The sequence below is a fragment of the Streptomyces sp. NPDC058464 genome (genome assembly GCF_042721035.1).
Classification (GTDB): Bacteria; Actinomycetota; Actinomycetes; order Streptomycetales; family Streptomycetaceae; genus Streptomyces.
In genome coordinates, this window is the sequence record NZ_JBHXMA010000001.1 from 321501 (window position 1) to 370823 (window position 49323).

Here is a 49323-nt window from a genome sequence, read left to right on the forward strand (position 1 = left end):
TTGGTGAGGCTGCTGAAGCCCGTCACTGCACTGCCCTCCCGGGCTGCCCTGTTCGCGCCTCGGGTGCCGTACATGGCTGCCAGCCCGGCCACGGGAGCGCCGACGAGTGCGGCTATCGCCGTGACCATGGCCGCGTCCATGCAGGCTCCAGGTCGCGCGAGGTGGGCAGGATCAGACGCCCGAGGCGTGGGTTCCGGACCGCACCAGCGTGTCCTGGGCCTTCCCGGACACTCCGGTCGGCTTCCACAGTCCGAAGTGTGCGAGGACGCCGGTCCCGAAGCTGACGAGCGCGAGGATCGCGGCGGTGCCGACGCTGTAGCCGGCGTCGTGCGGGCCGGCGTACTCGGTGACGAAGCCGGTCGCGGTGCTGAGCGCGAGGAGCAGTACCGCCTTGAGTCCGGCGTTGGTGACTCTGGTGGTGACCAGGCCGACGAGCACGGGCAGCACGACGGAGGTGAGCAGCCCGAGCCAGTAGGCGGCGGGGAGATTGACGTTCATCGGAGTCTCGTTTCTCGGGGATGGGTCAGACGTTGGGGACGTGGAGCTTGTCCCAGGAGGCCTTGCCGGGGATGCCGTCGGCACCGCTGCCCGCGTAGCCGAGGTGGCGCTGCCATGCGGCGTAGGAGCGGACATCGCCCGGCCCCCACACGTCGGCGTTGCTGCTGGACGCGTACTTGTTGCAGCCCTCAGCGACGAGCCGCTTGTGCATCGCCGCGATGATCGGCGAGCGGCGGCCAGTGGTGAAGAAGCTGCTGCCAGGGAACAGCTCGTAAGACGGCTTGGGCTTGGTCGGCTGCGTGGCGCCGACGAGCGCGATGAGCCGAGCGAACGGCAGGCTGCCCGGGTCGCCGTGGTCGTTTTCCGGCACGTGCTGGTGCCCGCAGATCCCCTTGAACTCGTTCCACTGGGCGAAGCTCATGCGGGCCGGGCTGGCTCCGTAGGAGGCCGGGGTGATGCCGGGGCGACGGGTGTCCGGGCCGTAGGTGAGCCACATCGACGGGCCGGTCAGCGGGACGTTGTGGTTCTTGTGGAGCCAGGCCAGGAAGTCTGCGAGCTGCTGGAGTGCCCAGTCGGGTGGGTTGCCCCAGTAGATGTAGTCCTTGCCAGCGATGCGGCTGCCCCAGTTGGTGCGCTTGGTGTAGTCGCAGGTGCCGTCGAGTTCGACCTGGGTGACGTTCAGGGTGTTGGTCTGGACGCCACCTGCGAGGTTGCGGAGGGCGCGGCTGGAGCGGTCGATGTCGAAGTGCTGGTACCACTTCAGCTTCTTCGCTGCCATGTTGGCGACGGCCGTCAGGTTGGGGGCCATCGAGCCGTTGTCGTAGTTGGGGAGGCCGATGCCTTCGGTGGTGTGGAGGACGAGAACGTTGACCTCCATGAGGTCGCCACCCCACTCCGCCTGCCACCAGTGAGTGGTGTCGGCGCCGGGGTAGAGCTGCGGGCCGCTGCCGGTCATGGTCAGGCTCCCGTCACGTTGTTGTCGTGCGCCCACTCGCTCATCAGCTGCGCGACCTGAACCAGTCGAGGATCGAGGTCAGGAGCCGGAGAAGGAGCGGGCGGCGAAGGAGGGGAAGGCACCGGGGTCGGCGTCGGCTGTGGGGCGGGGACCGGGTTGGTTTCGCCCGTCAGTGCGGCGAACTGGCCGCCGAGCGCGTAGAACGTGGCGACGCCGGTGAAGTACTGGCCTGCCTTGTTGAGTCCGTCCTCGTCGAGCGGCACCCAGACCTCGTCGGCGTACTTCGTGAAGAACCGCCAGGTCATCTTCGTTTCGGCGCCCCAGGTGACGAGGCCGATGCCTTCCTTGTCGTAGGCGCCGCCGAGGATGCAGTGACCGCCCTCGTTCTTCGCGCCGCGGACGACGTCCCAGATCTGGCCCGCGTTGAACTGGCGCATCGCGGAGTCGGGGAACTGGATGCCGATGGAGACGGATCCGAACAGGCTGATGGCGAGTCGGACGTGGTCGAGGTTGCTGGGGTCGATCGATGCATAGGCGATGATCTTGTGGCCGCCGACGCCGGTCTTCCGCCAGTACTTCATGGCGTCCTGGACGTAGGTGCCGTTGTCGGTCGAGTTCTCCCCGGGCGTGCCCGCGTTGGGATCGAAGCCGGTGACGTCGCTGTAGCCCTTGAGGATGTCGGCGTCGGTCGGCTGGGCTTCGTCGCCGGTGGCGTAGTAGGTGAGCTGGTTGATCTCGTGGCCGATCTCGGCCCAGACGCAGTCGCCCCAGTCGGCGTTGCCGTACATGGGCCAGACGATCCGGTCGTCCTGCCAGTCGCATGTCTCGGGCGGGGCGGGGAGGTTGGCGTCGTCGAGGACGGGTGAGAGCCGCAGCTGTGGGCGTGCGGGTTGGGCCGGGGCTTTGCCGAGCGGCCACGCGGGTTGGTTGGGCATGCGGGTCCTCCCACAAGCTAGGTTCCTTCAGATCGTAGCTTGGGATACCAGTTGAACCTATGAATCGAAGGCTATAGTTCACTTTGACTCTTCGCTCAGAGGGGTCAGCGGCGGGAGCGTGCACCGTGCGGGTCGCGCTCCCGCCCGCACCAGGACCCGCACCCACCCGCACGAACCCGCACAGGAGTCGCAGCTATGCACCGTTTCTCGGTCAACTACCGCGAACGCGACGGCGAACGTCCCGGCACCCTCCTGAATCGCGGCTACTTCATCTCTGGCTTGCCGCGCCTCATCCCCCTGTGCCGCCTGTTCGGGCATCGAGCCGTCGTCGACGGCTACAACTCCAGGCACAGCAGCGACCGCGCCCGCTGGGTGTGCTGCGACCGGTGCGGCGTCCGCCCTGATCCGCAAGGCCAACTCGACCCGGACTGCTGGGACCTCGGCGACCGGTACGACGGTCCCCTCGACGGAGTCCGCCCCCCGTACCCGTCGAAGGACGAGATCGAGCAGCGCGCCGAACAGGGCCTACCGCTCTACGACCGCGAACCGGTTCCTGGCCCGTGGCCCGCCAAGTCGACCGGCGAAGTTGGCTGGCAGCTCATCATCGGGAAGTCGTTCCCCGGCTGGGACGCCGAACTGAAGATCGGTAACGCGGGCAGTGAGCACACCCTCGCCGCGCACCTCCGCCTCTACCCCTTCGGCGCGATCTACCTGCACACCGAACGGTTCGGTACCTGGCTACAGCGGCGCTTCAACCCGACCGGCTACCAGTCACGCGTCATCTCGCTGGGCATCCAGCACGGCGGCATCGACTGGAAGTTGTGGGCCAAGCGCGACGAGTGGTCGAAGGCCGACCCGTGGTGGATGCGGGGCACGATCAAACTCGACCCGCGCGACCGCCTCTTCGGCCGCTCCCGGTACGAGTACGAGGACGTCGGCAACCCGGTCACGGTGACGGTCCGGATGCCGCACGGCGACGACCACGAAGTCCGGTTGAAGTTGCAGCGACGCACTGACGGACGGAACCGGCGGCGGTTCGATGCGTGGACGGTCGACTGGTCAACCCGGCCCGGCATCCCGACGAAGCTGCACGGCGGCGAGGTGTTGGGGTCGGGGGTCGACGTGAGCGCCCGATCCGTGGAAGGGCGCACGTGGCCCGCTGAGGCGGCTGCGGCGATCGCGTCCCAGATGACCGCCGACCGGACCAAGTACGGGTACGGCCTGCCTGCGGTCGATGACGACGAACTCGACGTGGAGGTGGACTGACGTGGCCCGTTTGCAGATCCTCGAACTCCCCAGCGGCATCAACGACGAACGCCCACCGTTCCTCCTCGTCATCGACGAATACGAGCCCATGCGCTACGTCCAAGGCTTCGGCGAGGAAACACGGATCGTGGACGAGTTCGAGAAGACCGCCGAACTCACCGGCGCCCGCGCGGTCCTCTCGTTCCGGGAGACCGTCACCATCCCCGCGAACGAGCCGCCGCCCATGACCGTCCTCTCGACCGAGGGCGACGAGCCGGAGCTGGCGGGGGCCGCCGAGATCGTGTACGCGCACGAACGGACCCGCCTCGACCTGTGCAGCGCGCTGCTCGTGTCCGGGGACACAACGTGGCGCAGGCTCATCGAGATAGTCGGCGAACGACAGCGGGAACTCGCGGGCCTCTACCGGAAGCTCGACACAGCGATCACCGTTAATGGGTCGCTCACCAAGCAGGACGTCGCGGACGTCATCCGGCATGAACTCGACCGCGCCGCGCGCATGGGGCAGCGAGGCATGCGATGACCGACCTGCACGGCTGGATCACCCAGCAGGTCGACACGGCTGAGCAGCGAGCCGACCGGTGGCACGACATCGAGTGCAAGATCCGCGCCACCACCCGGGATACCGACGACGCGGCCGTCATGTTCGTCGTCGCGTGCGGATGCAACGGCCCAGCCACCACGCGCAGGCGCTACGCAGGCGACCGGAAGATCCTCGCCGAACATAGCACCATCGGCGACGGCAGCATCTACTGCGTCGGCTGCAACGTCGACTACGAAGAAGGCGCGTTCACCCCCAACATCAACGACTGCCCCACCCTCCACGCACTCGCCGAGGGCTATGGGCTGACGGCGGAAATCCTCGCCGGACTCGACCGGCCACAACCACCGACGGTGAAGCGGCGCGGCCCCATGCCGGACACCAGCCGCGTCCCCGCCGCGCTCCGAGGACCGAACTGGGGAGGACGACCGTGACCGAGCCCACCCCGCTCGACCGCGAGCAACTCCAACCCATCGCCGTCAGCCTCGGCCAGCGCGCGACAGCAGGCAACCAGAGCTCGCCGCCGTCATTCACCGACTGTCCTACCTGCGGCGCGCGCCCAGCAGCACTCGACATCAGCATCAGCGACGACACCATCGTCATCAGATTCCTCCGCTGCGGCCACGTCGTCACCGCCGACCGCGCCGAGTTCTACGAGCTGTGTCGCGCCGCCTTCCAGCCGCCCGACAAGGAGGGGCCGTGACCCAGCAGAGCATCGCCCCACTCCACCCCGCGTACACCATCCCCCCAGCCCTACGCGGCCCCGACTGGCAGGACCCATTCGCCGGGCTCCCCGTCCTCGATGTGTTTTCGTGGGCCGCTGACGACGCAGGGTGCGGCTACTACCGGGCTCGGCTCCCCATGCAAGGCATTGCCGCACTCGGACACGCCACCCGCGCAGGCACCCGCCTACCCCAGCCCGTCCGCCACAACCGAGGCACGGTCGTCGTCGGACAACGGGTCTGCGACCCGAACCCCAGCATGATGTGGCAACTCCTCGCCTCCGAAGGCCGGAAGCTGATCTACGAGATCGATGACGACCTGTTCAACATCGACCACCGCAGCCCGGCCGCCCACCAGTACTACGCGCGCCCCGACGTCCGCGACAACATCATCCGCAACATCCAGGTCGCAGCAGCCGTCACCGTCACCACCGAGCCGCTCGCCGACCTCGTCCGCCAGTACAACCCGAACGTCCACGTCATCCCCAACGCCGTCCCCGACTGGCTCCTCGACCACCAGCCCCCACAGCTGGCTGACGGCACCATCACCATCGGATGGGGCGGCAGCGCCACCCACCACATGGACTGGGACCACACCGGGCAGCACATCCGCCGGTTCCTCCAACGGAACCCGCAGACGGAGTTGCACTGCATCGGCAACGACTACGGCGCCCTCCTGCGCGCGCCGCGGCGCCGGTTCACGCCGTGGCAGCAGAGCGTCGAGGACTACTACCGCGTCGTCGACTACACGATCGGCGTGGCACCGCTCCTACCGCACGTCTTCAACCTCGCGAAGAGCCCGGTGAAGGCCACCGAATGCGCGGCCCTCGGCATACCCGTCGTCGCCTCCGCCGTCCGGCCCTACGAGGACTTCGTGCAGCACGGCGTCACCGGCTACCTCGTCCACCGCGACCACGAGTGGGCCCAGCATCTCCGCGCCCTCACCAACGAGCCGGCCATGCGCGCAGAGATGGGCGCGGCCGCCCGCGAGCACGCCCGCCAGTACACGATCAGCCGGCTCGCCCCGGCCTGGGAGAAAGCGATCCTCGGATGATCTGCCGCCAGTGCGCCGACGCCGCCGACCAGGGCCTCCCGCCCGAAGCCCACTGCTCGAACCCCGGCTGCTCCTGCGGACACCGCGCCCCCACCCGCACGACGGAGGAGGAGGCGTGCTGACTGACCTGATCAGCCTCGACGCCGCCAAGTTCAACGCGGCCAGCCCGTTCCCGCACGCCGTCATCGACAACGCGTGGAACTCGGACATCCTTCGCGCCTGCGCCGCCGAGTTCCCGCCCGGCCACGACCCCCGCTGGATCAGCTACCCCGACCCCAAGGAACGCGGCAAGCGGGCCGGCGCCTCCAACATGTGGGGCCCAGCGACCCGTGCCTTCTTCGACACCGCCCGCTCGGAGAAGGTATGCCGTGCGCTGGAAGAGGCGACCGGGATCGGGCCGCTCACCGCGGACGACCTTGGTGGCGGAATGCACATGACCGGCGAAGGCGGCCGGCTCGCCATGCACCGGGACTTCAACCGTCACCCCGCCCTGCCGCTGGAGCGCAGGCTGAACCTGCTGGTGTTCCTGAACGAGGAGTGGGAGCGGGAGTGGGGCGGTGTCCTGTACCTCGGGCAGGGCCAGGAGGTTGAGGTGCTGCCGCGGTTCAATCGGACGGTGTTGTTCGCGTGTGGCGCGGAGTCGTGGCATGGGCATCCGGACCCGATCGTCGGCGACCACTGGCGGCGGAGTCTCGCGGTGTACTACTACGCGCCGCTACGTGAGGAGACCGCGCCGTCGCACACCACCATCTGGGGCGGACAGTGACAGCCGCCTACGCGGTGATCCCGACCCGCAACCGGCCCGGCATGCTCGCCGACTGCATCGACAGCCTCCTGGCCAGCCCGCAGGTCTGCGGCGTCGTGGTCATCGACAACGGCAGCACACCCCCCGTGGACACCTGCCGGTGGGAAAAGTGGGTGACGGTCCTGCGGTGGCCCCAGGATCCGCCGAACATCAGCAAGCTGTGGAACCTCGGTCTCGACTGGGTCGCTGCCGACATTCAGCGACTTCAGGACCGTGGCGGTTCCGGGTGGGAGACGTGGGATGTCCTCGTCGTCAACGATGACGTCGTCTGTCCGCCAGACTTCGTGCATACGTTGGGCAAGCGGATGCGGGCGACGGGCGCGGCCATGGCATACCCGGACCAGGCGGGCGGCAGCGAGGAGATCCTGCACACCGAGCCGGGTCCGGTGCCGCTGGGGCAGCGGATCACCGGGTACGCGTTCATGCTGCGCGGTGAGACCGGGCTCCGGGCGGACGAGTCCCTAGCCTGGTGGTTCGGCGATGATGACCTGGACTGGCGGGCCCGGCAGCAGAGTGGCGCGCTCCTCGTCCCCGGCATCCCTGTCGAGCACCGAGCCCCCGACGTACAGACCAACGCCCGGCCGGAACTGGTGGAGCAGACCCGCCGGGATCGGGAGACGTTCATCAACCGTTGGGGAAAGGCGCCCTGGTAATGCACCCTGAAGCACGCGACGGGCTCACCCGCCAACTGGCGGCGTCCGGCTTGGATCTGTCGGCGCGGTGGCGGGTCCTGGATCTCGGCGGCCGGGACATCAACGGCGGCATCCGCGACCTCCTGCCGAACGCCCGCTGGTCCGGTATCGACATCGCACCGGGCCCGGGAGTGGACTTGGTGTTCGACTGCACCCGCCCGTGGCCGGAGACCATGACGACCTTCGACTTGGTGGTGTGCACCGAGGTTCTGGAGCACGTCGAGAAGTGGGCGTTGATCCTTCGGACGGCATCGCAGGCGTTGGAGCCTGGTGGCCCGGAGCTGCTGTTCGTGACGTGCGCATCAACGGGGCGGCCTCAGCACGGCGCTTCCGGGGCTCCGCTTCCGGCGCCGGGCGAGTGGTACGGGAACGTGGCGCCGGCTGCGCTCGCGGACGTGCTGGAGGGCCTGTTCCGTGAGGCGGTTGTGGAGTTTCGGCCGTCGCCTGGGGATGCGTATGCGCGGGCTCAGGGGGTGGCAGCACGACTTCGCACGACCGGGGCGGTGGCGGCTGTGAGCGCCGCCCGCAACAGGAAGGTATGACCATGGGAATGGACACCGATCAGCCGATGCCGCGTCACAACAACGAGCCGTTCGTGAAGGACGCTCTGATCGCGGACATCGAGGAACTCTGCGAGCGGCGCCGGGTCAAGTACGGCACGCATCTCCAGCCGGACAACGGCAGGGACGCGCTCCAGGACGCCTACGAGGAGCTGGTGGACGGGGCACTGTACCTGAAGCAGCTGTTGATGGAGCGGGATGCCGGGGGCGGCCGTGCAGGTTCCTGAGATCACCGTGGTCATCCCCGCGCACCGGGCGCGGGTGGAGAACGGCATGCTCGACCGGGCGGTGGCCAGCGTGAAGGCGCAGCTACTCCCGGCCGCTGACATCAGCATCGCGATCGATGAGGACGGCGACGGGGCGGCAGTCACCCGGCAGCGGGCGCTGGACGCGGTGACCACCGAGTGGGTCAGCTTCCTGGACTCGGACGATTTTTTCTACCCGGAGCACCTGCGGGTCCTCGCCCTGGGCGCGAAGATCTTCAAGGCGGATTACACCTACAGCTACTACTGCGTGCACTTCCCCGACGGGAAGCCATGGCCGCAGAACGATCCGCTCGGGCACTTCGGGAAGTCCTTCAATCCGGCGAAGCCGCACCAGACGACGATCACCACTCTCGTGCGGACAGAGCTTGCGAAGGCGATCGGCTTCCGCGACGTCCCCGAGGGCCAGCTCATCGACGGGCAGCACTACGGCGAAGACTTCCAGTTCACCGTGGAGTGCGCGGCGGCCGGGGCGAAGTTCTACCACGCGCCGAGGAGAAGCTGGGCATGGACGCATCATCGGGGTAACAGCTCTGGGCAGCCGGGGCGCGGCGACGCAGCAGCGAGGCGGACATGACTCCGGCCGAGGAGCTCTCCGCTGCGATCACCGTGCTTCGTGGCGCCGTCCACGACGCGTCCGACGGCCCGTGGGCTGCGGACGACCCCAACAGGCGGTGGGGCGACGACTGCGACCACCGCCTCGTCGGCGGCGGGAAGATCCTTGCCACGTTCAGCAACGACCACAACGGGCCGCTCAACGCCATGTTCGCGGCGCTCATGCACCCCGGCGTCGGCGAGGCCATCGCCAAGTGGCTGGGCACGTGGGTCGGCATCGACCTTCGTGAGGACGCAGCGCTGCCTGAGGACGCGCAGCACGCCCTCGCGATCGCGCGGCTGATCAACAAGGCGGCAACGTGACAGGCCCGGAGCAGTACTCCGAGGCTGAACAACTCCTCGCGTCCGCCGACAGGTACGACGCCGAAGGCGACCCGCAGACCGCCAACGCGCGCCGTCTCGAAGCCCTCACGCGCGCTGTACTCGCGCTCACCGCCAGCCACGCCACCAGCGCCCACCCCGACAGCACCAGTTGGGACCAAGCTATCCACCCCAAGGAGCAGCGATGAACAAGCAGATCAGCATCGAGGACGCCCTCGACGCCTTCCGTAAGAGGCACGGCGAGATCGCCGACGAGAACGTCCTCCTCCGCGCCCAAGTCGCCGGACTCGAACGCGACCTCGCCGCCGCCCGCGCCGAGAACGAACAGCTCATGACCGCCGCCACCGACCCCACCCCCGCAGGCCCCGACCTCGCTACCGTCCCCGCCTACCCCAACCAGGAACGCGCCTAAGCCACCCGCTCGAAGTCGACAGCGGTGCACGTCGCCGTGTTCGACGAGGACGCCGTACCCCACGTCCAGGTGAGCACGAGCGCCTGCGACACCGTCGAGTCCACGGTGACGTTCGCCGCGCTGTTGGGGATCTGGATGTTGTTGCCGGTCTGCGCCGCCGTCGTCAGGTTGTGGTAGACGGTCAGCATCGGCGACCACGACGCCGACGCACCCGTGCTGACACAGCGGAGGTAGATGTCGGCGCGCCATGGCCGGCCGGAGATGGCGGTGCCGGTGGCGGAAGGCCCGATGACGCAGAGGCTGGTGCCAGCCACGCCTCCGAGACGCGCGGTCATGGTGAAGTTCGGGGTGCCGGTGCTGCTGGCGACTCCGTAGGCGGTGAGTTTGTACAGGGCGCCGGCCACTGCGTCGCCCGCGGGGATGGTGCCGGTGGCGATGACCGTCTCGGTTGTCGTGTTGGCGACCGTCGTGGGCCCACTGGAGAGGCTGGGGCGGAAGGTGGCGGTGCCGATGGTCAGGGCGGCGTTCGTGCCGGCGAGGGTGAGCCGGCCGGTGGCGGTGCGGGTGAAGGTCGTATCGGGGGCGGTGGATCCGCCGGGTCCCCAGCTGAGGCCGCCGTCGGCTTCGAGGAGGAACCTGCTGGCGGTGTCGCCGGTGATGCGGGCGGTGAGGACGTCGTCGCCGGTGGCGGTGGTGAGGACGGCGAAGTAGGCCGTGGATCCAGACGCGCCGAAGTTGATCTGTTTGCCCTGGCTCATCTTCAGGCTGTTGCTGAAGGTGGCCGAGCTGTTGGGGATCTCCACCCAGGATGCGGATGCGGGTGCCGTGCCGTTGGAGAAGTAGGTGCGGTAGCTGGTGTCGGTCTCCATGATCGCCTTGCCGGAGTACGGCGAAGACGGCCGCGTAGACGAAGTGGCGGCCTGGAAGCCCACGGCCGCGTCGACCTTCGTCCAGTTCTGGCCCAGGTCCTGGCTGTAGTTGACCAGTTCAGACCCGTCGCTCTTCGACATGTAGAGCGCGAGCCGAGTGGTAGACGGGTCAGGCACGGGGAACCTCCAACGTCGACGAAGCAGGGATCAAAGGCGGCGGCGCCACAGGCAGGGCCCCGTAGATGAGCTGCCAGCGGTGCGTGTCCACCAGCTCCCGCTTGGCCCGCACGCTGGCCTTGTCGACACCGCGACGGCGGATCACGTCCAGCTGATTCCGGCCCCTGCCGGGTGCGGCCACCAGGACCCGGGTCTCCTTGGTGTCGTCGATCCGGATCCGGTGCGCGGCATACGCGTCACTGGTGGAGCTGGCGGTGAACAGGGTGATCGGCTCGGCACCTGCGGTGTAGCTGGTGACCCATCCGGCACGAAGTGCGGCATCGTCCCGGTCCACGATGTCCGGGAGGTGGGGTTCATGGAGGATGACGTCGAGGATCTCGTCGATGTCGGTGAGCCCGTACTCGGCGGCCCGCCAGTCCACGGTCTCCGCGGGGAAGATGTGGCCGCCGCCGCTGCCGTCCTGGTCGACGTGGTGGACAGCCCAGAGCGCCCCGCCGCTGCTGGCTCGTTGGGTCACGAAGTCGATGCTGAGGATGCGTTCAGGCAAAGCGGATACTCCAGACGCCGATCGAAGGGGTACCGGACGACGTGCCGCACGAGACCGTGAATGCCGTCACGGAGGACGCGGTGACTTGCCAGGTGCGCAGTGACGGGTGTCGGAACGTCACTATGGGCGCCATCACGTTGGTCATGCTCGCCCCGTAGGACAGGGTGAGGCTGGTATCGCCTGCGGTGACGAACGCCTGGTTGGCGGTGAAGATCCCATCCGTGCTGCTTGCGGAGATGTAGTCGGCCCAGGCGCCGACGTGCCGGGTGCGGTTGCTGACGAAGTCCAGGTAGTTACCGGTGGCGTCGCTGGGGTTCCAGCCGACACGTCCCTTCGATGCGTCGGCGTAGATCTGGCCTTGCTGGACGCCTCCGCTCATGAAGGCCAGTGACGTCTGTGAGATGTCGGCGTACAGCAGACCGCCGTCGACGTTCGCCCGGTTGAAGCCTGCATACAGGGCGCCCACGCCTGCCCAGACGAATCCGCCGTAGCGGTTCTGGTTGTCGGCGCGGATGACTGCGAGTTCCGCATTGGACGTGTTGAGGTAGGCGCGGGAGATGACCTGCGTGCCGCCGCCGTCGTCGAACTGGCTTGAGTTCAGGCCGAGGTTGACGTCGGAGCCGGAGGAGACGGCGTTGATGTAGCCGTAGTCGGTGCCGTTGTTTGCGTAAAAGCGCACCTCAGGGAGGAAGGTACTGGTCGGGTTGATCACCAGGCGTTTACCGGAGGTGCCGCTCTGCAGGGTGCCGATGATCGACACCGAGCCGTCAGCAGCGGCGATGTTCACGGTCTGCGTGCCGGACGCGTTGTAGGTCTGCAGGCCGGCGGAGTTCAGTTCGACGCGGGGCCCGGTGTCGGCGGTTTTGATGCGAGCGCCGACGATCCAGTCTGCGCTGATCGTGCCCGCCGTGACCTTCGTGACGGTCAGGTCGGAGATGTGCGCGTCGTCGATCAGCAGCGCGGTCGCCGTCGCCGCATCGGACGGCCCGCTCTTGTTGCCGGTCTTGTCCACGGCTACGACGCGCACGTACCGGGCGGATGTCTCCTCCACCTGGGCTGTGAACACCACCGGGATCTGCGCCTGGATCATCCCAGCCGTCGCGAGGGCTTTCCCTTTCAGGGTGGTCGTGTCCGGTGTGAACCCGGGCTCATAGGAGACGTGGATCTCCAGGTGGTCCAGGTCGGACTCCAAGTTGAATGTCCCACCCGAACTCACGCCGAGCGTGTGCGTCACCTGCACCGCGATCCGCGACCCGGCCACCGACGGCGCGGCCGGCGTGCTCGGCGGGATGTTGTCCGAGCTCGCCACGAACGTCGTCGTGCCGCTCCATGCGCCCGCGTTGCCGGTGGTGTCGACGGCCCGGATCTGGATGTCGTAGCCGATACCGGGGCTGAGATCTTGGATCTGCGCGGTCGTGGTGTCCCAGTTGACGACCATCGTCTGCCACTGCCCAGTCGGGGCGGCGAAAGGCTGCGCCCAGATCTGCAAGTCCTGCCAGCGGACCTGCGAGACGGCAGCCCAGGTCGCCGGGTAGATCATGTCGGTGTCGACGGCGTACCGGATCTCGTAGTGATCTCCGTCCAGCACAGTCGAGCCGTCGATGTTCAGCGGGGCGTTCCAGTTGAGGACGACCCGCGCCCGGGTGAAACCCCTGCTGTCCAAATAGGCGACCCCCGTGAACGGGGTGACGAACACCGGCTGCCCAGGCACGCTCGTGTCCGCGTTCGGCCGGGACCCGACCGGCTCCACGCTGGAGTTGGTGAGCTGCCGGGAGAAGTCCCCGACGGTCACCGTCGACGTGCTGTCGGTCTCCCACTCCACGTACTGCGTGAGATCCGTCCACACGCCGGCCGCGGACCGGTAGGCGACCGTGTACTGGTCGGTGACGGACCACTGGGTCTCGGTCACCTGAAGTTTCAGCGGGTTGAGTCGCTGCCCCCGGAACGTGATCTCGGTGGCGGTGTCGACGAGTCCGGAGTCGGGGTCGTACACCCAGACGTGGTCGCCGACCTGGAACGTGCCGTGCACGTCGTAGTCGGCCGTCGACAGCGTGAGGGCGTTCCGGGTGGACGTGTACTGCGACAGCGCCAGCTGGGCGCGTGTGGCCGCGTTGGCGGTCGCCGTGTCCGACTCGGAGACCAGCCGGGTGAGCTTGAGCGTGTTTCCGTGGACGTCCTTGTACGAGGTCGCCGGGCTGATGTCCGCGGCCCCGGTCGCGATGCTCGTCCCGTCGCCCTCAGCCAGGAGCACGACTCTCGTGGTGTAGTCCTCGACGTCCCGGGTGACGTCCATGCTCCCAGGCAGCGCGCGGAGGGCCATGTCCTCACCGGACTCCGTCGCCATGATCACGCACGTCGGTTCCGTCACGAACAGATTGCTCTCGGGCCCCGCATCCAGGGTGCCGCTGCCGTTGACCCGCCAGCTCACGGGCACGCTGGTGGTGGACATGGTGTCGCACACGTAAGTGATCGCCGCGCGCGGCGACTCGTACTGGTGATGACCCGAGTACAGGCCAGCCACCGAGTACAGGGTGCCGGCCGTCACCGCCCCGGACGCCGGGAGGAGCATGGTGATGGCGGCCGAGAATGAGGCGCTTGCGGGTTCGACGGCGTTCTCGTACACCGAGCCCTTGCCGTCCTCGTCGCCGAGCCAGAACGCCATCCCCACGCCGCCAACCGACAGGTCGTCTTGGGAGGCGTTCGTGCGGCCGTCGTCGCCGATGGTACGGGTGCGGAGGACGCCGACGTAGCGGGCGGTGGTGAGGAGGTTGTCGCCGTACTGCAGCGGGTCGAGCCGACCCGGGATGATCGCGACGTGGCCGAAGTAATCCAGCAGGTCGAGGACGTCGCGGGGGGTATTCGGCTGGAGCTTGACCTCCCACGAGCCGAGGGATTTGAGAACCTCGCTGACCGACACCGTCTACCTCCTTACGCCGTAGACGGCTTCCGGCATCGCGCCGATGTACATGTTCCGCAGATCCGTTGCCGCATCCCCAGACGGCGTGGCCGCGCGCAAACGGATGTCGTCGCCGTACAGCAACACGCCGGCACCGGGTGTGCCGTTCATGGTGAACAAGATCCCGGCCGAGGCGGCGTTGACTGGGGCGGTGAACGAGACGTCCATGAAGAACCAGGCGCCGCTGGCCGGGGTGGTGTTGTTCGACGAGGTGGAGATGTAGACGTTCGAGCCGTCGTACCAGTTGATGTTGACGGCGACCCCGGAGGCGATCGCTGAGGGCGCGTACAGCCAGCCGGACGCCCGATAGCTCGATCCTGCCGTGACGGTGGCCTTGGCGGCTTCGGCGCGCGGCGAGGCGCCCGCGGTGGAGGTGAGCAGCCCGGACCAGGAGCCGTACTTGGCTTGGGCGTTGGAGCGGGTGAGGGTGGCATTGGTGGCGGTCCACCCGGAGGTATCAGTCTCGAAGGTGGGGTTGCTGTTGAGGGTGGTCTGGGAGGCGACGGCGCCGATCCAGAAGTCCATGCTCGTTGCGCTGCTCTTGATGATGCCGCCGTTGGGGTGGGCGGTGAACGCGCGGGCTGAGCCGCATGCGAAGACGTTGCCGTCGGAGTCGTCGGCGGTCGCGGTCACGTACCCGGATGCGGCCGCGGAGGTGTTGGTTTCCAGGCTGCTGCGGTAGACGGCGAGCGTGGCGCTGGTGCCGACCTGGAGGTAGCCCTCGACGAATCGGGAGCCACGGCGCAGGGTGAGATCCAGGGTGGCGCGCCCTGGGTTCAGGGATTCGATGAGGCGGACGATCACCATCTCAGGGTCGTTGCGGAGCAGCGTCGCCTTGTCGAACGCGGCGATCGAGGACCCGGAGCCGGCAACCGAGGTGTTCCACAGCTTCGAGCGGTAGGCGCCCCCGGTGTACGCCTGAACATCGAAGGTCGCCGACGCGGACGGCGTGATGTTGACCAGCCCGTTCGTGAGCGACCAACCGGTCGCGGAGAGGGGTACGTCGACGCCGTACACCTCCTGCGAGCCGGTCGTGGTGACGCGGACGCGGCCGCTCTGGTAGCTGGTCGGATCGCAGCCCCACCGCGGGCTGATGTTCGCCGGGACACCGCGGTACACGGTGATGGTGCCGTCGGCGCCGGTGCGGGTCATCGTGGTGGGGTTGGTGGCGCCGGTGTAGTAGCCGTAATGGCCGATCGCCGGCGCATGCCAGCGCTCGCCAGTCAGGGAGAAGTCGTTCAACCGGACTGCTCCGGTGAGCCTGGACTGGAGGTCGGTTTCGGAGTCGGAGCCGACTCTCTCCAGCGTGACTTTCCAGTCGGCGGTGACGGCTTCGTTGCGGTACTCGGTGTACGTACTGCTGGCGGCCTTGACGGTGTAGTAGCCGTTGCGTTCCGGCTTGTCCGTGAACGTCGCCTGCACCAGCTGCCCGGTCACCAGCGCGTTGATGCCGTCGTGCCGGGCGATGACCTGAGCGCGGGTGAGCGGCGGGTACGACTCCTGCCCGTCCAGGTCGAGCGTGCGGTCGTCGGCGCCGGCCTCGGTGGCACCGAACGTCTCCCTGAGGGGGATGCGTCCGAGGGTGGTGTCTCCCCACGCGTACTGGGCCATTACTACTCCCCTCGACCAGTGATGTAAAATCGCTTTACGTCGACCCAATGCCTGATGTAAGGTTGCTTTACGTAACTGAGGGGGATGCCATGAAGACCTACGCCGACGTCGCCGACCTGCTGAACTTCGAAGGCCCCGGCCTGCAGGACTACGTCACCGCCGACGAGCTCAACGAGCTCATCGACGGCACACTCGCCCCAGCCGTCGTCGTCGACCGGTACCTCGAAGACCTCACCATCGGCGGCAAGCTCCAAGTCGCCACTGATGAGGCCACCACCCGTGCCGACCTGCTGCTCTGGATCCGCATGGAAATCGAATGCGCCATCGGGCAACGGCAGCAGATCGCCCGCGACGACGCCATGCTCGCCAAACTCGACGAGATCAAAACCCTCGTAGCGGCCGAGGAACGAGCCGCCGCCCGAACCCATCAGGACAAACTCACCCTCGCCCGGCAGGCCTTCGACCGCGGAGCCACCAAGGCGGCCGCCGCCGAGGCGCTCGGCATCAGCCGCCCCACCTTGGACGCCTGGCTCAAGCAGGCCGAGTGATGTCATCAGGCGCGCTCCCTGTCGTACTTGCGGAGTTCTTCCTTCATCGCGACACGCAACTGACGGGCGGCCTGCTGCGCTGCCGCAGGCTTGGAGAAGTCGAAGACGCCGGTCACGGTGATGTTCTCGATCGTGATGCTGCCGCCGCTCTTGGCCATGCTCTGCAGCGCCGCGTGCTGCTCGGCCGTAAGGACGGCTTCCGGCTTCCCGGTCTTGTTGATCGCGAGGGTTGCGCCCGGCTGGAGCAGACCGCCCGAGTCGTACTTCGCGGCCGGCGCGAAGCCCCACTGGGACGTGAACAGGGGGTCGTTGTAGCCGCGGGCGGACTTGCCCATGTGGACGCCGCGGCCGCCCGAGGACTCGACGTTCATCCCGGCGAGCGTTCCCGCAGTGTGACCCACCCCAGCGTTTGTGACACCGATCATGAATGGGGACTTCAGGTTCCGCACCCAGCCGGATGGCCCGTTGTTCCCGACGAACGAGCCGGTGGCCCATCGGCGGTGCGGCTTCTCCCCACGGATCACCGACTCGATCGCGGACATCAGGCCGCTGCAGTCCCACGAGGGGTTGCCATTGCCCGCCCACTGGTACGGCAGCCCGTTCTGCGTCTTCACCCAGGCGAGCGCCCGCTGTACGGCGGGGCCGCCGACCGCCTTCTTGTCCTCGTTGCCGAGGAAACTGAGCATCCCGTCGAGGGCCTTGTTGGAGAGGCCCTTCATGAGGCTGCCGACGCCACCTGCGGGGATGCGGCCGATGAGCGGGCGGATCATCGCACTGATGGCCTTCTGTGCGGCCGCCTTCAGGCCGCCGATGACGAGGTCTTTCGCCCAGTCGACGGCGCCACTGATGGCTCCTCCGACGGCGTTGACGGCGGATCCGACGATGCCGCCGGAGCCGAAGTGCTGGGTGCCGCCCTGGTAGCGGCGCTTCTCTTCCTGCCTGCTCGGGTTACCGCCGGTCTTCGTCGGACGGTCCTTCTGGAGGATGGCGTCGATGCCCCGGTGTCCGCCGAGTTGGGCGACCTCGGGCTTGGACAGGATGCGTTCGCCGGGGGTGAGCATGGCGGGGACGGTGTCGGAGTTGCCGGTGCCGGGGACGACGCCGCCGCGGTTGAAGCCGAGCGCGATCGACGGCAGACTCAACTTCGAGTTGATCTTTCCGGCGATGGTGTTCCACATCTTCCGGATGCCGTTGTTGTAGACGTTGGAGACGACCCACTTCACCGGCGACGAGATCTTCGACTTGATGCCGTTCCAGATCGTGCCGAGGCTGTCCCGCAGCGACGAGAACGCGGACTTCATCCCGTTCTTGAAGTCGCCGATCTTGCTGTTGATGGTGGAGAAGACCGACGTCATCTTGTCCTTGGCGCCGGTCCACATCGACGACCACGTGTTCGTGATGCTGGTCTTCAGGCTGGAGACGCCGTTCTTCACCCACGACCACGCGTTCGAGACCGACGTCTTCAGCCCGTCGTAGAAGGAGTTCCAGTTCGCGCGGACCGTCGACCACAGGTCCTTCCAGATCTTCACGACGCCGTCCTTCAGCGTCGTGAACAGCTGCTTCGTCTTCGTCCACAGCGTCCCGAACCAGCCGATGATCGCGTTCACCAGATCAGGGATGATCGAGTGGCCGACCAGCGTGTCGTACAGCCACGTGAAGGCGTCCACCACCCACTTCACGATCTGCGCGGCCGCATCCGACAGATTCGTCAACCACGTGATCGCCAAGTTGATCGCTGGAACCAGGGTGTTCACCGCGCCCGCCAGCACTCCGGTCAGCATCGTCGCCAGCCCGACGATCAACGGCATCAACGGCACGATGACCTGCATCGCCAAGTTCAGCAGCGACACCGTCAGCTGAGCGATCGGCGGGATCAGCGGCAGCAACGACGTCAACAGCTTCGGGAACAGCGGCGCCAACTGCCCCAGCAGCTCACCGAAGACCTGCACCACAGGCACCAGCGCCATGACCACCGGCAGCAGACCTTGCACCAGGGCGCCGATCAACGGCGTCAACTGCGCACCCAACGCACTGATCATCGGACCAATCGCGGTAACGATCGCACCGATCAGCACACCCAACGGCTGCAGCAGCGGCAGCACCGACTTCACCAGCGAGACGATGATCGTCCCCACGTCCGTGATGATCGGCAACAGGGCCGTGACGATCGGCATCAACGCCGAGCCCAACGCCCCCGCCAACTGCGCCAGCACCGGACCGAACTGCTCCGCCAACTGCGTCACCACCGGAGCCAACGCCGCCAGCACCGGCAGCACCGCCTCGACCGCCGCCCCCAGCGTGCCGGCCAGCAGCTTGGCGATCGCGTTGACCGCGGTGAAGATGCTGGTGAGCGCCTGCTGGACCTCCGGCTGCGACGTGATCCGCCGCAACTCCGCGAACACGCTGCCGAGCATTCCCAGGGCGTCCCCGCCGCCAGCCGCAGCAGCCTTGAAGATGTTGTTCAACGTAGCGAAGGCGTCGCCGAGGAGATGCCCGAACTGCTTGGCGATGTCGACAGCGCCCTCGATGGCGTCCTGGAGGGCGCCGGACTTGAACGCGGTACCGAGCTTCTTCGCGATCTGGTCCGCGGCGCCGGCCGCCGCGGTCGTGAGGCGGGCGAACGCCGGGCTCGCGGCGATGCTGATCTGGGTGAGCCCGGTGATGATCTGCCCGGGGATCCGAGTGAGTGGGCGCATGCCGTTGTTGAGGCCGTCGAACAGCGACCGCAGCTGGCCCGTCTTGGCCAACTGGATGACCGCGTTCGCGGCGTTCTTCGCGGTCGTGTTCAGGATCGTCGCCGTGCCGGTGAGGCCGGCGCGCAGGGACGGCAGGATCGACGTCGACAGGGTCGTGAACTTCTGCCCCAACCCCTGGAAGAGGGTGTTCTGTACGTCCAGCTTGAGTGATCGCCACGCCTCGCGCTGCGCCAGCACCGCGCTCACGAACGCCTGCGCGGCCGGCGCGAGCTTGGCCATCGCGGTGGCCGTCGCCGTCGTCGCAGCAGCACCCGTGTTCTGTGCCTCAGCCAAGGCCTCGGCGGCTTCGCGGGCGCTCTCCTGCGCGTCGGCTATCTGCCGCGCCCCGTCGGTCGCCGCCTTCGCCGCGGCCGCCTGAGCGTCCGCTACGTCCCGCTGGGCTTTCGCGATCCGCTGCGCCCCGTCCTCGGCAGTTCGGGTCTGGTCGAGTTCGGCGTCCTTCAGGGACTGTGTCTTGTCGATGAGCTGCTGGTTGGCATCGGCGACGTCCTGCTTGGCGTTCTTGACCTTCTCGCTGCCTTCGACGCCCGCCTTGTTGGCCTCGTCGGTCTGCTGCTGCAGGCGCTGGGTCTCGGTCTGCTGCTCCTTCAGTGCCTGCTGGGCCTGGTCGTACTGGAGCTGCGCCTTGTCGAACTCTTCCTCGCCAGCCTTGCCGCCCTTGGCTTTGACCGCGTCGAGTTGCTGCTGGGCGTCCTGGAGGTCGAGGACCTTCTGCCGCTGGTCGAGTTGGGCGTCCGTGAGCCGGTTGTTGAGGTCTTCGAGATCTTCCTTGGCTTCCTTCCGGGCCTCGTTGAGGTCCTCCTGGGCCTTCTTCGCCGCTCGTTGCGCGTCCGCGAGGTCCCGTTCCGCGGACTCCACCTGCTCCAGGGCTCGCCGCTCCGAGTCGGCGACGTCCTGGACGGTGTTCTTCAGGCTCTGCTGCGCGTCCTGAATGTCCCTCGCGGCCTTCACGCGGGCCTCGGCCGCGTTCACCTCGGCGTCCTTCACCGACTGCTGCGCTTTCGCCAACGACCGCTGCGCCGACTCCACCCGCCGGGTCGCCGACTCGGCCTGACTCGCCGACTTCACCGCCGGAGTGAACGCCGCCTTGAACGCATCCCCGATCCCGCTGGTGCCAAGCTTGATGGCGGCGAACGCGGCACCCAGCGACAGCACCGCCGGCGCCGCGAGCGCGGCCGCGGGACCCATCGCGGCAATCGACTGCGTCAGGGACGCGACCGTGGGCAGTGCACCGACGGCGAGGGCTGCGATCCGGGCGATCGACGACGACAGGATCCCCAGCCCTCCGCCTCCACCGCCGCCCCCGAGGCTGGACAATACGGACAGAGACGAGCGGTTGACGTCGAGGCGCACATCGACACGCCGGTCGCGGGTGAGGTAGCGGATGCGGGCGTCGGCGTCAGCGGTGTCGGCACGGGCCTGGACGGTCATCTGCCGTCGGCGGGTGAGGTTGGCGATGCTGTCTGCGGCAACGCGGGTGTCGACGTCGATACCGATGCGGACGGTGCGGCGTTGGGTGAGGTTGGCGATCTCGTTCGCGGCGACGCGGGTGTCTACGTTGGCTCGGATGTTGACGACGCGGTCTTTGGTGAGCCGGTCGAGCTGGGCCTGGACGCGGCGCAAGGCGGCGTCCGTGATCTTCGGGTTGACGTTGACCGTCAGGTCTTTGAGCCGCAGCCGCGCGAGGGCGGTGTCGTCGATGCGGATCTTCGCGGTGATGATGCGCGTGCGGGCGAGCCGGTCGAGGCGAGCGAGGGCGTCGCGGTCGTCGAGCTGGATACCGATCTTGACCTGGGTCCGCTTCGACTTGAGGCGGTCGATGGCACGGTCGTAGCCGCTCTCATCAGCGGTTACTTCGACATAACCCTCGGCGATGCGAAAGGCTCCGGCCACGTCCTACCCTCCCTGCGCCATGCTGACTAGGCCGGGGAACTGCGCCCGGAACTGGGTCAGGCTCACCTCTGTCACGTCCTCCCGCTGGGGTGCGGGGGTGCTGCTGGTGCGGGTTTGGGTGCTGCTGTCCTGTTGGCGGTCGGCTCGCGCTTCTTCTTGCCGGGCGGCTAGGACGCCTTGGTAGGCGGGGAGCCGGTAGACGAGGGCGAAGTAGCGGGGGCCGGGGACCTCTTGCTCATAGAGGTCGATGCCGTAGATGGCGAGGAAGTCGGCGTCGATGTCTGCTTGGTGGTCGAGTGTCCAGTCGATCTGCGCCAGTCGTGCGGCGAAGTCGGCTGTCCACGTCAGGGGGCTTTTCCCTCCTTGACCTCGGCCTTGCCGAACGCGAGCTTCTGGGACATGTCGAGGATCTTCTGCATCTGCTCGTTGTCGAGGGTCGGGCACTGCTCCAAGGCCTCGTATGCCTCCGGGCCGAGCATCCGCTCCAGCAGGCGCACGGCGGCGACGTTCTCGCCGTACTGGCGGTTGAGGCGCACGAACTCCAGCGACAGGCCCTGGGGTACGAACTTGGGGACGGTGTAGACGCGGCCGTCGATCGAGAACAGGGGAACGCGTTCCTCGTCCGGGACTTCGCTGGAGAGTTCGACCAGCTCGAACTCCTCGTCCTCGACTGGGGGCTTGGCCGCAGCCCGCTTCCGGGTGCGAGCTGCGGCGCTCTGACGGGTGGGGCGGGAGGTGGTGGATGCCATGGGTGGTGCTCCTCGAAGCGAGTGGGGTCAGGTCGCTGACCAGCTACGACGTTTGGTCAACGATGTGGAACGGGTTGATCACCGAGCTGACGTAGTGGCCGGCCAGCTTGATGGGGATGAGGGTCTGCTTGTCTTTGGTGTAGGCGAGTTCGCTGCTGTCGACGTTGAGCATGCGACGGCCGATGATCCGGCGGCGGAACTGGTTGGGCGCGTACCCGTCCATGATCACGGCGAAGTACGACGGCTGCGTTGCCGAGCTGGTGACGTTCGGGTCGTAGGACGCCCAGCCCGTCCCCGACGCCGAGGTGCCGCCGTTGAGGCTCATCGACAGGTTCGTCAGCGTGGCCTCGGCCAGCGACGTCTCGATGGTGAAGTCGACCTTGGTGAGGCGGGAGCCGACCCGGACGGTGATCTGGTCGACCTCCAGCTCCGAGTACGTCTGGTCGACGCTGAGCTTGACGCCGTCCTGTGTGCCGCCCAGGTCCGTCCACGCGGACGCAGCCGGGGTCGTGTTGACCGCGGAGTCGGCCGGCTCTGTCGCCCCGTATAGGCCCTGGTAGAGAGTTGCCGGGCCTTGAATCAAGTTGGTGGTCGTGACCGCGATGGGACTCACATCCTTCAGACGGCGGCCAGGTCAGGCCGCAGATGGTGGTGGCGGAGCTAGCTGGTCTTCGCCGTCGAGGGGGTCTTCTTCTCCGGCTGCGCAGGGGCAGCCGGGGGTTCGGGGGCCGGGTTCTCCTCGATGAGGAGGCCCTGCCGGTGGAGGTCGAGGTAGTCGGCGTCCCCGACTTCGATCTCCTGGTCGGGGCGCATGGTGGTGCGGACGGTGTGGGTCATCGGTAGGCGCTCCTCACGAGCGGAAACTGGTGGTGGGCGTAGTGGGGGTGGAAGCGGAGTTCGAGGCAGTCCTCGGGGCGGAGGCTTGGCGGGCACGGGATGATCCGGATGTCGCCAGTGAGGAGGAACTCCAGCTCGCCCCGGTCGTTGTGGACGAGGACCTTGCCGTTCCACGACAGGAGCTGCCCGTTCAGCCGGTCCTCCTGGATCGCCCACATCACGACGGCGCCTCCGTCCATGCAATGACCAGGCCGGGGATGCTGTAGCGGGCGTAGGAGGAGGCGTCGTCGTTGATCCTGCGGTGCTCGCCCGTCGTGTACGCCGACAGGACGCGCGCGGCCGGATACCCGGACGGCAGAGACACGGTCTTGGGGATGCCTGCGTGGTCGTAGCAGGCCGCCTGAACCGCCTCCGCCAAGCAGGCGGCCTTGTTCCACGGCGGCTTCTGCGACTGCGAGTTCGCCGCCCAGCAGTCCACGCCCATCACCGGATCCCGGAGCGGCACGTACTGGTTGGGGGTGCCACCAGCGCTGACAAGGGTGACGAAGCCGGTGGTCTCCCACGACAGCGTGCCGTTGGCGAGGGGCTTGGGGAGGGTGGCGGCCACGATGTTCCCGAGCACCGTCTTCAGCCAGGCGATGGCCACCAGCTCCGGCGTCGCGCGCAGCACAGGCGTCGTCATGCCGTCCTCCGCTGGTACAAGGCGGTGCGGAGGAAAGGCTGAGGCCGGGTGCCGGGATGGTTGACGCGCGCGACCGGGTGGTCCGCGTCGGGCCAGTACAGGGCCTTCTTGTTCCGGGGCAGGATGACGTGCGGGCTCGTGCCCATCTCGACGTCGGTGGCGTAGTTGCAGTCGAGGCTGCCGACACGCAAGACCTTGTCGTGGACCTCGCGGCGCAGAGATTCGAGGAGTCGGCCCGAGCGCTTGGGCACGTAGTTCCGGGCGTCGCCGAGGATGGCGTCGCCGATCGTGTTCTCCAGCCACTCGTTGATGGCCGCATCAACGTGCTCGCGCGCGGACGGATCGATCCGCACACCGGATCGTGCTGCCATGGCCGCCTCCTTCCCGAAGCCGGTCGTACAGGTGGGCCGCCCGGTTCCCCCAGGCTGTGTGGCCCTGTTCGCTTGTTGGTCAGGTCGTGCGTCGGAGATCGACCCTGCGGTCCACCTCGATCGCCGGATTTGCCATCCCCGAGACGGCGTCGACGATGTACTTCACGCCCGTCCGCTCATCGAGCAGCCGGTCGTTCTCGCTGATGTCCGTCTGCGCCGGCACGCGGGCGACGGCGTAGCGGACGATCCGCGGGGTGGGGTTCTCTCGGCCGGACACCCGTCGCGTCTGCTCGGTCAGTGACGCTGGGATCCCGGTAGCGATCGGGGTGTCGGTGTCCTGCTCGTCGTCGTAGGCATCCGTTGTGGTGCCGCGCAGGATGGTGACCTTGGTGGTTGCGATGGCCTGCATCACGCATCACCGCCGTAGGGCGTCCACACCATGCGCTCGTCCGATCCGTCAGAGAGCGCGTCACCGACCATCGGGCCAGCGCCCTCGACCGCGGACCTGATATGCACGGTCCGAGATCGCATCCACGACACCCGCTTGAGTGCGCGGGCGGCCATGGGTGCGAGGACCAGGCCGTCGCCCTGCAGCGTGGTGGAGACCTGGTCTTGCTGGATCTGCGTGGCATCCAGCCGCGTCTCCAGCCCGAACTGGCCCGCCAGCCACGCTGCCTGGTAGGCGACGGCCCGGCCCAGCCAGTAGAGGTCCCTGGTTCGCATCCGGTCCTGGTCGGGGTAGATGCGGTTGCTGAAGACCTCGATCGCGGCCTGCGCCTGGGCAAGCTGCTGGCCGGTCACGGACACGCCGGTGATGTCGGTGACCTGCTGCAGCGTTGCCCAGGCGTCGACCATGACTAGTCCTCGCCCTCGGCCAGGTCGCGGGGCGTGATCGTGTCCTGCGGGCTGCGGTCGACTGATGCGGGGATCGTCTCGACCGAGTAGGTGAGCACGGTGGACACGCCGTCGGCGTGGGCGGTGGTGCCGTCGAAGGAGACGTCGCCGCGCGGGTGGAGGCCGCGCTGGATCGCCTCGTTCAGCACCGCTTCCTTGTTCGCGTCGTGCGCCGCGTCATCGCCGTCCGGCCAGTTCGCGGTGGTGACGACGAACTCCTTGACGAAGGTCAGGTTGTCCGAGCCGTCCGTCGACCGCTGCGCGACCTCGGCCTCCGGGTTACCGGCCTTCGCCGGGAACTGACTCACCGCGGTCTTCCTCGCTGCTGCCATGGCTCACCTCCCTGCTACCCCGCACCGCCCAGAGCCGAGGGCGGTGCGGGAGCGGGGTGGTTAGCCGACAAGGATGCTGGCGCCGGCGGGGTGGCCGTAGGCCCAGCCGCGGCGGGAGCGCATCTTCAGGATCGACTCGTCCGTGAGGGCGCTGAGTCCGTCGCGTCCGTCGATGAACACGCTCTCGGGGCCCGAGCGGACACCGAGCTGCATGAGTTCGGTGGAGACGAACGCCATGATCGGGCGGCCGGTCGGCGACGCGGTGGCGGTCGCGGACAGCTTCGCGCCGAGGGACCAGCGGATCTCGACGCCGAAGATGGTGTCGGGGGTGCCGTTGAGGCCCTCGATGAAGATCGGCCGGTTCTGGGTGTCCAGGACACCGCGGAGACTCTTCCGGAACGCCGGGTGCGCGACCGCGACCATCGTCGCCGGGTCGTAGTAGTCGCCGACCTCGACGAGACCGATGGTCGTCGAGAACTCGTTGTAGGTCGGGGCGCCGGCGGTCGCGGCGGTGGTGATGTTGCTGTCGCCGGTGTAGCTGATCGTCGCGTCGGTGGTGTGGAGCAGGTAGTACAGCGACGTGAAGGGGATGCCGGTGCCGGGTGCGGCGGTGACGGCGAGGCAGCTGTTGTCGAGGACCTTGGCGTAGCTGGTGGCCCAGTCCTTCATCTTGGTGGCGATGATGTTGGGCAGGCTGTCGTTGATGTCCTCTTCGGCGACGCGGATGGCCTTGCCGAACTTCTTGGCGTAGAGGACGACTTCGTCGTTGAGGGAGACGTCCTCGCCGTAGGCGCCGCCCTTGTCGACGACGTCGACGCCCATGCCCGCACTGCGGGCGACGTGCCGGGTGTCGGATGCCATGGGGATGCGGGAGGCGATGGCCTCGACCACGGAAGTCTGGGTGATGCGGGTGATGACCTCGGAGCCGTACTCCTCCGGGATCCACGCCTCATAGGTGTTGCGTGCCACGGGTGCCCTCCTGCGGGCGCGTGATGGGGAAAGCGTCTGTCGGCTCGGGCCCCATCACGGGCGCCTACAAGCGAGTCGGTGGCCGGCTCCGATCACCGAAGCAATTCACCTGGTGATGAATATACCTTCAGTTGTCAACTGTTGCCGAGGACCCGGGCAGCGTGGATCTCCCAGCTGTTCTTCGGCTTGTCCGTCGCGGCTGGCTTCGGGGCGCCGGTCGGGCGCGGCTTCGGCTTCGGCTTCTCCTGCGGCAGCAGCTCCGGGTACTCGGCCTTCACCCGGTCCACTTCGGCCTCGGCGCCGATGAGGTCGCCGTCTTCGTCGACGGTGATGGCGTCCCAGTCGATGAGCTTCATCAGCCGGTCCGGTGCCGTGAACCCGGCTTCCGCGAGGGCCGCACGGACGCCGGACTTCTTCATCGGCTCCCGGAACCGCTTCTCGCCCTCCTCGCGCGCCTCACGCAAGGCCTTCTCGTGGTCCGTCTCGTTGGCGCGGGCGGCGTCCTCCAGCTCCTTGTTACGGAGACGGTGCCTCTTGCCGTCCTCGTTGGACTTCTTCAGCGCGGCCGTCGTGCGCCGCCACTCCGATTCGGTCGGCGGCTTCCACAGCTCCGGGTCATCCTTCTTCGCCGGCGGCTTGGGCTTCGGCGCGGGATCCGGTTCCGGGTCGTCGTCGGGCTCCGGTTCGGGGTCGTCGGCCGGTTCGGGTTCCGGGTCGTCGTCGATGACGATGTCCGGGTCGTCGTCTTCGGCACCGCCGGCGATGATGTGGATCGGTCGGCCGTCGGTGCGGTAGCCGAGGATCGTTCCGGGCGGCACGCTGATCGTGGCCGGGTGTCGGGTGGTGGTGTGGATGCCCATCTGGTGTTCTCCCATCACGGGGTTGGCGGTGGCCCATCGGCGGGCGACCGGGTTCATGCGGCGGCCGGGAATCGGCCGTTGCGGATGGCGGTACGGGCTGTGGTCTCGACCGCGGGCAGCAGGTCGTCGACGGCGCGCAGCAGTTCACGCGCTGCGCGCAATCGGACGGTTCGGGACTCGGAGGGGCGGGCGCGGCCATAGCCGATGGAGCGTTCAGCCTCGCGGCGTAGTGCCTCCGGGAACGGGATGCCGTCTGGGCGCCAGGTGTCGCGCCACGGAAGAACGCGGCAGCGGCAGTGTGCGTGCAGAGGCGGGCCGTCGATGGCGGCCGCGCGGGTACGCCGTTGGCGAGGGTCCCAGGACAGGCCGCCCGGGAACGGCTCGTCCGACTTCACCACGTGGCCGGTGTAGGCGAGGCAGCGCACGCAGGCGTCGGCCTCCGCCACCCACACGCGCAGCGGGGCGGTCGCACGTACCACGGCGTCCAGGCCCTCGTGGATCGCGGTGTTGATGACCCAGGCCACGTGCGCCCGGACCGCCGGAAGGGCGGAGCGGGCAGCGCCGAGCCCGGCCATGACGTGCGACCAGCGGGACACTCGGTCCGGGTGCAGCAGGAACAGGGCGCGGTCGCGGCGTTCGACCACCATGTTCCGGATCCGGTGTGCCTCATCCCGCAGCACCCGGCTGACTGCCGACGTTCGTGGCTCGCGTCGGCGGCGGCCGGACGCAGCCCGCACAAACGCAGTCCCCTGCACCACCCCCATGGTCAGCGCCGGGCCCAGCTGGTCGGCGAGCGCACCAGGTGCCCGGTCTGCGACTCCGTCGAGGATGCGGCGTACCGCCGTCTGCGCCGCAGCGAGGATCCGCCTCAGGAGGTCGCCTGGCAGGGAAGGTCGGTTGGGGCCACCGAAGGTGCGCGTCCACGCGGCGAGGGTGCTGCGGATCAAATCCTCGAACGCTCGGTCGCTGCTGCCGATGGCTCGGCCCGCTGCCTGTTTCTCCAGGTCGATGACTTCGCTGGTGTGGTCGTCCTGGACGAGGCGCATGAGGTCGTCGCTGGAGTACGGCATCAGCTGTCCTCCTGCGCCTGGGCGAGGAGTTCGAGGTCGTCGATGGCCCCGGCCATCAACTGGCGGGCTTGGTCGTCGCTGATGACGTTGAGTGCGGCTGCGGCGCCGAGTTGCTGCGCGGACGTCGCGAGGGAGGCGAGGATCTCTACCCGCCGTTGCAGTTCCGCGTCGTCAAGCCCGGGCGGGAACCAGGAGTCGACCTGCTCGGCCCGGTAGCCAGCCTCCATCAACGCCTGTTTCCGCGGCACGCCGGCGGCGATCTTCGCTTGGACGGTCTGCCAGCCCTGTGCGTCGGTCACGCTCTTGGCGGGCACCCAGTCGACGGTGACGACGGCGTCCTCGATACCGAGGAGGCGCAGGGCGTAGACGAATGCTTCGTGGAGGCTGGCTCCGTAGCTGGTCTGCCGGTTCTCGACTTTGCTGATGAACGGGCCGTCTTCCTCGCGGTAGGACTCGCCGGACCGCTGGCTGGACTGGGGGTCGAACATCCGCACCGGCGTGTCGGTGATCTGTGCCATCGCGCGGACGTTGAACTGGATTGGGTCCAGGAACACGTGCGGTTCGGCGGCGGCGAACTGGCCGACGGACTTGAACCCGCGGAGCAGCATGATCTCGCCGGGCCCGGACTTGAGGCTGGACTCGTCGCCGCTGTCGGACGGCCCGAGGCCCTGCTCGGGGAACGGCCAGTCCCCGTCGTCGAAGTCGCCGGGCTCCAGGTCGCTGGTGTCCGTGTTGGCCGATTCGGTGAGGGCGTACCGGGCAGGGAAGCCTTGGTAGTCGACGGTGCCCATGCCGACCTGCTGAAGCTTGTTGATCGCGTTCTGTGGGCCGTAGGCGCCGTAGTGCTCAGGGCAGCCGTAGGGGCGGTCGTTCCTGAAGTGGAAGACGGGCTGCTGGCCGGTGTCGTTGGCGATCAGCCACGACTCTTCGTTCTCCGGGTCGGCAGGCCAGTGCAGCCAGTTCTTCGGCTGGTCGCCGCGGGAGTCGATGCCGGTGGTCCAGCGTTCGGTGCGGTCGTCGTAGTACAGCTCGACGCGCTGGTACTTGCCCTCGCACCATTTCTTGATCGTGTACGCCTTGCGGCGTGGGTTCTCCTCGTCGTAGATGACACGGACAGTCTGCGGGGAGTTGTAGAACATCTCGACCCGCAGGACCTTGCCGGTCTCATCTTCGACGGGTAGCACCATGAGGTAGGCGTCGCCGTACTCGCCGGCCCGCCGGAACAGGTCGGGGAGTTCGATGTTGAGCTGGTTGTCCTGCCAGACCTTCGAGATCAGGGTGGTGGTCGCCTCGTCGGGGCTGGTGATCGAGGCGACTTTCAGCCTGTTGGTGACGGCATTGACGGGGGTGCGGGCGAAGTTGAGGTCGAAGTCGATGTTGTGGATGGCGAGGGCGCGGCGGATCCGGGTGGAGGTGAAGACCTCGGGGACCTTGCCGTCGTAGTACATCTGGGCCTGGTCGTAGCCGGGCCGGGACTCCTTGAGTTCTTCGAGCCCGTACATGAGGTCGGCATGGGGGTCGATCGCCTCGTCATCCAATGCAACCTCCACCCTTAACCTTTGAATCGAAGGATAGACGACGCGGTGGGCTGCGACTATCCGCCGCCATATATGGCCAGACCTACGAAGCGAAGGCCCCCTAGGTGTACGAAGCCTTCGATGTCGACGGCGCTTCCTTCCGGATCGGCGGGATGAATCGCCTCGCAGCCGACCCGACGGCATCGACCATGTCGTCGTTGGGGCCCTTCGGGAACGTGCACATCTGCTGCTCCAGCTCTGGCAGCCGGCGCGCGTGCAGCACTCGGCCCCGCTGGTACAAGCCCAGCAGCCCCTCGGCGCGGGAGAACTTCGGCTCGTTCTGGTGGACCGTCTTCACCTTCACCGGCATCCCGTGGAGGATCGCCTGCCAGGCGTCCCCGCCCTGGTTCACCTCGATCAGGATCAGCCCGATCCGCGGGAACTCGTCGAGCAACGCCAGCACTCGATCGCGGAGTTCAGGGCCGGGCCGAACCTTCAGCGCCATCGCGGCATGCACGGTGCACCGCCGGTGCTGCGCCGACCACGACACGACCGCCAGCCCGGTGAAGTCGGACGCCTTCTTCGCCGTGGTCGCCGGGTCGATGGACAGCATCATGTGGGTGACCGGATCGGCGCCGGTCACCGAGTCGCGCCGGTCGGCCGCGTTCAGCGCATCCTCAACGTGCTCCAGCGGGTCAGCTGGAGGCTCGGGGTAGCGGAAGTCGTCCGGCGTCCACAGCGCCCCGTCCGCGGCGAGCGGATCGTTCGCCATGTTCTTCGCATAGCTGCGGGTGTGCCGGATCTCCAGCAGATATCCGATGGGCCACTTCGCCGGCCACATCGACCGCTCGGTACCATCCGGGCGTTCCACGATCGGCAGGCTGTGGTGCGCACGGATCCCCTCGTCGCGGATCCACTGCTCCACGTTGACGCCCGTCGCGGCCTTCACGAGCTGGTGGATGATGCTTCCCGGCATGGTGACGGTCCCGCAGATCGCGACCCGGGCGTAGATGTTCAGCGGCAGGATCGCGTCCAGCAGCGTCGTGAGTCGCTTCGCTGCGAGCGCCGCGGAGTAGCTGCTCTCGTCGGGCTCGACGTCGTCGCACAGGAGCAGGTCGGGGCGCTTCTCCTCGACCTTCATGCCGAGGGCACTCGAATCGATGCCATGAGCAGCGAAGATGAACCCAGACTTGGCGATGTACATGCTCTGCGTGTCGGCGACGTTCGCGCCTGAAGGCCGTTTCGCCGACGCGCACAGGTCGGGGAAGTCGCGGCGCAGCAACGCGTTGCCGTCCAGTTCACGCTTGAACGTTGACAGGTGGCGCTCAGCCTGGGTGGCGGCAGAGGCGAACGCTGCGGCGAACTTCACGTGCCCGTGAGCGGCCGCCCACATCGGCAGGATCAGGAACCACCACGTGGTCTTCCCCGTGTTGCGGGGCGCGATCCAGGCGTCCCGTTCTGCCGCGGGTTCGGTGGGCGGCCGTACCCAGCGGCGGCCGGCGCGGCACCAGTCGAGGTGGGCATCACCGAAGGTGATGTGTCCGTCCGCGTCCTTGAGGTGGTGTCGCAAGAAAATCAGCGCGAAGAGTAGGGGATCAAGACGTGTGAGGGTGCGCCGCCCTTCAGGGTCGGCTAGGAGGCGTGCGTCGAACCGGGCGAGGTAGGCGTCGAGGTTGAAGGTCTCGGCGTCGAGGCCTTCGAGGTAGCCGGTGCGGGTTGGGGTTGCCACGTCAGTCCTCGTGGATCTCGATGTCGAACTCCTCGACTTCGGTCTCAACGTGGAGCATCACCATCCCAACTGGTGGAGGAACGTCACCGTGGTCTTGGCGGATCCGGATCGGGGCGACGATCTCGTAGCCCTGGAGGGTGAGCCGGTCGCGGAGGTGCTGGGTGAGGGCGGCCCGGTAGCCGCCGTCGTGCTGGAGCCAGGACGGGGCCAGAGACTCGATGTAGTAGGCGGTGCGGGTCACTCGTTGCCGCCGTCGACGATCTGCTGTTCCTCCAGCTGCATCTTGGCCTTGGCATCACGGAGCATCTCCTGAAGCTCCAGGTCCTGCTGGGATACCTCGGTGAGGGTGGCGTCGACCTTGACGGGCTGGTCGAGGCCGAGGAGCCGGCGGAAGGATTCGCGGGCCCTGATGTAGCGGTCGACAGCCCGGAGTTTGATGTCGTCGTCGAGGAGGGGCTGCCCGTCTTCGCCGAGGATGACCCTGCCGTGGGAGACGAGTGGGTGCTGGCGTTGGAGGATGTCCAACACCTCGTCTGAGATCATCTCCAGGCGGGTGACTTCGAGTTCGATGAGTTCCTTGGCCGGTCCGACGCAGGCGGCTTGGATGGCTCGGCGGACTGCGTTGATGGCGCTGGTGTGGTGGGACATGCCGAACTCGTCGGCGATCTGCCGGTAGGTCCAGCCTTGGGCGCGGAGTCGGGCGGCTTCGGCGTCGCGCATGGCGGTGTTGACGCTGCGGGCGAAGCGGCCGGCGCCGGTGCGGATGCTGGGGTCTGGGTTGGCCATGGTGGGCTCCTCATCCTGCCTGTACCTTTGAATCGTAGGACAGGATCGCATCTCACCTTCGTTTCAAGCGTGAGGCGGGGTAATGGCAGGCAAGCGGGGCAGCAAGAAGAAGCTTCCGAAGCTGGGGACCGGGAAGCGGTTCGCCGCGGTCGCAGCGTCGGCGGCGAAGGGTGGCGCCCGGAACCCGAACGCAGTCGCGGCAGTGGCGGGCCGGAAGAAGTTCGGGGCGAAGAAGATGGCCGCGCTCGCCGCGGCTGGCCGCCGGCGCAAGGGGCGTTGAGGTGGTCTCGGACCGCGGTGGCCGCTATGGCTTCGTCTACAAGACGCGTCAGCGCGTGTACAAGGCTCTGCGACGACAGGGCGCCTCGAAGTCGAAGGCTGCCCGGATCAGTAACGCGGGTCGCACGCACGTCCAGCGCAGTGTCATGGCCCGCAAGGCTGCGAAGACCAGGCAGGCGCGGGGGCGTAAGCGTCACTGAGGGGTGACGGTGAGGGCGAGGGCCCGGGGCTGGACGGCGGCTCCGGGCCCTCCGCGTGTCACGGGCAGGACTCGTCGAACTTCACCGCGTTCAGGGTGATCGGCTGCCCAGCGAGCTTCGCCCCGGCGGCCGGCTGCTGGCTGCACACCTGCCAGTTGGATTCGACGAGGATGAGCCGACTGTCGCCGCTGGCGTCGTTGACAGTGATCGACGTACCGCTGTCGAGCGCGGCACGAGCGGCCTTGACGCTGTCGCCCTTGAAGTTCGGCATCTTCCCGCCGGCCGTGGTGGGGGCGGCCTGGTCCTTGGTGGGGCAGGTCTCGGTGAGCTTGACCGCACCGAAGTCGAGCTTCGTGTCCGTCGGATGCTTGCTGCCGGCCTTGACGTTCTGGGAGCAGACTTTCCAGTCGCGGTCGAGGATCTGGTTGCGGTCGCGGCCGAGGGCGTCGTGGGAGTCGAGGTTGTAGAACCCGGCGGCTTGGGCGGTGTCTTGGGCGGATTGGAGGCCCATGCCGGCGAAGTTGGGGACGGTGGCGGTCTCGGCCTTCGGCTTGCTGTCGCTCTTCCCGGTGCTGCTGCTGGCCGCCGCCGTGGGCGTGCTCCCGCTGCTGCTGGTGTCGGTCGGCTGGCAGGCGGTAGCGGCGCCGAGTGCGATGACGGCGATGGTGGCGTATGCGGCTGTTCTGCGGCTCATTGGTCCCCCTTGGGTGGTTCGTGTGCTGCGGGGAGACTACGGGCGACTGTGACCGTGTGCGCGGCTTGTGACGGTGCTGTGACCGTTGCGGATGTGGACGTGCGAAAGCCCCCGACAGTGCGGGGGCTTCGACGGTGCACGGGTCAGGCGATGTCCTCGGCGTGGACGGTTTCGAAGTGCCACCAGCGGCCGCCCTCCCACTGCATGACGCGGGCGGTGTCGGCTCCGGCTTGGAGGGCTGTGCGGACGTGCTGGTAGGCCTTGTTCTCGCTGGTGTGGTCGATCTCGGCAAGTTGGACGCCGTTCTGCGTGAGGATCACACGCCACGGCTTACGGGGCTTCGGGGGCATAAGGTCCTCACTTCCCGGTGGCCCGCGCGCATGCGGGGCAGGTGATGGGGGTGTCGTCGTCCAGGAATTCGCCGTGCTCGGCGTTCAGGTCGCAGGCGGTGACGCGGTCGGCGCTGCCGGGCGTGTAGCCGACGGCGTGGGTGTGGCGTCCGCGCGGGAGACGGACACGCTCGGGGTACGCGCTCACGGTCAGTCCTCCTCGGCATTGCTGCTGGCGGCTTCGACTTCGTCGGCGAGATGGAGGATGCTGCGCCCGATCCACCCCGACCAGTCATGTCCCTCGCGGCGGACGGCTTCGGCGTCTCCTCGGGCCACAGCGGCGTCCAGCTTGTCACGGACCTCGTCGGCAAGTGGTGCGGCGAGACGGATCAGCTCTTCCTGTACGGCGCGATGCGCCTGCGTTACGTCGCCCATGGGGTTCGTCCTGTCGGGTCGGGCGGTCAGGCGGTGGCGATGCGAGCAGCGCGGGCCATGTCGGCGTCGGTCTGCGGGGTGCCGCCGCCATTGACGAGGAGGTAAATCGCGGCCTCTTCCTGGACGGTGGCGACGCGAGCCGTGGCTACGGTGAGGTGGGCCCGGTTCGCGAAGTGTCGCTGCCGGGGAAGGGCGAGACCGCTCCAGCGGACGTAGGGGCCGTCGTCGGTGTCCTCGGGCGCCGTCACGTCCTCCCCCGGGAACCAGGAGGCGGGCACGGCCAGTTCACCGGCGAACCACTCGCGGGCGGTGCTGATGCGCTGCTGGCCGTCGATGCAGGCGTAGATCGGCTCGTCGTGCTCGGTCGGGTCGTGGCCGTTCGCGGCCTTCCACTCGACGGTGGCGCGGTCGTTGAAGATGACTACGCCGGTGGGGGTGCCGGTGAGCCACGACCGGATGAGGGCGATCTTCTGGTCCTCGGTCCAGACCCGGCCGCGCTGGTAGGGCGGGTTGAGGTCGAGGCCGAACTCAGTGAACGAGCGGGCGATCTCACGGGCCTGGCGGTCGGCAACGTTGAGGCTGAGGTGTTCGAGCGGCAGTCCCGTCTGGCGAGTCACGGCGGGGTCCTTTCGGTGGCGGTGGGTTGAGGGTACGGCGGTCTACGCCGGGTCGAGGTGGTTGAAGAACCGGCCGGTGACGTCGGTGTCCCCGTCGTAGACGGCGATGTCCCACGCGGTCTCCTGGTCGCCGGCCTGGTTGATGCGGGGTGCGGCCTTGTGGATGGCACGCGAGCTGCCGGTGATCTGCTGGTCGCCGGCGGCCGTGGTCCAGCGGAGGGTGTACTGGCGGTTCCAGGTGGACATCTGGGGCTCCTAGGCGGCCAGTGCCAGCTTGGCGGCGACGGTCTTGTAGGCGGGCTTGCGGGGTCGGTAGATGACGGCGATGCGGGCGACCTCGGCGCGCGAGTACCGCGTGCAGATGTGGGCCTCGATGTTCTTGGCGTAGCTGATCCCAACCTGCCCGGTCACACCGGCCTTGTCGGCGTTCTTCCGGAGGGATCCGGCGACCGACCGCGCCTCCTTGACGCCGAGGCCGGCGGCGATGGCGTGGGTTGCGAGGGTGGCGACGCCTTCGCGGCGGATCTTCGCGGCGGCGCGGGTCGACCTGGTGCGCTGGCGGAGGGTCTGGCGGGCGGTGCGGGTGCGGTCGTTCACGGGTCCCCCTTGGTGCGGTGTGTGGTGGTTGAGCGGCCCGGCCCCGAAAGACCGGGCGGGACGAGTCAGCGGCGGCGCGGCTCGATGTAGGGCTGCGGCTCGCTGACTGTGGAAGACCCGTCCTCGTAGACCGTGATGGTCGTGATCTGCGGGCCGCGTTCGAAGCGGGCTCGGCGCTCCAGTTCCTTGGCCCATCCGGCATCGCTGTTGCGGGTGGCGATCGCGTCGGCAACCGCCTTCTCCTCCGCCTCCTGCGCCGCCTTGTCACGACCGGCGACCATCTGCGTCGACAGAACCGTCAGGCGCTCGACCTTCTCCGGGGCGGCCTCGACGGAGCGGGCGATGCGTGCGATCTGGCCCCAGCAGAAGACCAGCGTGTTCACGTCGTTCCAGTCCTGGGCGGCTTCCCGACCGTGGGCGTTCAGGTCGGGGCGCTCGTTGCCTCGACCGGCGCGGGTGAGGGCGGCGCGAGTGGCCTTGACGATGGCGACCGCGAGGGTACGGGCCTCGTCGAGTTCGGCCGGGGTGAGCCAGTCGCTGGGCTCGGTGGAGACGCGCTGCCAGGTGTAGCACTGGGTGCGGGTGGCGTGTTCGGCCTTGGCGGCCCACTCTTCGCGGCTCGGCCAGATGGCGGTGCGCGGCATATCGGTCTCCCCTGCTGATTCCTTGGCGATAACTCCATCATGCAGTCCTCATATGAGCACTGTCAAGAGTCCTCGCACGAGGACTGATGGTTGGACTATCGCGAGGACTCAAGCGCGTGCCACAATGCAGCCATGAGCAGCGACTGGACCCCCACCGAGGACGAAGCCCGCACCCTCGCCCGCTACAAGAAAGCCAAGGAGACCGAGAAGGAACTGAAGCCCGCCGTGCGCACCATCGGGCTCGACGGCCTCCGCAAGGGCGCCACACCAGCCCAGCTCAGCGAGCTGACGGGCGATTCACCGGAGACGTTCCGCCGCATCCGCGACGCCCACGACATCCCCGTCGACTCCCGATACGAGAGCCGCGCCCAGCTGGCCCGTGCACGCAAGGCCGCACTCAGCGAGCGCCCGGCGAGCAGCGAGGAGACCACCGGATGAGCCAGCACACCGACGACACCCTCGGCCGCTACCTCGACCAGCAGCCCGGGATGCGGGAGGCGCTGCTCCATGACCCGGTGCAGCACTACCAGGCACAATTCATGCGGCGCACGCTGGCCGCTGCGGACCGCGCCATGGCCGACGAGGATGTGCCCGACGCGGTCCGGCGGCGGGTGGTGAACCGGATCGTCTGGGGTGAGCCTGAGGGCCGCGTCGACGTGCACGCGCAGATGGACCGGCAACGGAAGGCGATGGCCAAGAGCATGATGCCGTCCGCCGAGGCGCTGGCGGCACTGCTCGCGGACGGCGCGGGCTCGGTGCGCCCAGACGAGGAAAACCAATGAGCGAGCACAAGCAAATCACTGTCACCGGAGCAGCCGGAGAAGTACGCCTGCCCACCGACCTACTGCCTGACGACCTGCGCCTTGACGCCAACGGCGCCCGAGTGCTGGCACACAAGCTGTTTCAGGCCGCAAGCCAAGCCGACCCGGTGAGCAACAACTTCGTGGCACGCTACTACCAGTACCACCAGCTCCATGAAGCACCCTGCGAGAGCGTCGAGGACGCGATCGGCCTTCTCGCCGCAGGCCTCGACAGCGGCACCTCCGCACCGCATGACGTCACCCGGAAGAACGGGACCGTCGTCCTGAACCACGCGGAAACCCTCCGGCGGATCGAGGCGACCCTCGAAGTATGGGACGCGGAATCCGCTGGCTGACGAAGGCCCCGCCTGGCGCGGGGCCTTTCCCGTGAACCGCCCGCGCCCGCACGCCGGCCGCGGCACACTGCCGGTATGGACGACGAGATCGTGTTCATGGTCCGCGGCAAGACCCGGGCCGTCTGCCAGCAGTACGTGGACCGCCTCTGCATGCTCCTCGGCGCCCGACAGGCCAGCCTCCCCAGCGACGGCACCGGACGCGGCTGGGTCGCACGCGCCGTACTCCGCCCCGCCGCCGGCGACAGCGAGCCCGGGCAGCAGTGAGCCCTCGCTACCGACGGGGGATGCAGCAGCGAGGGCTCGGTTTCAGTGTGGCACGCGGTCAGCTGAACGTGACGGTCATGGCGCACGCACTGATCGTCTTCCCAGCTTCTTCGTGCGCGGTCTGGTGCGCCGCATCCTCGGTGACGTTGCACGCGAGCCGGCCGTCGGGGGTTTGCGTCCAGCCGCATGTGGGGTCGCCCCATTTTTCGGTGACGATGTCGATGACGGCTTGCTCAGTGGGCCCGTGGGGTGTGTAGTCCTGACTGTTTTCGGTGTTGCCGCACAGGTCGCATACGGCGATGAAACAGATCACCTGGCGGGTGGCCATCGTTGGGTCTCCTTCACTCGTCTTCGTAGTCGGGGTAGTCGTCGGGGTTGTCGGCGATCCGGCAGGCTTCACTGCAGTACGGGTGGCCGCCGGGGGCACCGCAGTTGAGGCACTCGTTTTCGGGCATGGTTGTCTGTAAGCACGAGTTCGGGTACCAGCGCACCAGGTTCTTTTGGCTCCGACAGTCGTTCGACCGTCGGGCCGGTGGAGGGCCAGCGCACAGGCGCAGCCAGCGAGAAGAGGCCGTCAGGGGCCGGGGTGAACGGTCGGCCACCGGTTCGACGGTGGTACCAAAACGCGTCCGTACCGTGGTGCCCATTCACGTGCTTACAGACAGGCATGGTGGTCAGCCGCGTTTCGGATAGGTGTGGCCGCCAGGCGGGTAGGGCTGCGCGGGATCCCCGGCGATACCGAAGAGCAGCACCGATTCGAAGGAGCGCTCGTCCTCCAGTGCGGCGGCGCCAGCGTCGTTGTCGAATGCCCGGTCCACGGCGTCCAGGAGGGCGCCGGTGCGGCGGTTGTCGTCGTGTTGGGTTTCGCGTCGGAGGCTCACGGTTGGCTCCTCACCGGTTGCGCCCGTGGGCGAGTTCGGCGGCTTGGTCGAGGAAGCGGTAGGCGAGGTAGGGATTGCCGTGCCGGTCGTTCCAGTGGGGGATGGATTGGGCGTCCTGGAAGTCGCGGCGGATGGCGTCGAGGAGGACGTCGAGGGCGTCGTGGATGTGGCTGCTGCCTCGGTCGGCGTACTGGATGGCTCCCCAGGGGCAGATCGCCCCTTGCTCGTTGCTCGCCGCGCCCTTGCACCAGCCGCGCTCTTCGAGGAGCTGCCGGGCCTTCCACAGGTGGGTGGCGACGGGTGTGCTGTACGGGCACGGCATGGTCGGCCGGAGGGTGACCGGCGGGGCGTCGATGACGGGCGCGGGTTCGATGTCGATGTGGGCGGTGTTGACGGCGACGGCGAGGCCGGCGCGCGTGAGCCGGTGGTCGATGGCCGCGCCGGCGAGGGCGAGGCGGGTGTCGAAGTCGAGGACGGGCGCCGCGGCGATGGTGCGGCCTTCACGTGCGGTCGCGGTTGCTGCGACCATGGTGATCTCCTTGTCTGGTCTGGTGATTGGGCGGGAGACGGGGCGCCCCTGACTGCTGCCAGGCTGGGAGGGGCGCCCCGGCGGAGTTACAGGCCTTCGCCGAAGCGGACGGTCATGGTGGCTTCGAGGAGCTCGGCCGCTTCGCTGCCGTCGGTGGTGCGGGTGTCGAAGCGGGCGGTCACCTCGCGGACGATCCGGTCGGTGGTGACGCGGTCGCCGCGCCTCTTCGCGGCCACGTAGTCGCGGACGGACTGGTGGGTGTATCGGATGTCGGCCATGAATGCTCCTTGATCGGGTCGGGTGGTCAGACGCGCCAGTTGCCGGGTGCACGTCGGGTGCGGGGGTTGGAGCCGTCGCGCACCTGCTTCCACAGGCCGCCGATCTCGGCTTCGTCGAGGATGCCCTCGTAGCCGTCGCCGAGCGGGCCAGAGACCTGCGGGCCGGGGTCGCCGATCTCCCGCATCCCGGCCGGCGGCTGCTCGTAGACGAGGCCGTCCACGGACATGGCGAACAGGGCGTCGACGGACATGTGGCCGGTCATCCAGCTGCCGGTGATGGGACTGCGCCAGGTGAACTCGTGGGCGGCGTAGGCGTGCTTGTCGATCCACGGGATGGTCGATCCGCCGCTGAACTTGTTGTGGTTCTCGCGGACGGTGTAGACGACGGTTCCCTTGCGGATGTGCCTCTTCAGATCGTTGATGTCGCGCCGGGTCGGCTTCCAGATCCTGCCGGGCATGGGCGATCTCCTTAGGTGTGGTTTGTTGTAGTTTGCTCTTGCTGCTCAAGGCTGCTCAGGCAGGGAACGTGCAGGTCAGAGCCGCTCGGTGACCTGCTCAGGGTCTGCTCAGAGCAGATGTTGAGCAGGCCCTGAGCGGCAGCCTGAGCGGCTGTGACCTGCGGGTTCTCGGTCTGAGCAGGGCTGAGCGGGCCCTGATCAGGGGTACATAGTTCACATACCAGTCACAGCAGGTGGCGGAGCCGATCACGCTTGAAGCCGCGCGGATTCTTCTCCTCGCCGATCGGGCCGAGCGTGATCGGACCTCCGGCGCCCGCCTTGGCCATCAGCGCCTTGAACTGCTCGACATCCATCCCGCCGTAGGTGTCGGGCTCGTACTCCTGCACGGCGGCGAGTAGCACCTCGGTCTTCATTCGGTCGACGGCCGCCTTCTCCATGACTGCGACCGAGTCCTCCACCGCGGCGCGGGCCGGACCGTCCGTCAACTCTGCCCCGGCCGGCGGCTCGGCGCCGCACAGCCTGAGGAGCTGCTCCCAGGTGAGGAGGCGGACCGGGGCGGCCTTCTTGATGTTGCCGTCCTTGTCGTACTCGGGTTCCACGTATTCGGGCAGGTCGACGCCCTGCATGCCGTCGAGGCTGTCCTGGTCGGGGTCGAGCAGGCCGGCCTCCAGGCGTTCGGCGGCGAGCTTCCGCAGTACGTCGGGCTGTGTCTCGTGGACGGCGTACTCGATCGGCTCGTCGGCCATACCGGGTACGCCCTGGATGAAGATGTGGCCGGCGTCCTTCGGGTCGGTGTCGGTGGCCGGGGACAGCTTGTGCGGCAGGTAGCCCTCGCGGACGGAGTCGTCGCCGAAGACGGCGCGGGTGTCGCCGACCTTGCAGGGGCCGACGGCCTTGAGGGCCATCATCTGGGCGATGTTCTCGCCGAGGTACCGGCTGGTGCCGCCCTGGGAGGCGTACTCGACCTGGATGAGTTCCTTGCGGCCGACGAGGAGCAGGTCGAACGCGAGGAGCTTGCCGAGGTCGGACAGCTTCGGGAACTCGTCGATGAAGATCGTCACGGCGGGGTGTTCGGCGCTGGCCTTCCACTTCTTGCCCATGCCGAGCTTGGCCCGCAGCCGGGCGCGCGCCTTGGACATGACCAGGAAGAACAGCAGGACAGATTCGATCTGCTCGTTGGAGCGGGCCGTGATCCGGACAGCATCGCCGAGGTCTTCGAGGCCGTCGCCGTGCGGGTCGCAGTCGATGGTGATGTTGTCGTAGCAGGCTGTCGTGCCTTCGGCGAGCGCTTGCAGGATGCCGGTCTTGCCGCCGCCGGAGGCTGCCACCCACAGGCCCATGACGCCGGCCAGGGAGATTTCGAGCGGGTCGCCGCCGACGCTGGTGCCGATACGGAACCGGTCGGTGATCGACATGGACTTCGGTGCGCGGTACGGCATGCCAGGGGCGGTCGCGAACGGGTTGCCGTCGACAAGGCGCAGGACCGCGCATGCCCGGCGCGCCCGGAGGGGCTGCGGGCGGACACCGTTGGTGGCCAGGTCGAACCGGGTTTCCAGATCACCCGTCTTCGTGATGATCGCCTCGGGGGTGCCTTCGGAGACGCGGACGATGCACTGCCAGCCCCACGGCTGCCGGACCACCTCGGACACCTCGACGATCGGCACGTTCTCAGCGCGGGCGGCCAGCAGCACGCATTCGGCGAGCTGCTGCGGGGTGCGGGCGTTACGGATGGGGTACGGCTTGACGCCGTCGGGCAACTGCTCGACGGACATGACGACGCCGCTCATTCCGGGCAGGACCATTCCCCCGGCCGGGTCCGCCTGGAACGTCGGCGGGAGGCTGCCGGTCGGGGTCGTCACGAAAGGGACCTCAACTCCCTCGACCGTGCGCGCGGTGAACGGGCGGGACACCACGTACCAGCCATAGGCGAAGGCGCCGCCGAGGCCGGCAAGCAGCATCGGCTGACCGTGGGCGGCCATCTCGATGCTGGTGCCGACGACGGGCAAGGAGGCGATCCCGCCGCCGAACAGCGCCAACGCACGCCCGGCCCGCTTGCCGTGACCGACGTTGGCGATCTCCCGGTCGGTGGGCGGCATGACGGGCTGGGCCTGCAGCTGTGCCAGCTTCGACTCCTCGGCTGCGACCCGGGCTGTGACGCTGGACAGCACGCTGGCGGAGACGGGAACGCCCATGTCGGACTGCATCTTGACGTGGGCCAGGCGCCCGGCCGCTGCGGCGAGGGTGGCGTTCTGGTGAGCGATCCGCTGGTCGTGGCGGTTCTGCTTGCGCGCGGTTGCTGCCTGGATGAGGTCGATGTGGTCGAGGTCGCCGCCGGCCAGCCAGTCCTTGATGCGGGCTCCGGCGTGGCCACGCTGCTCCTTGAAGGCGGCCTTGGTGCGGTCGCTGCGGGTGGGCTCGGGCGTGGTGGGCGGCTCGGTGGGCATGGGCGGGATTTCGATGGGCTGGGCTTCGGTGGCCACGAGCCAATTCCTTCCTGGGGTTGGGGCGGTGCCCGGAGTGGGCGCCGCCGCGGGTTGTGGCTAGCCGAGGCTGCTGAGCGCGCTCCCGAAGGAGGTGACGAGGGAGTTGGAGACCTGTGTGATGGTCGGGCCGAGGAAGGTGCCGGAAACAGCGACGCCCGCGACCACGCCCAGGACAGCGTCGGCGACCTTCAATCCCCCGTGCTTGATCTTGTAGATCACGATGACCGCGAGCAGGAGGATGGTGACCGTACCCACCGCCATGACGCCGCTGGACGCGGACTGGGTGGTGATCTGCTGGTTGTAGCCGGTCGTGGTCTGGCCGCTGTTGTACGGGTTCTGCAGGATGGTGCCGGCGCCGCTGCCCGCGGGGGTGTTGCCGGTGCTGGTGCTGTCGGTCTTGAACGCAGCGACGGTCACAACGTGTGCCTCGGTCGCGGTGTGCCCGTAGCCGCCCATGCCGGTGATCCGGATCGTGCGCCCGTCGGGCAGGGTGACCGGGGCCGTGACGGCGCGGTGGGCGACGTGCTGGGTGGCGGCGGAGGCCGGGCTCGGGGTGGCCATGGTGACCGCGGCGGCGCCTCCGAGGATGGCGACGGCCGCACTGCCCGAGACGGCGAACTGACGGAAGGTGATGGACATCTTTCTCTCTCCTGGGGGTGGGTTAGTTGTCGTTCGGGCGGAAGTTCTTGGCGCCGGGCACTGTCCGCTCAAGGCGCGCTTGGGTACGAGCCATGCGGCTGTAGGGCAGGGTTTGGCCGGGGACTCGACGAGGCGGAGTGCCGCCGTTCCGTCGGCGGCCGTCGGGTTGCCCAGTCACGTGGGGAGCCAGATAGACCAGCCCTGCCTGTGAGCAGAGGACGTCCCATGCCTCCCGGACAGTGATCAGGCTCAAACTGAAGGTCTCTGTCCATCCGTGCCGCACCTCCTTTGAGGTCAGGAGGTGCGGCACGAACCGGCGGTATCGGATCTCGAAAAGTGCCGCCTGCTCGATCTCTCGGGCCAGCTCGGGTGTGGCCACCGTGAGCGTCCGGTAGGGCTGCCACCCGCGACGCCCTAGCTCCTCAAGACGGTCCGACTTCGCTGCGGCGAAGCCGATCTTCAAGGCGCGGAAATCGGGGTGCGCCAGAAGGTAAATCAGCCCTGTCATTCGGACCCCTCCCCGACCTTGCGGGCGGCCGTCTCTCGGCCGATCTGTCGCTTGGCTCCTTCGCTGTACGGCTGGGTGTCGCCGGGCCGACGGACAGGCGGCGTGCCACCGTTGTTACGGCGCCCGTCGGGGGCGTTCGGGTCCTTCTTCTGGCGGCTCTTGATTTGGGAATTCACCAGCGACAGAGCACCCAGAACGGGGGCGTCGGTGACGGTCCGCATGTGAGCCTGTGCAGCGCGTGCCTGAGCCTCGATTTCGGGGCGGATCCCGACCGTCTTGCAGCCCGTCACGAGGAACCAGGACTCGGCCCAGATCTGCTCCGTCACGTACTGCGAACCGCGGGCGGCGCGGAGGGCGTTGGCCACCTTCCACACGTCGTCGTGGTCGGCCTGGCGGTCTGCGTCCTTGCGGGCCTGCTCTTCCTCGGCCGCCTTCTCGCGGGCCGCCTTCTCGGCGGCGGCGCGGGCTTCGGCTGCCTGCTTCTCCTCGCGCGCCTTCTCCCGGGCGGCGGCCGCCGCCTCCTCTGCCTTGTCGGCCGCACGCTTCTCCCGCCATGACGGGATCCCGTCGGCCTTCTGGGCGATGCCGTGCTCGTAGGCCATCAGCACGATGGGGCCGCCGAGGGAGGCGATGGCGCCGATGAGGCCGGCGTTGAAGCCGATCCGGTCGTCGGACAGGCCGCCGTACATGTTGATGCCGGCGGCGATCGCAGCACCGAGCATGATGCCGACCCGGTACGGGGCAACATCCCGGCGGTGGGCGACCGCCCAGGCAGCACCGAACGCCAGCACGAGGGCGAGGCCTTCGAGGAGGGCGGGCGCGGCGAGCAGGAATGGGCGGGCCCGGTCCCAGAAGTGCATGAACTGCACGGGCGCGGCGATGATCAGGCCGACGGCGTAGATGCCGCGGGCGCCCCACTTCCACCAACGCTCCGACCGGGCCTGCTCCTTGGCGCGCTGTGCTTCCGCGGCTTCGGCCTCGGCGGCGTCCTTCCCCGCCTTCTCCTCGTCCGCCTTCGCCTTGGCGGTCTCGGCGGCCTTCTTGGCGACGTAGGCGTCGTGGTCGACCTGCTTGCGCTCCAGGGCCAGGCGCCCCCGCTCGTTCGCCTGCCGCAGCTTCTCGGCTTCCTCGGCAGCCAGGGTGCGGGCGGCGTCCGCCTCGCCCTGGGCCCGGGTGCGGATGGCGTCCGCCTCGGCGGCGCCGCGGGTACGGACTGCCTCCGCCTCGGCCAGGGCGACCGGGTCGAACCGGGGCTCGGGCGAGGCCACGGCGTGGCCGTTGACCTGCTTCTCGACGGATGTGGCGGTCACGGTAGATCAATCCCTTCGTGGGGTTAGTGGGTGATCAAGTAGGTGATGACGATCAGCGGGAGCGGCAGGAGCATCCCGGCCGCGTACACGAGGCGCATCACGCCTTCCGCAGCTGGTCGGCGTAGTAGCCGCGGTAGCCCTTCACGGCCTCGGCGATCCGGCCGTCAATCCCCTTCACGGCGATCAGGCCGCCGGACAGGGTGCCGTCGTCGACGACCGTGCCGGTCTTGCCGACGGTGCCCGCATTCTCCGGGCCCGCCGAGACGACCACGACGCGATCGCCGGTCTGGTACACGCTCACTGCTCCTCCTCGCTGTCGGTGGCCCCGCGCATGCCGTTGTCGTCGGACTCGAAGATCGGCGGCGGGGTGTCGTCGGGGTCAGTCATGCTGGTTCAGCTCCAGTCGGCGGGCGGCTCGGTGAGGGACCCGGAGATCCGCTCCCACGCCGCGGCCATCGCTTCCGGGCCGTGAATCTCGGTGAGTTCGGCGATGGTCTGCGCGAACGCTGTCTTGTCCTGGGTGCGGCTGGCTTCGGTGAGCGCGTTGGCGAGCCGGGCGGTCGCGGCAGCGTCCTGCGGCATGACGGGTTCCTCTCGGGTTGGGGTGCTGGCGTGGTTCCCTTCACCGCCGGTGCGAGACCGGCGGATCAGGCAACCGGTCAGCCGCTGGTGGGGGCGCAGTTCTCGCAGTTCGGGTCGCCGCAGGGTCCGATGTGTCCGCAGCCGAGGGCCGCCGAGATCTTGTTGGCGACCTTGCCGCCGGTCTCGCCGGCGACGGTCAGACCGATCGCCTGCAGGCCGCGGGCGACCTTCTGGCGCGGGTCCATGTCCTTGGGCAGGTTGGGCATGCGTTCCTCCAGGTGGTGTGGATGTTGGTGTTGCGCGCCCCGGTCTGCGGTTGAGGCGTGACTTGGGTTCGGTCGGGCCGGGGCTGGTGCCGGGCGGCGGATACGGGAGGGGACTCGTCTGGCCGCCGCCCGGCGGCTATGGGGTCAGGCGGGGATCTGCAGTTCGAGCGCCGCGTTGAGTGCGGTCCACAGGCGGTCGTTGCGTCCGAACTGCGGGTCGACCAACGTCACCTGCCAGGCGTCGACCAGCTCGGCCACCGCCGGCTCCGACAGGCCCTGCCAGATGTGGCGGAGATCCTCCGGGGTCAGGTGGCCGCCGAACCGGGTGTACGGCTCGCCATCCACCCGGGTGACGGTCACCCTCGGCCCGGGGAACCTGGCGCCGGCTTCGCGGATCAGGATCGTCAGCTGGTAGGAGTCGGCGACCCGGGTCAGCGCGTCCAGCATCTGCTCGTCGGTGACGAACCCGGAGACTGCGGCACGCTGCCACCAGTGCCGGCCGTCGGCTCCGGTCTCGTCGCTGGCGGGCTGCGAGTCGTCGGTCAGGAACCCGGCCCGGTTGACGCGGGCGAGCACTGGTACGAGCTCGTTGGTCTCCGGGTCCAGGTCGGGCCACGCGCCGGCCCGCCACGCCATGTCGCCCTCCAGCCAGGCGGCCATCAGCTGGCCGAGGTCGGCGAGCGTCTCGGCTTGCGCCCACTGCTTCCGGTCGGCACGGATCTGCCGCCACCGCCCGAACATCAGGCCGCTGCCGGGTAGTCGAAGCCGTCGAGCTCGGCCAGCAGGTCGTCGTCGGCGGCGAGGCGGATCTCCGCCCGCCGAACCTTGCCGGCGGCGGCGTACTCGGCGAACAAGTCGGAGATCGACAGCACCGTGGTTGTGGGCACCAGGGCCAGGGCGCGGTCGGAGCCGCCCGTCACGGTGGCGTGGTCGGAGGAAAGCAGAAGCGGAGACATAGCGGATCACAGGCCCTCTCGGGGTCGGTAGGAACGTGGGGGTGATGCGGGGGTGGGTGAGCGTCGTCTGCTAGTCCTCGCCCGGGATGCGGCCCTCGCGGTAAGCGGCGGCCTCCTCCCGGTACTCCTGGGCGTGACGCTCGGCGAACTGCGCCGCCGTGGCGGCCTGTGCGCGCAGGGTGGCGCTGTTGGACGAGTCGGCTGCCGCCGCACGCCCGGACTCGGCGGCACGCTCGCTGCGGGCCGCGCACTTCTCACGGTCGTCGGCCAGCTCGCTCATCTCGCGGCGGGAAAGACGCATGACGGATCTCCTCAACTGGTCAGGCAGGAATGGATGAAGTGGGGGCCGCGGGCGGGGGCCGTGGGGGAACGAATCCCCGCCCGCGGCGTGTGGGGGCTATCGCTGGCGTTGGGCTGCGATGGCCTTACGGGCGGCCTCAGCGGCTGCTGCCGCGGCCTGGGCCTTGGCGATGCGCTCTTGGGCGAGACGGTCGGCGGCTTCCTGCTCCGTCACAACGCCACCCCCTGCGGATGCGGGCGCGGCGGGCGCACGGGGAGCGGCGGCTTCGGCCGCTCGTGCTCGGCGGTCACGACTGCTCCTCGGCCGGAGAGACGACGAGCAGCTGGTCCGTGTCGATCCGGGCAACCACCGTCGCCGGGATCCCATCGGCGACCAGGCGGGCCGCCTCCTCCTCCGCCGGCCAGCTACCGCGCGGGTGACCCTGCGGGAACTCGGCGTAGATCACGCGGCCCATCACGCACCGCCGATGAGGTCGAGGCGCTTGGCCTTCGCCAGCTGGTGACGGCGGTGACCCATCTCGTCCTGGGCCTCGAACAGCGCGTCGAAGTCGACGGCCGCCGGGTCCACCGACGCCTCGGCGCTGCACGACACCGACAGATCGCGGCAGTGCGCGAACGTGCGCCGGTAACGGGACGCCGCCTCCGCCGGGGCGATCAGGTCCAGACGGCCGTGGGCGGCGAGCACCCCGAACGCCTCCGCGATCGTCTGCTGCGCGCCCTGGAAGGCGTCGAACTCAGCCGACGACAGGTCCGACGCCGGACGGGCGTCCAGCTCGTCGTAGCGGGCCGTCGCCGCCTCGTACTGGGCCACGGCGCGGACCACGGCCAGCGGGAGCGGGGCGCGGCGGACGTAGCTGCCAGCCTCGTGAGCCAGACGGTCGGCCAGGGACATGCCCTGGTTCTCGGCGCGGGCGGGCGCCGGTACGATCTCGGTAGCCACAGGATCTCCTCGTTAGAACCTGGTGGTCAGGGCCGGCCTGCGAGGTAGGAGTCGCAGAGTCCGGCCCGCTTTGTTGTTGTCGCCGTCCGCGGACTGGGTCCGGTAGGAGTGGACAGCGGTTCGCCTCTCAAGTCGCGGCTTGAGCGGCTGACTGATACGACCGTAGAGGGCCGCCGTGGGCGAGTCAAGCGCCCAACTGAAGTTCTCCAATCGAGTCTTGAGTGCCCGTCGGATCGCCCGTACTCTCGCGTCATGGCCGACTCTCCCGACGCACCCTTCGCGCTCTACGACGAGCAGCTGCGCGCAGTCGATGACCTCTCCGAGCGCTGGGTCGCCTTCATCGACCTCGCGAAGCATCTTGAGGTCGAGCTGGAACTTTTCCGACGGCGCCAGCGCCAGGAGATCGCACTGGGCCTCAAGGAGCAGGGCAAGACCTGGAAGGAGGTCGGCGAGATCATGGGGGGCGTCACGTACCAACGCGCCCACCAGTTCGGCAAGGGTGAGTGACCGACATGTCATGGGATCGAGTCTCCGCGTGCACGCGCATCCGGGCCATGAAGATCCCACGCAGCACCATGCAGTGACCTGAAGGGGAACCTGCAGCCACATGCAGGCCCACTTCAGGAAGGCCCACGACCGCGGCCTGGAGGCCGATAGTGGACGACACGCAACGGCACTGGACCGGGCAATCAGCCGCCCGGCTCCAAGATGCGTTCGAAATGACCCAGGAGGAATTCGCAGGAAAGCTCGGGGTATCGGTGCGCAGCGTCGCCGCATGGCGCGCGAACCCGCACATGGTTCCCCAGCCGGAAACTCAGCGAATCCTGGCAACGGCTTACGAGAGGGCAGGTGATGCGGTGCGCCGGCGGTTCATTCATTTGTCGCGGATAGCGACCCCGCAGTCGGAGGCTCAGGCATTGCGTGTGGCGATCGCCGTGGTGCGCCGAGGCGCCGACGTGCTGCTTGTGTGCAGGCAGGACGGTGAAGACATCGCCTGGCAGTTCCCGGCGGGGATCGTGAAACCGGGCGGCAGCCCGTCGAAGGTCGCGGTCCGGGAAACCCTGGACGAGACCGGCGTGCACTGCTCGATCCGCGAACACCTGGGTGAACGACTCCACCCCTACACGCGCGCAATGTGCGACTACTTCATCTGCGACTACGTGCACGGCGAGGCGGTCAACGGGGATTCCTCCGAAAACGTCGCTGTGGCGTGGGCTCCGATAGCCGAGCTCGCCCGCTTCATTCCCGCGGACCGCATCTACCCGCCGATCCTCAACGCCTTGGAGGCGACCGTATGACGACCGAGACCACTACCGAGCAGAAGACCGAGAAGCCGCCGGTGTCGGTCGCGATCATCGTCGACCAGGGCCGCGTTTTGATGGCGCGCCGTCGGGCCGCTGAGGGTGAGATCTCCTGGGTGTTTCCGGGCGGCGCAATCGAGGCCGGCGAGAGTCCGGAGGCGGCGGCTGTGCGCGAGGTGGACGAGGAGACCGGACTGAAGGTCGAGGCGATCAAGGCGCTCGGCGACCGGGTCCACCCGAAGTCCGGGGTCCCCATGCACTACGTCGCGGTACGCCTGGTCGGCGGGGAGGCGCGGGTCGCGGACGCCGAGGAACTGGACGCGATCGCCTGGATCGCCCACAACGAGATCCCGTCCTACGTGCCCTACGGCCTGTTCGGGCCGGTGCAGGAGTACCTCGACAAGGCACTGGACCGGTGACGACTTCCGGCCAGGCATTCAGCCTGTCCGATTTGCCCGCGCTGAGGTGACGGAGGCGCGACGAATCCTACCGGACCAGTCAAAGCAATCATTACCGCAGATCAGACCGTCATCAGGCCGCGGACCGAATGCCATCTGCCCTGTGCGGGTGGCGGCCGGATCCGGCCTAGCGTGAACCCTGTGAAACGCGAACGGCCCGGTGCGCGAACACCGGGCCAGTTCAACCAGCGAGCGCGAACTCGCCGATCACCACCCCAACCCTGAAAGGAAGAGGCCTTGCCTACTGTAGCGGCGACATGCCCGACACCGCCTGCGACATCCACCACTCCCCCCACTGTCGACCGCCTGCTGGATGCTCCGCTGGATGAGCTGCTGGCAGAGTTCCAGGTGGACGTGGTCACCTCGTCGATCACCGACCCGACCTTCACCGGCGGCACCTACGTCCGCCGTGACGGCAGCATCCTGTTCG

At 68.3% G+C, this 49323-nt stretch carries 73 protein-coding genes (2 of these 73 running past the window's edge); 23 read left to right on the plus strand and 50 right to left on the minus strand.

Features of this window, described 5'->3' with window-relative positions; genetic code table 11:
* The 4 genes in view from ACFWPQ_RS01555 to ACFWPQ_RS01570 are tightly spaced (at most 31 nt apart) and all read right to left on the minus strand, a layout consistent with a single transcriptional unit that may run on beyond the window.
* Positions 1-140, minus strand: partial view of a hypothetical protein gene (locus ACFWPQ_RS01555; RefSeq protein WP_384028776.1) — the 5' portion only. Its footprint begins 127 nt before the window's first position; only the first 140 of its 267 coding nucleotides appear in the window; it begins with the start codon at positions 138-140; its stop codon lies beyond the left edge, outside the window.
* 31 nt (positions 141-171) lie between these two features.
* The gene (locus ACFWPQ_RS01560; RefSeq protein ID WP_384028778.1) at positions 172-498 is read right to left on the minus strand and encodes a hypothetical protein; all 327 of its coding nucleotides are present in this window, start codon (positions 496-498) and stop codon (positions 172-174) included.
* A 25-nt stretch (positions 499-523) separates the two neighbouring features.
* Positions 524-1453, minus strand: coding sequence for a peptidoglycan-binding protein (locus tag ACFWPQ_RS01565; protein ID WP_384028780.1), 930 nt, complete (start codon positions 1451-1453; stop codon positions 524-526).
* Between the two features lie 2 nt (positions 1454-1455).
* Positions 1456-2388 (minus strand): hypothetical protein, encoded by a 933-nt coding sequence (locus tag ACFWPQ_RS01570; RefSeq protein ID WP_384028782.1) that lies wholly within the window; start codon positions 2386-2388, stop codon positions 1456-1458.
* A gap of 195 nt (positions 2389-2583) precedes the next feature.
* Between ACFWPQ_RS01570 and ACFWPQ_RS01575 the strand changes: the two genes are divergently transcribed.
* The 13 genes from ACFWPQ_RS01575 to ACFWPQ_RS01635 all read left to right on the plus strand — a co-directional run bounded on the left by ACFWPQ_RS01575 (position 2584) and on the right by ACFWPQ_RS01635 (position 9636).
* Entirely contained in the window at positions 2584-3654 is a 1071-nt protein-coding gene (locus ACFWPQ_RS01575; protein ID WP_384028784.1) for a hypothetical protein, read from the plus strand.
* A 1-nt stretch (position 3655) separates the two neighbouring features.
* Positions 3656-4174, plus strand: coding sequence for a hypothetical protein (locus ACFWPQ_RS01580; RefSeq protein ID WP_384028786.1), 519 nt, complete (start codon positions 3656-3658; stop codon positions 4172-4174).
* On the plus strand, positions 4171-4626 hold the full coding sequence (locus ACFWPQ_RS01585) for a hypothetical protein (RefSeq protein ID WP_384028788.1): 456 nt from the start codon (positions 4171-4173) through the stop codon (positions 4624-4626). The genes ACFWPQ_RS01580 and ACFWPQ_RS01585 overlap by 4 nt, the downstream gene beginning before the upstream one ends.
* Complete coding sequence (locus ACFWPQ_RS01590; protein WP_384028789.1) at positions 4623-4895, plus strand: hypothetical protein; 273 nt, start codon at positions 4623-4625, stop codon at positions 4893-4895. The genes ACFWPQ_RS01585 and ACFWPQ_RS01590 overlap by 4 nt, the downstream gene beginning before the upstream one ends.
* Positions 4896-5173: 278 nt before the next feature.
* A complete protein-coding gene (locus tag ACFWPQ_RS01595; RefSeq protein WP_384028791.1) occupies positions 5174-5968 on the plus strand; it encodes a glycosyltransferase family 4 protein in 795 nt (264 codons plus the stop codon).
* 115 nt (positions 5969-6083) lie between these two features.
* Positions 6084-6734, plus strand: a complete 651-nt coding sequence (locus ACFWPQ_RS01600) for a 2OG-Fe(II) oxygenase (protein ID WP_384028793.1) — start codon at positions 6084-6086, stop codon at positions 6732-6734.
* A complete protein-coding gene (locus tag ACFWPQ_RS01605; protein WP_384028795.1) occupies positions 6731-7426 on the plus strand; it encodes a glycosyltransferase family 2 protein in 696 nt (231 codons plus the stop codon). The genes ACFWPQ_RS01600 and ACFWPQ_RS01605 overlap by 4 nt, the downstream gene beginning before the upstream one ends.
* Positions 7426-8007 carry a methyltransferase domain-containing protein gene (locus tag ACFWPQ_RS01610; protein ID WP_384028797.1) on the plus strand — a complete coding sequence of 194 codons (582 nt, stop codon included), beginning with the start codon at positions 7426-7428 and terminating at the stop codon, positions 8005-8007. The genes ACFWPQ_RS01605 and ACFWPQ_RS01610 overlap by 1 nt, the downstream gene beginning before the upstream one ends.
* 2 nt (positions 8008-8009) lie before the next feature.
* Entirely contained in the window at positions 8010-8252 is a 243-nt protein-coding gene (locus ACFWPQ_RS01615; protein ID WP_384028799.1) for a hypothetical protein, read from the plus strand.
* Positions 8224-8865, plus strand: a complete 642-nt coding sequence (locus ACFWPQ_RS01620; protein WP_384028801.1) for a glycosyltransferase family 2 protein — start codon at positions 8224-8226, stop codon at positions 8863-8865. Before ACFWPQ_RS01615 ends, ACFWPQ_RS01620 begins: the two co-directional genes overlap by 29 nt.
* Positions 8862-9206, plus strand: coding sequence for a hypothetical protein (locus ACFWPQ_RS01625; RefSeq protein ID WP_384028803.1), 345 nt, complete (start codon positions 8862-8864; stop codon positions 9204-9206). Before ACFWPQ_RS01620 ends, ACFWPQ_RS01625 begins: the two co-directional genes overlap by 4 nt.
* Positions 9203-9412 (plus strand): hypothetical protein, encoded by a 210-nt coding sequence (locus ACFWPQ_RS01630; protein WP_384028805.1) that lies wholly within the window; start codon positions 9203-9205, stop codon positions 9410-9412. The genes ACFWPQ_RS01625 and ACFWPQ_RS01630 overlap by 4 nt, the downstream gene beginning before the upstream one ends.
* Entirely contained in the window at positions 9409-9636 is a 228-nt protein-coding gene (locus ACFWPQ_RS01635; protein ID WP_384028807.1) for a hypothetical protein, read from the plus strand. Before ACFWPQ_RS01630 ends, ACFWPQ_RS01635 begins: the two co-directional genes overlap by 4 nt.
* Here ACFWPQ_RS01635 and ACFWPQ_RS01640 read toward each other — a convergent pair.
* The 4 genes from ACFWPQ_RS01640 to ACFWPQ_RS01655 are packed head-to-tail and all read right to left on the minus strand — an operon-like array spanning position 9633 to position 15796.
* On the minus strand, positions 9633-10682 hold the full coding sequence (locus ACFWPQ_RS01640; protein WP_384028809.1) for a hypothetical protein: 1050 nt from the start codon (positions 10680-10682) through the stop codon (positions 9633-9635). The genes ACFWPQ_RS01635 and ACFWPQ_RS01640 overlap by 4 nt on opposite strands.
* Entirely contained in the window at positions 10675-11199 is a 525-nt protein-coding gene (locus tag ACFWPQ_RS01645; protein ID WP_384028811.1) for a hypothetical protein, read from the minus strand. Before ACFWPQ_RS01645 ends, ACFWPQ_RS01640 begins: the two co-directional genes overlap by 8 nt.
* 22 nt (positions 11200-11221) lie before the next feature.
* Positions 11222-14146: a hypothetical protein gene (locus ACFWPQ_RS01650; protein ID WP_384028813.1), complete on the minus strand. Its 2925-nt coding sequence runs from the start codon at positions 14144-14146 to the stop codon at positions 11222-11224.
* A gap of 3 nt (positions 14147-14149) precedes the next feature.
* Complete coding sequence (locus tag ACFWPQ_RS01655) at positions 14150-15796, minus strand: hypothetical protein (RefSeq protein WP_384028815.1); 1647 nt, start codon at positions 15794-15796, stop codon at positions 14150-14152.
* A gap of 89 nt (positions 15797-15885) precedes the next feature.
* On the opposite strand from ACFWPQ_RS01655, the gene ACFWPQ_RS01660 reads away from it, so the two are divergent.
* Complete coding sequence (locus ACFWPQ_RS01660; protein WP_384028817.1) at positions 15886-16344, plus strand: hypothetical protein; 459 nt, start codon at positions 15886-15888, stop codon at positions 16342-16344.
* A 5-nt stretch (positions 16345-16349) separates the two neighbouring features.
* Here ACFWPQ_RS01660 and ACFWPQ_RS01665 read toward each other — a convergent pair whose 3' ends face one another.
* The 17 genes from ACFWPQ_RS01665 to ACFWPQ_RS01745 all read right to left on the minus strand — a co-directional run bounded on the left by ACFWPQ_RS01665 (position 16350) and on the right by ACFWPQ_RS01745 (position 31789).
* Positions 16350-20993 (minus strand): hypothetical protein, encoded by a 4644-nt coding sequence (locus ACFWPQ_RS01665; protein ID WP_384028819.1) that lies wholly within the window; start codon positions 20991-20993, stop codon positions 16350-16352.
* Positions 20994-21337: 344 nt separating this feature from the next.
* Positions 21338-21742, minus strand: a complete 405-nt coding sequence (locus ACFWPQ_RS01670; protein WP_384028821.1) for a hypothetical protein — start codon at positions 21740-21742, stop codon at positions 21338-21340.
* A 43-nt stretch (positions 21743-21785) separates the two neighbouring features.
* Positions 21786-22355, minus strand: a complete 570-nt coding sequence (locus ACFWPQ_RS01675) for a hypothetical protein (RefSeq protein WP_384028823.1) — start codon at positions 22353-22355, stop codon at positions 21786-21788.
* Positions 22356-22402: 47 nt separating this feature from the next.
* The gene (locus ACFWPQ_RS01680; protein ID WP_384028825.1) at positions 22403-22579 is read right to left on the minus strand and encodes a hypothetical protein; all 177 of its coding nucleotides are present in this window, start codon (positions 22577-22579) and stop codon (positions 22403-22405) included.
* Positions 22576-22818 (minus strand): hypothetical protein, encoded by a 243-nt coding sequence (locus ACFWPQ_RS01685; protein WP_384028827.1) that lies wholly within the window; start codon positions 22816-22818, stop codon positions 22576-22578. The genes ACFWPQ_RS01680 and ACFWPQ_RS01685 overlap by 4 nt, the downstream gene beginning before the upstream one ends.
* Complete coding sequence (locus ACFWPQ_RS01690; protein ID WP_384028829.1) at positions 22797-23261, minus strand: hypothetical protein; 465 nt, start codon at positions 23259-23261, stop codon at positions 22797-22799. Before ACFWPQ_RS01690 ends, ACFWPQ_RS01685 begins: the two co-directional genes overlap by 22 nt.
* Positions 23258-23632, minus strand: coding sequence for a hypothetical protein (locus ACFWPQ_RS01695; protein ID WP_384028831.1), 375 nt, complete (start codon positions 23630-23632; stop codon positions 23258-23260). Before ACFWPQ_RS01695 ends, ACFWPQ_RS01690 begins: the two co-directional genes overlap by 4 nt.
* A 79-nt stretch (positions 23633-23711) precedes the next feature.
* Positions 23712-24044 (minus strand): hypothetical protein, encoded by a 333-nt coding sequence (locus ACFWPQ_RS01700; protein WP_384028833.1) that lies wholly within the window; start codon positions 24042-24044, stop codon positions 23712-23714.
* A complete protein-coding gene (locus ACFWPQ_RS01705; protein WP_384028835.1) occupies positions 24041-24487 on the minus strand; it encodes a hypothetical protein in 447 nt (148 codons plus the stop codon). The genes ACFWPQ_RS01700 and ACFWPQ_RS01705 overlap by 4 nt, the downstream gene beginning before the upstream one ends.
* Before the next feature lie 2 nt (positions 24488-24489).
* Positions 24490-24858 carry a hypothetical protein gene (locus tag ACFWPQ_RS01710; protein ID WP_384028837.1) on the minus strand — a complete coding sequence of 123 codons (369 nt, stop codon included), beginning with the start codon at positions 24856-24858 and terminating at the stop codon, positions 24490-24492.
* 60 nt (positions 24859-24918) lie between these two features.
* Complete coding sequence (locus ACFWPQ_RS01715; protein WP_384028839.1) at positions 24919-25827, minus strand: phage major capsid protein; 909 nt, start codon at positions 25825-25827, stop codon at positions 24919-24921.
* Between the two features lie 134 nt (positions 25828-25961).
* Positions 25962-26744, minus strand: coding sequence for a phage scaffolding protein (locus ACFWPQ_RS01720; RefSeq protein WP_384028841.1), 783 nt, complete (start codon positions 26742-26744; stop codon positions 25962-25964).
* Positions 26741-27757: a hypothetical protein gene (locus ACFWPQ_RS01725; protein ID WP_384028843.1), complete on the minus strand. Its 1017-nt coding sequence runs from the start codon at positions 27755-27757 to the stop codon at positions 26741-26743. The genes ACFWPQ_RS01720 and ACFWPQ_RS01725 overlap by 4 nt, the downstream gene beginning before the upstream one ends.
* A complete protein-coding gene (locus tag ACFWPQ_RS01730; protein ID WP_384028845.1) occupies positions 27757-29295 on the minus strand; it encodes a phage portal protein in 1539 nt (512 codons plus the stop codon). The genes ACFWPQ_RS01725 and ACFWPQ_RS01730 overlap by 1 nt, the downstream gene beginning before the upstream one ends.
* Before the next feature lie 100 nt (positions 29296-29395).
* Entirely contained in the window at positions 29396-31003 is a 1608-nt protein-coding gene (locus tag ACFWPQ_RS01735) for a hypothetical protein (protein ID WP_384028847.1), read from the minus strand.
* A 1-nt stretch (position 31004) separates the two neighbouring features.
* Positions 31005-31244: a hypothetical protein gene (locus ACFWPQ_RS01740; RefSeq protein WP_384028849.1), complete on the minus strand. Its 240-nt coding sequence runs from the start codon at positions 31242-31244 to the stop codon at positions 31005-31007.
* Positions 31241-31789, minus strand: a complete 549-nt coding sequence (locus tag ACFWPQ_RS01745) for a helix-turn-helix domain-containing protein (protein WP_384028851.1) — start codon at positions 31787-31789, stop codon at positions 31241-31243. Before ACFWPQ_RS01745 ends, ACFWPQ_RS01740 begins: the two co-directional genes overlap by 4 nt.
* Positions 31790-31871: 82 nt before the next feature.
* Between ACFWPQ_RS01745 and ACFWPQ_RS01750 the strand changes: the two genes are divergently transcribed.
* Positions 31872-32069: a hypothetical protein gene (locus ACFWPQ_RS01750; protein WP_384028853.1), complete on the plus strand. Its 198-nt coding sequence runs from the start codon at positions 31872-31874 to the stop codon at positions 32067-32069.
* A 257-nt stretch (positions 32070-32326) separates the two neighbouring features.
* On the opposite strand, the gene ACFWPQ_RS01755 is transcribed toward ACFWPQ_RS01750, so the two are convergent.
* The 8 genes from ACFWPQ_RS01755 to ACFWPQ_RS01790 form a co-directional block, all read right to left on the minus strand.
* Positions 32327-32962, minus strand: a complete 636-nt coding sequence (locus ACFWPQ_RS01755) for a hypothetical protein (RefSeq protein ID WP_384028855.1) — start codon at positions 32960-32962, stop codon at positions 32327-32329.
* 143 nt (positions 32963-33105) lie between these two features.
* A complete protein-coding gene (locus ACFWPQ_RS01760; protein ID WP_384028857.1) occupies positions 33106-33282 on the minus strand; it encodes a hypothetical protein in 177 nt (58 codons plus the stop codon).
* A 37-nt stretch (positions 33283-33319) separates the two neighbouring features.
* Positions 33320-33499: a hypothetical protein gene (locus ACFWPQ_RS01765; RefSeq protein ID WP_384028859.1), complete on the minus strand. Its 180-nt coding sequence runs from the start codon at positions 33497-33499 to the stop codon at positions 33320-33322.
* Between the two features lie 2 nt (positions 33500-33501).
* A complete protein-coding gene (locus ACFWPQ_RS01770) occupies positions 33502-33726 on the minus strand; it encodes a hypothetical protein (protein ID WP_384028861.1) in 225 nt (74 codons plus the stop codon).
* A gap of 26 nt (positions 33727-33752) precedes the next feature.
* Entirely contained in the window at positions 33753-34343 is a 591-nt protein-coding gene (locus ACFWPQ_RS01775; protein WP_384028863.1) for a DUF262 domain-containing protein, read from the minus strand.
* Positions 34344-34385: 42 nt separating this feature from the next.
* Entirely contained in the window at positions 34386-34589 is a 204-nt protein-coding gene (locus ACFWPQ_RS01780; protein ID WP_384028865.1) for a hypothetical protein, read from the minus strand.
* 9 nt (positions 34590-34598) lie between these two features.
* Positions 34599-34940 (minus strand): hypothetical protein, encoded by a 342-nt coding sequence (locus tag ACFWPQ_RS01785; protein ID WP_384028867.1) that lies wholly within the window; start codon positions 34938-34940, stop codon positions 34599-34601.
* A 65-nt stretch (positions 34941-35005) separates the two neighbouring features.
* Positions 35006-35584, minus strand: a complete 579-nt coding sequence (locus ACFWPQ_RS01790; RefSeq protein ID WP_384028869.1) for a hypothetical protein — start codon at positions 35582-35584, stop codon at positions 35006-35008.
* Positions 35585-35716: 132 nt separating this feature from the next.
* On the opposite strand from ACFWPQ_RS01790, the gene ACFWPQ_RS01795 reads away from it, so the two are divergent.
* The 4 genes from ACFWPQ_RS01795 (at position 35717) to ACFWPQ_RS01810 (ending at position 37004) form a co-directional block, all read left to right on the plus strand.
* Positions 35717-36022: a hypothetical protein gene (locus tag ACFWPQ_RS01795; RefSeq protein WP_384028871.1), complete on the plus strand. Its 306-nt coding sequence runs from the start codon at positions 35717-35719 to the stop codon at positions 36020-36022.
* Positions 36019-36366 carry a hypothetical protein gene (locus ACFWPQ_RS01800; RefSeq protein ID WP_384028873.1) on the plus strand — a complete coding sequence of 116 codons (348 nt, stop codon included), beginning with the start codon at positions 36019-36021 and terminating at the stop codon, positions 36364-36366. The genes ACFWPQ_RS01795 and ACFWPQ_RS01800 overlap by 4 nt, the downstream gene beginning before the upstream one ends.
* Entirely contained in the window at positions 36363-36740 is a 378-nt protein-coding gene (locus ACFWPQ_RS01805) for a hypothetical protein (RefSeq protein ID WP_384028875.1), read from the plus strand. Before ACFWPQ_RS01800 ends, ACFWPQ_RS01805 begins: the two co-directional genes overlap by 4 nt.
* Before the next feature lie 75 nt (positions 36741-36815).
* Entirely contained in the window at positions 36816-37004 is a 189-nt protein-coding gene (locus tag ACFWPQ_RS01810) for a hypothetical protein (protein ID WP_384028877.1), read from the plus strand.
* A gap of 58 nt (positions 37005-37062) precedes the next feature.
* Here the strand turns inward: ACFWPQ_RS01810 and ACFWPQ_RS01815 are convergent, their stop codons facing one another.
* From ACFWPQ_RS01815 to ACFWPQ_RS01895, 17 genes are all read right to left on the minus strand, one after another.
* Entirely contained in the window at positions 37063-37332 is a 270-nt protein-coding gene (locus ACFWPQ_RS01815) for a hypothetical protein (protein ID WP_384028879.1), read from the minus strand.
* A gap of 346 nt (positions 37333-37678) precedes the next feature.
* Positions 37679-37885, minus strand: coding sequence for a hypothetical protein (locus tag ACFWPQ_RS01820; protein WP_384028881.1), 207 nt, complete (start codon positions 37883-37885; stop codon positions 37679-37681).
* A gap of 10 nt (positions 37886-37895) precedes the next feature.
* Entirely contained in the window at positions 37896-38414 is a 519-nt protein-coding gene (locus ACFWPQ_RS01825; protein ID WP_384028883.1) for a hypothetical protein, read from the minus strand.
* Between the two features lie 86 nt (positions 38415-38500).
* Positions 38501-38692: a hypothetical protein gene (locus ACFWPQ_RS01830; RefSeq protein WP_384028885.1), complete on the minus strand. Its 192-nt coding sequence runs from the start codon at positions 38690-38692 to the stop codon at positions 38501-38503.
* A 26-nt stretch (positions 38693-38718) separates the two neighbouring features.
* Positions 38719-39150: a hypothetical protein gene (locus ACFWPQ_RS01835; protein ID WP_384028888.1), complete on the minus strand. Its 432-nt coding sequence runs from the start codon at positions 39148-39150 to the stop codon at positions 38719-38721.
* 224 nt (positions 39151-39374) lie between these two features.
* Positions 39375-41630, minus strand: a complete 2256-nt coding sequence (locus ACFWPQ_RS01840) for a hypothetical protein (RefSeq protein WP_384028890.1) — start codon at positions 41628-41630, stop codon at positions 39375-39377.
* Between the two features lie 60 nt (positions 41631-41690).
* Positions 41691-42272: a hypothetical protein gene (locus ACFWPQ_RS01845; protein ID WP_384028892.1), complete on the minus strand. Its 582-nt coding sequence runs from the start codon at positions 42270-42272 to the stop codon at positions 41691-41693.
* A 22-nt stretch (positions 42273-42294) separates the two neighbouring features.
* Complete coding sequence (locus ACFWPQ_RS01850; RefSeq protein ID WP_384028894.1) at positions 42295-42780, minus strand: hypothetical protein; 486 nt, start codon at positions 42778-42780, stop codon at positions 42295-42297.
* A complete protein-coding gene (locus tag ACFWPQ_RS01855) occupies positions 42777-44090 on the minus strand; it encodes a hypothetical protein (protein ID WP_384028896.1) in 1314 nt (437 codons plus the stop codon). Before ACFWPQ_RS01855 ends, ACFWPQ_RS01850 begins: the two co-directional genes overlap by 4 nt.
* 97 nt (positions 44091-44187) lie before the next feature.
* The gene (locus tag ACFWPQ_RS01860) at positions 44188-44391 is read right to left on the minus strand and encodes a hypothetical protein (RefSeq protein WP_384028899.1); all 204 of its coding nucleotides are present in this window, start codon (positions 44389-44391) and stop codon (positions 44188-44190) included.
* 92 nt (positions 44392-44483) lie between these two features.
* On the minus strand, positions 44484-44672 hold the full coding sequence (locus ACFWPQ_RS01865; RefSeq protein ID WP_384028901.1) for a hypothetical protein: 189 nt from the start codon (positions 44670-44672) through the stop codon (positions 44484-44486).
* A 77-nt stretch (positions 44673-44749) separates the two neighbouring features.
* Positions 44750-44938, minus strand: coding sequence for a hypothetical protein (locus ACFWPQ_RS01870; protein ID WP_384028902.1), 189 nt, complete (start codon positions 44936-44938; stop codon positions 44750-44752).
* Positions 44939-45082: 144 nt separating this feature from the next.
* Positions 45083-45679 carry a DUF6919 domain-containing protein gene (locus tag ACFWPQ_RS01875; protein ID WP_384028904.1) on the minus strand — a complete coding sequence of 199 codons (597 nt, stop codon included), beginning with the start codon at positions 45677-45679 and terminating at the stop codon, positions 45083-45085.
* Entirely contained in the window at positions 45679-45894 is a 216-nt protein-coding gene (locus ACFWPQ_RS01880; RefSeq protein WP_384028906.1) for a hypothetical protein, read from the minus strand. The genes ACFWPQ_RS01875 and ACFWPQ_RS01880 overlap by 1 nt, the downstream gene beginning before the upstream one ends.
* 70 nt (positions 45895-45964) lie before the next feature.
* Positions 45965-46195: a hypothetical protein gene (locus tag ACFWPQ_RS01885; RefSeq protein WP_384028908.1), complete on the minus strand. Its 231-nt coding sequence runs from the start codon at positions 46193-46195 to the stop codon at positions 45965-45967.
* Between the two features lie 286 nt (positions 46196-46481).
* On the minus strand, positions 46482-46649 hold the full coding sequence (locus ACFWPQ_RS01890) for a hypothetical protein (protein ID WP_384028910.1): 168 nt from the start codon (positions 46647-46649) through the stop codon (positions 46482-46484).
* Entirely contained in the window at positions 46649-47134 is a 486-nt protein-coding gene (locus ACFWPQ_RS01895) for a hypothetical protein (protein ID WP_384028912.1), read from the minus strand. The genes ACFWPQ_RS01890 and ACFWPQ_RS01895 overlap by 1 nt, the downstream gene beginning before the upstream one ends.
* Positions 47135-47386: 252 nt before the next feature.
* On the opposite strand from ACFWPQ_RS01895, the gene ACFWPQ_RS01900 reads away from it, so the two are divergent.
* The 4 genes from ACFWPQ_RS01900 to ACFWPQ_RS01915 all read left to right on the plus strand — a co-directional run.
* Positions 47387-47641: a hypothetical protein gene (locus ACFWPQ_RS01900; RefSeq protein ID WP_384028914.1), complete on the plus strand. Its 255-nt coding sequence runs from the start codon at positions 47387-47389 to the stop codon at positions 47639-47641.
* Positions 47642-47853: 212 nt separating this feature from the next.
* A complete protein-coding gene (locus ACFWPQ_RS01905; protein ID WP_384029323.1) occupies positions 47854-48432 on the plus strand; it encodes an NUDIX domain-containing protein in 579 nt (192 codons plus the stop codon).
* Positions 48429-48854, plus strand: coding sequence for an NUDIX hydrolase (locus ACFWPQ_RS01910; protein WP_384028916.1), 426 nt, complete (start codon positions 48429-48431; stop codon positions 48852-48854). The genes ACFWPQ_RS01905 and ACFWPQ_RS01910 overlap by 4 nt, the downstream gene beginning before the upstream one ends.
* Before the next feature lie 276 nt (positions 48855-49130).
* On the plus strand, positions 49131-49323 hold the 5' portion of the coding sequence (locus tag ACFWPQ_RS01915; RefSeq protein WP_384028918.1) for a hypothetical protein. It continues 134 nt past the right edge of the window; 193 of the gene's 327 nt are visible here — the first part of the coding sequence; the start codon lies at positions 49131-49133; its stop codon lies beyond the right edge, outside the window.

Excerpts from the sequence above, each read along its gene's own strand:
- ACFWPQ_RS01560 (WP_384028778.1), bottom strand. The coding sequence starts at position 498 with ATGAACGTCAATCTCCCCGCCGCCTACTGGCTCGGGCTGCTCACCTCC.
- ACFWPQ_RS01565 (WP_384028780.1), bottom strand. The coding sequence starts at position 1,453 with ATGACCGGCAGCGGCCCGCAGCTCTACCCCGGCGCCGACACCACTCAC.
- ACFWPQ_RS01570 (WP_384028782.1), bottom strand. The coding sequence starts at position 2,388 with ATGCCCAACCAACCCGCGTGGCCGCTCGGCAAAGCCCCGGCCCAACCC.
- ACFWPQ_RS01575 (WP_384028784.1), top strand. The coding sequence starts at position 2,584 with ATGCACCGTTTCTCGGTCAACTACCGCGAACGCGACGGCGAACGTCCC.
- ACFWPQ_RS01585 (WP_384028788.1), top strand. The coding sequence starts at position 4,171 with ATGACCGACCTGCACGGCTGGATCACCCAGCAGGTCGACACGGCTGAG.
- ACFWPQ_RS01595 (WP_384028791.1), top strand. The coding sequence starts at position 5,174 with ATGATGTGGCAACTCCTCGCCTCCGAAGGCCGGAAGCTGATCTACGAG.
- ACFWPQ_RS01610 (WP_384028797.1), top strand. The coding sequence starts at position 7,426 with ATGCACCCTGAAGCACGCGACGGGCTCACCCGCCAACTGGCGGCGTCC.
- ACFWPQ_RS01615 (WP_384028799.1), top strand. The coding sequence starts at position 8,010 with ATGGGAATGGACACCGATCAGCCGATGCCGCGTCACAACAACGAGCCG.
- ACFWPQ_RS01620 (WP_384028801.1), top strand. The coding sequence starts at position 8,224 with ATGCCGGGGGCGGCCGTGCAGGTTCCTGAGATCACCGTGGTCATCCCC.
- ACFWPQ_RS01625 (WP_384028803.1), top strand. The coding sequence starts at position 8,862 with ATGACTCCGGCCGAGGAGCTCTCCGCTGCGATCACCGTGCTTCGTGGC.
- ACFWPQ_RS01635 (WP_384028807.1), top strand. The coding sequence starts at position 9,409 with ATGAACAAGCAGATCAGCATCGAGGACGCCCTCGACGCCTTCCGTAAG.
- ACFWPQ_RS01655 (WP_384028815.1), bottom strand. The coding sequence starts at position 15,796 with ATGGCCCAGTACGCGTGGGGAGACACCACCCTCGGACGCATCCCCCTC.
- ACFWPQ_RS01660 (WP_384028817.1), top strand. The coding sequence starts at position 15,886 with ATGAAGACCTACGCCGACGTCGCCGACCTGCTGAACTTCGAAGGCCCC.
- ACFWPQ_RS01670 (WP_384028821.1), bottom strand. The coding sequence starts at position 21,742 with ATGGCATCCACCACCTCCCGCCCCACCCGTCAGAGCGCCGCAGCTCGC.
- ACFWPQ_RS01680 (WP_384028825.1), bottom strand. The coding sequence starts at position 22,579 with ATGACCCACACCGTCCGCACCACCATGCGCCCCGACCAGGAGATCGAA.
- ACFWPQ_RS01685 (WP_384028827.1), bottom strand. The coding sequence starts at position 22,818 with ATGGACGGAGGCGCCGTCGTGATGTGGGCGATCCAGGAGGACCGGCTG.
- ACFWPQ_RS01690 (WP_384028829.1), bottom strand. The coding sequence starts at position 23,261 with ATGACGACGCCTGTGCTGCGCGCGACGCCGGAGCTGGTGGCCATCGCC.
- ACFWPQ_RS01695 (WP_384028831.1), bottom strand. The coding sequence starts at position 23,632 with ATGGCAGCACGATCCGGTGTGCGGATCGATCCGTCCGCGCGCGAGCAC.
- ACFWPQ_RS01705 (WP_384028835.1), bottom strand. The coding sequence starts at position 24,487 with ATGGTCGACGCCTGGGCAACGCTGCAGCAGGTCACCGACATCACCGGC.
- ACFWPQ_RS01710 (WP_384028837.1), bottom strand. The coding sequence starts at position 24,858 with ATGGCAGCAGCGAGGAAGACCGCGGTGAGTCAGTTCCCGGCGAAGGCC.
- ACFWPQ_RS01720 (WP_384028841.1), bottom strand. The coding sequence starts at position 26,744 with ATGAACCCGGTCGCCCGCCGATGGGCCACCGCCAACCCCGTGATGGGA.
- ACFWPQ_RS01725 (WP_384028843.1), bottom strand. The coding sequence starts at position 27,757 with ATGCCGTACTCCAGCGACGACCTCATGCGCCTCGTCCAGGACGACCAC.
- ACFWPQ_RS01745 (WP_384028851.1), bottom strand. The coding sequence starts at position 31,789 with ATGGCCAACCCAGACCCCAGCATCCGCACCGGCGCCGGCCGCTTCGCC.
- ACFWPQ_RS01750 (WP_384028853.1), top strand. The coding sequence starts at position 31,872 with ATGGCAGGCAAGCGGGGCAGCAAGAAGAAGCTTCCGAAGCTGGGGACC.
- ACFWPQ_RS01755 (WP_384028855.1), bottom strand. The coding sequence starts at position 32,962 with ATGAGCCGCAGAACAGCCGCATACGCCACCATCGCCGTCATCGCACTC.
- ACFWPQ_RS01770 (WP_384028861.1), bottom strand. The coding sequence starts at position 33,726 with ATGGGCGACGTAACGCAGGCGCATCGCGCCGTACAGGAAGAGCTGATC.
- ACFWPQ_RS01780 (WP_384028865.1), bottom strand. The coding sequence starts at position 34,589 with ATGTCCACCTGGAACCGCCAGTACACCCTCCGCTGGACCACGGCCGCC.
- ACFWPQ_RS01790 (WP_384028869.1), bottom strand. The coding sequence starts at position 35,584 with ATGCCGCGCACCGCCATCTGGCCGAGCCGCGAAGAGTGGGCCGCCAAG.
- ACFWPQ_RS01795 (WP_384028871.1), top strand. The coding sequence starts at position 35,717 with ATGAGCAGCGACTGGACCCCCACCGAGGACGAAGCCCGCACCCTCGCC.
- ACFWPQ_RS01800 (WP_384028873.1), top strand. The coding sequence starts at position 36,019 with ATGAGCCAGCACACCGACGACACCCTCGGCCGCTACCTCGACCAGCAG.
- ACFWPQ_RS01805 (WP_384028875.1), top strand. The coding sequence starts at position 36,363 with ATGAGCGAGCACAAGCAAATCACTGTCACCGGAGCAGCCGGAGAAGTA.
- ACFWPQ_RS01810 (WP_384028877.1), top strand. The coding sequence starts at position 36,816 with ATGGACGACGAGATCGTGTTCATGGTCCGCGGCAAGACCCGGGCCGTC.
- ACFWPQ_RS01815 (WP_384028879.1), bottom strand. The coding sequence starts at position 37,332 with ATGGCCACCCGCCAGGTGATCTGTTTCATCGCCGTATGCGACCTGTGC.
- ACFWPQ_RS01825 (WP_384028883.1), bottom strand. The coding sequence starts at position 38,414 with ATGGTCGCAGCAACCGCGACCGCACGTGAAGGCCGCACCATCGCCGCG.
- ACFWPQ_RS01830 (WP_384028885.1), bottom strand. The coding sequence starts at position 38,692 with ATGGCCGACATCCGATACACCCACCAGTCCGTCCGCGACTACGTGGCC.
- ACFWPQ_RS01835 (WP_384028888.1), bottom strand. The coding sequence starts at position 39,150 with ATGCCCGGCAGGATCTGGAAGCCGACCCGGCGCGACATCAACGATCTG.
- ACFWPQ_RS01845 (WP_384028892.1), bottom strand. The coding sequence starts at position 42,272 with ATGTCCATCACCTTCCGTCAGTTCGCCGTCTCGGGCAGTGCGGCCGTC.
- ACFWPQ_RS01850 (WP_384028894.1), bottom strand. The coding sequence starts at position 42,780 with ATGACAGGGCTGATTTACCTTCTGGCGCACCCCGATTTCCGCGCCTTG.
- ACFWPQ_RS01865 (WP_384028901.1), bottom strand. The coding sequence starts at position 44,672 with ATGCCGCAGGACGCTGCCGCGACCGCCCGGCTCGCCAACGCGCTCACC.
- ACFWPQ_RS01870 (WP_384028902.1), bottom strand. The coding sequence starts at position 44,938 with ATGCCCAACCTGCCCAAGGACATGGACCCGCGCCAGAAGGTCGCCCGC.
- ACFWPQ_RS01875 (WP_384028904.1), bottom strand. The coding sequence starts at position 45,679 with ATGTTCGGGCGGTGGCGGCAGATCCGTGCCGACCGGAAGCAGTGGGCG.
- ACFWPQ_RS01880 (WP_384028906.1), bottom strand. The coding sequence starts at position 45,894 with ATGTCTCCGCTTCTGCTTTCCTCCGACCACGCCACCGTGACGGGCGGC.
- ACFWPQ_RS01885 (WP_384028908.1), bottom strand. The coding sequence starts at position 46,195 with ATGCGTCTTTCCCGCCGCGAGATGAGCGAGCTGGCCGACGACCGTGAG.
- ACFWPQ_RS01890 (WP_384028910.1), bottom strand. The coding sequence starts at position 46,649 with ATGGGCCGCGTGATCTACGCCGAGTTCCCGCAGGGTCACCCGCGCGGT.
- ACFWPQ_RS01900 (WP_384028914.1), top strand. The coding sequence starts at position 47,387 with ATGGCCGACTCTCCCGACGCACCCTTCGCGCTCTACGACGAGCAGCTG.
- ACFWPQ_RS01905 (WP_384029323.1), top strand. The coding sequence starts at position 47,854 with ATGACCCAGGAGGAATTCGCAGGAAAGCTCGGGGTATCGGTGCGCAGC.
- ACFWPQ_RS01910 (WP_384028916.1), top strand. The coding sequence starts at position 48,429 with ATGACGACCGAGACCACTACCGAGCAGAAGACCGAGAAGCCGCCGGTG.